This window comes from Limnobacter sp., assembly GCF_046297615.1.
Classification (GTDB): domain Bacteria; phylum Pseudomonadota; class Gammaproteobacteria; order Burkholderiales; family Burkholderiaceae_B; genus Limnobacter.
The window spans coordinates 228570-285202 of the sequence record NZ_JBKBHM010000005.1 but is presented as its reverse complement, the minus strand read 5'-3'; the positions used below and the strand labels follow the sequence as shown (position 1 = coordinate 285202).

Genomic DNA, 56633 nt, shown 5'->3' with positions numbered 1-56633 from the left:
ATGGGGCCGCCTGCAACCGGGTCGGTGGTGTTCATGCCATTTGACGGAGGCCACCCTTGAGCAAAACCAGGGCCGTTAAATTTGGTGGATCTGAGTTGCTTGAATCGCGGCTGCCAGCATGGCGGTCGCGCTTGGTTTTGCTCGGCCTGTTTGCTGGCTTTGCGGGCTTGATTGCACGCGCGGCGTATCTTCAGATTATTTCCAATGACTTCCTGCAAGAGCAGGGCGCCAAGCGCATGGAGCGCACACTGCCGCTGCCGGCTGTGCGTGGCACCTTGATGGACCGCAACAATGTGGTGCTGGCCCAGAGTGTCCCCGCCTTGACGATTTGGTACGACGGGCGTCGTATTTATGATGCGCCAGAGGACAAACTGCGGCAGTTGGCCGACATCCTCGGCTTGAAAAGCGACCGCTTGATCAAGCAGGTGCGTGGCGATGCCAAGCGCCATTTTGTGTATTTGGACAGGCAGGTTGACCAAGACCGAGTGGCCAAGGTGAAGGCCCTGAAAATTCCGGGCTTGGGCTTTATCAATGAAAGCAAGCGCTATTACCCACAAGGTGAAGCGATGGCCCATTTGGTGGGCTTCACCAGCATCGAAGACAAAGGCCAAGAGGGTGTTGAACTGGCCTTTGACCAAACCTTAACCGGCGAGAACGGTGAGCGCAGTGTGTTGCGTGACCGTTTGGGCAATGTGATTGAGGACACCCGCGAATTGCGCCCGCCCGTCAACGGCCAGGACATTACCCTGTCGGTGGATGCGGATGTGCAATACATCGTGTTATCCGAGTTGCGCCGCGCGGTTGAAACCCATAAAGCCAAAGCGGCTGCCGCGGTGGTGCTCGATGCCAAAACAGGGGAGTTGTTGGCGATGGCCAACATTCCGACCTACGACCCCAACAATCGGGGTGACCTGCACGGCGCTAAGTTGCGCAATCGCGTGTTCACCGACATGTTCGAGCCCGGCTCAACCCTGAAGCCTTTTGCGGTGGCTTTGTCATTGAATCAAGGCAAGATTAAACCGGGCACTCGAATTGACACGGGCAACGGCAAGCTGACCATCGGCCCCGCGACCATCAATGACACCAAGCCTCATGGCGTGATCTCGGTGTCGGAGGTGATTCAGATGTCCAGCAACGTGGGCACCACCAAGATTGCGCTTGAGCTTGAGCGCAAGGACATGTGGGACTTCTTCCACATGGTGGGTTTTGGTCAGGCCCCGTCGAATGCATTTCCGGGTGCGGCCTCGGGCCGCGTGCGGCCATGGGCCAAGTGGCGCCCCATTGAGCAGGCCACCATGTCCTATGGGCACGGCATTTCTGTGTCACTGATTCAATTGGCGCAGGCCTACACCATTTTCGCCAACCAAGGCCGGTTTGTCCCGGTGTCGTTGGTGAAACACCCGCATGGCGAAGTGCCGCAGGGTTTGCAGGTGATCAAGCCTGACGTGGCCGCATCCATGTTGAACATGCTTGAACTGGCAGCAGGCCCTGATGGGACCGCGCCCAAAGCACAGGTTCAGGGGTATCGGGTTGCGGGTAAAACCGGCACTGCGCACAAGCAGGAAGGTGGCCGGTATGTGAACAAGTACGTGTCCTCATTCGTGGGCTTGGCGCCAGTCTCCAACCCGCGTGTGGTGATTGCTGTGATGGTGGATGAGCCAAGTACGGGCGTGTATTACGGCGGTTTGGTGGCTGCACCCGTGTTCTCAAATGTCACCAAAAGTGTGTTGACGCGTCTGAACGTGCAGCCTGATGCGGTAACGCCGGGCGAGGACTTGAAACGCTATGTTCAAGGACCTGCGGGGAAAAGCCTATGAACAGCGCCTTTCTGCACAGTGTGGATGAAGTGTTGGCCGAGCTGCATGCTTTGGGCCACTTCGCGGATTGCTCGGCGTTGGTGACAGACCACCGACGTTTGGGTGGGCCGCGTGATGTGCTGTTGGCGGTGCCTGGCGAGCGGTTTGATCCACGCAATTTGGCAGACGATTTGATTCGCGAGAATCGATGCGGTCTGGTGTTGGTGGAGCACGATGCGCAGCGGGCTTACCAAAGCTCCCACGTGGTGCCCGTGATGAACTTGCGCAGCATGCTGGCCGAACTGGCTCAGCGCTATTACGCCACACACGAGAAAAGCCCGGCTGTGATTGCGGTGACGGGCACCAATGGAAAAACGACCGTGACCCGCTGGTTGGCTCAGGCACTCAATGCTTTGGGCGAACAGGCGGCGGTCATTGGTACTTTGGGCTATGGCGCACCCGATGCGTTGAGTCCTCATTCGGGCCTCACAACGCCGGATGTGGTGGGTGTTCACCACCTGCTCCATGAACTTGGGCGACAAGGTGTGCGATGGGTGTGTATTGAGGCGTCCAGTATTGGGCTTGACCAAGGTCGCCTTGAGCGCGTGGCCCTGCGCTGCGCCGCGTTCACCAACTTGACGCAGGACCATCTGGATTACCACCACACCATGCAGGCGTATGGCGAGGCCAAACTGATTCTGGCGCGTTGGCCTGGTTTGCCCGCAGCGGTGGTGAACCAGCTCGATTCCTTTGGTGAGCACTTTGCCGCCGAGGCTACTCGGGGTGGCGCAAGGGTCTATCGCCTCGGTGCCGAGCCGCAAGTCAATGCACATGCGATCCGAGACCTTCAGGTTCACGCCAAAGGCATGCAGTTTGAACTGGTGGGGGTGGACGAAACCGTTGCATTGAATGCGCGAATTGTCGGGCAGTTCAATGCCGAGAATCTGGCGCTGGTGGCCTTGGTCCTGCACAGTTGCGGGTTTGCTTGGGCTGCCATTCAACGGGCTGTGGGTGTGGTCACGCCACCGCCGGGTCGTATGCAATGGGTACACGATCAGCCTTGTGTGGTGGTGGATTATGCACACACCCCCGAGGCCTTGCGCAGCGTCATCAACACACTCAAGCCCTTGGCCACCCAAGCCGGTGGGCGCCTGTTGACCCTGTTTGGTTGTGGCGGTGACCGAGACCGGAGCAAGCGGCCGCAGATGGGGCAGATTGCTGCCAGCCTGAGCGATGCGGTTTGGGTGACTTCAGACAACCCCAGGGGAGAGGCGCCCGAGAGCATCATCGCCGACATTTTGGCAGGCATATCGGATCAAGACCGTGGGCATGTTCAAACTGAGGTTGACCGTCGCGCTGCCATTGCCCAAGTGCTTGAAGCGGCGCACTCCAATGACGTGGTCTTGCTGGCTGGCAAAGGGCATGAGCAAACCCAGACGATTGGAAGCCTCACCCTTGCTCATTGTGATGCAGAGATCGCCAAGGACTTGTTGACTCGCAGGAGGGCCCATGCCTGAACTGCGTTTGACGTCGACTCTGATTCAGCAAGCCTTGGGTACGCAAGACACGGGCCGCGATGACACGGAGCAAGCCTACGCTGGTGTGTCTACCGATAGCCGTCAGGTGAAGGCCGGTGAGGTGTTTGTGTGTCTGAAGGGCGAACGTTTTGATGCCCACGATTTCGCTGCTGATGTGGTCAAGGCGGGTGCCAGCGCGTTGGTGGTCAGCCGCCCACTCGATTTGGCCGTGCCGCAGTACGTCGTGCCCGACACTACCAAGGCCTTGGGGGCAATTGCTGCGGCCTGGCGTGCGCAGTTCAAACTGCCTGTGCTGGCCGTTGTGGGCAGCAATGGCAAGACAACCAGCAAAGAAATGCTGGCGAGTATTTGCCGTGCCCACCACGGTGAGGACGCGGTGCTGGTGACCCAGGGCAACCTGAACAATGAAATTGGCGTGCCCCTCACGCTGCTTCGTCTCAATACCCGACACCGCGCCGCGGTGGTTGAAATGGGCATGAACCATGAGGGCGAAATTGCGTACTTGGCCAGTTTGGTCAAACCCGATGTGGTGTTGTTGACCAACGCCCAGCGCGAACACCAGGAATTCATGAAAACTGTGGAGGCGGTGGCGCGCGAAAACGGGTCTGCATTTGAATGGCTGGCCACTGCGGGTACTGCAGTGTTTCCGGCCAACAGCCCCTATCGTGAAGTCTGGTTGTCCCAAAACCGGGGTTCCTCGGCGAGTGAGTTCGGGCAGGGTGGTGCCGTGTCGGTGGTGGCTGGCGACAACCCTGCTGAATTGGCCTGTGTAACGCCCAGCGGTGTAGCCACCTTCAAGCCTAAATTCATGGGTGAACACAATCACCAGAACGCAGCCGGGGCTGCGGCTGCGGCCTTGGCGGGTGGGTGCACGCTGCACGATGTGGTCAATGGCCTTGAGTCATTCACCCCAGTGTGGGGGCGATTGGAAATTGTGCTGCGAACCCCAAGCCTCACCCTGATCAACGACGCCTACAACGCCAACCCCGATTCTGTGAATGCCGCCAGTCAGGTCTTGGCTTCGCTGCCCAAGCCCACCTTGCTGGTGCTGGGCGACATGGGTGAGGTGGGCGACCAGTCGGACGAATACCACACGGAAGTGGGGCTGGTGGCCAGCCAGTTAGGCATTGCCAACCTGTATGCCTTGGGCCAGGCCACACGCCACACCGTCAGCGCATTTGGGGCGGGCGCTGAACACTTTGACAACATTGATGATTTGAACAACGCCGTGATCAACACATTACAAAAAGGCCAGTGGACAGTGCTGGTGAAAGGATCTCGCTTCATGAAGATGGAGCGGGTCGTCAATGCCATCAAGGCGCAGTATCAGCCTGCGGGGGAGACCAACCATGTTGCTTGAGCTTGCACAATGGCTTGCGGCAGACATTCGGGCGTTCGGAGTATTCAACTACCTGACGCTGCGGGCCGTGCTGGCCTGTGGTACAGCCTTGGCTGTAGGCCTGCTGGCTGGCCCGATGGTGATCCGCAAGTTGACTCAGTACAAAATTGGCCAAGCCGTTCGCGATGATGGCCCCCAAACCCATTTGGCCAAAGCAGGAACGCCTACCATGGGTGGTGCACTGGTGCTGATTGGCATCGGTATTTCCACCTTGCTGTGGGCTGACCTCAGCAACCGGTTTGTGTGGGTGGTCATGATTGTGACCTTCGGCTTCGGCTGGGTGGGTTGGGTCGACGACTACCGCAAGGTGGTGTATCGCAACCCCAAGGGTTTGCCTGCCAAGTGGAAATACTTCTGGCAAAGCGTGGTGGGTTTGCTGGCGGCGTTTTATTTGGCTTTTGCCGTATCAGCCACCAATGAAATGGGCGTTCTGGCCATGTTCAAGGAGTGGGTGGACAGTGGCTTTTCCATGCGTCTGCCCAACAACGCTGACCTGATCGTCCCTTTCTTCAAATCCATTTCTTACCCCCTGGGTGTGTGGGGCTTCATTGCGCTGTCCTACTTCGTGATTGTGGGCACCAGCAATGCGGTGAACCTGACCGATGGTTTGGATGGCCTGGCTATCATGCCCACCGTCTTGGTGGCATCAGCGCTGGCTGTGTTTGCTTATGTGGCCGGTAATGCGGTGTATTCCAAATACCTGCTGTTGCCGTTCATCCCCGGCGCGGGCGAGTTGGCCGTATTCCTGGCAGCGATTGCAGGGGCTGGCCTGGCCTTTCTTTGGTTCAATGCCTACCCCGCACAAGTGTTCATGGGTGATGTCGGTGCCTTGGCGCTGGGTGGTGCGCTGGGCACGGTCGCCGTCATTGTTCGCCAGGAAATTGTGTTGTTCATCATGGGTGGTGTGTTTGTGGCTGAAACCCTGTCGGTGATGATTCAGGTGCTGTACTTCAAGTACAGCGGCGGTAAGCGGGTTTTCCGAATGGCTCCCTTGCACCACCACTACGAACTGGGTGGCTGGAAGGAAACGCAGGTGGTGGTCCGCTTCTGGATCATCACCATGATGTTGGTGTTGGCGGGTTTGTCTACCCTGAAGTTGCGTTGATTTGAACAAAGGCTGATGTCGTGAATTCATTGAACAATCAATCGGTGCTGTTGGTCGGGCTCGGAGAGTCTGGGCTGGCTTGCGCGCGCTGGGCGTTACGCCAGGGCGCACGGTTGACCATCGTGGATACACGGGCCACGCCCCCGGGGCTTGCGCAGCTGCAGGCAGAGTCTGATGCCGTGGTTTGCCTGACCGATCTGAATGGTGTGGATTGGGCGTTCGACCGCGTGGTGGTGTCGCCCGGCTTGCCTCCTCACCATCCCTTGATGCGTACTGTGACCGAACTGGCTGCAGCCCAAGGTACACCGGTTGATTCTGAACTTGATTTGTTTGCCGATGCGTTGGTTGACCTGCAACACACCCAAGGCTATACGCCCAAGGTGGTCGGCATCACGGGCACCAACGGGAAAACAACCACCACAAAAATGGTGGAGTGCCTTGTGGGCCACGCAGGAAAATCTGCCCTGGCTGCGGGCAACATTAGCCCTGCCGCACTCGACGCCTTGCGCGCCGCGCTGGACAGCGACACCTTACCCGAGGTGTGGGTGCTTGAGTTATCAAGTTTTCAGTTGCATTGGACCACGCGTTTGCGTTGCGATGCTTCTGCCGTGTTGAACATCACGCAGGATCACCTGGACTGGCATGCGGACATGGCCGAATATGCGGCGGACAAGTTCCGCATATTCACGTCCGGTGCGGTGTGTGTGGTCAATCGGGATGACCCGATTGTTGACCAAGCCCCCATGCCCGAAGGGGCTAATCGAGTCACGTTTGGTTTGAATGCACCCACGCGCGCCGGAGACTTGGGCTTGTCCCGCGAAGGGGGCATGCTCTGGCTGAGCCAGGCGTACCCTGTGCAAGAGGCTTCAGGCGGGCGCCGGGGTAAACACGAAGTCATTGAAACAGCCAGCAAGTTGTTGATGCCCACCGACGCCCTACTGGTGGTCGGCTTGCACAATGCCGCCAATGCACTGGCCGCATTGTCTCTGTGCCTTGGTTTGGGGTTGCCCATGGCCAAGTTGTTGCATGGGCTGCGCACCTACAAAGGCGAGCCACACCGTGTCGAGTTTGTGCTGCAAGTTGATGGTGTGGATTACTTCGATGACAGCAAAGGCACCAATGTCGGTGCAACCGTTGCAGCCCTTCAGGGTTTAAGCCGTCCCATGGTGTTGATTGCCGGGGGCGATGGCAAGGGCCAGGATTTCGGGCCATTGGCCGCAGCCGTGTCTGCAGCCTGCAAAGCCGCTGTGTTGATCGGGAAAGACAGGCATGCCATTGCGCAGGCTCTGCAACCCACGGGTGTGCCTGTGCAACTGGCAGACAGCCTGGAGCAAGCGGTTGCCCTGTCGGCCACGTTGGCCAAGGCGGGGGATTGTGTGCTCTTGAGCCCGGCCTGTGCCAGCCTCGATATGTTCCGCAACTACGTGCACCGGGCTGAAGTGTTCATCAGCACCGTGCGTGAACTGGCCGCTGACAGGGGGCAACCATGCTGAAGAAATGGTTGAACCGCGGCAAGCCCGACATGCCCATGAAAAACCTGGTGCCCGCAGGTGTGCCGGGTGCGTCAGCGGTGTACGGTTTTAACCGGAACCCGGGCCTGGTGGCCAACCCCGCTCAAGCGCTGGATCAAGCGTTGATTTGGTGCACGCTGGCCTTGTTGTTTCTGGGCTTGGTGATGGTGTACTCGGCCACCGTAGCCCTGCCCGATTCCACCAAATACACCAACTATGCGCCCACGCATTTCCTGGTGCGCCATGCCTTTGCGATGGTGGTGGCCTTCAGCCTGGCCTTCTTTGCATTTCAGATTCCCAGCAAAAGTTGGCAGCAATTGGCCCCCTTGCTGTTCCTGTCATGCATCGGTTTGCTGGTGCTGGTGTTGATTCCGGGCATCGGCAAGGAAGTCAACGGCGCACGCCGCTGGTTGTCCTTGTACGTGCTCAATATCCAGCCCTCCGAGTTGATGAAGGTGTGCGCCATTTTGTATGCCGCCGATTATGCCGTGCGCAAACAAAGCCACATGCAGAAACTCAGCAAGGTACTCGGCCCCATGGCCGCCGCCATGACCTTGGTGGGCATGTTGTTGCTGCTCGAACCTGACATGGGTGCCTTCATTGTGATTGTCACTGTGGTGTTCGCCATTCTGTTTTTGGGGGGCATCAATGCCAGGGTGTTCTTCACCATCCTGTTAAGTCTGGTTGTAGCCTTCATTCTGTTGATTGCATTCAACGACTACCGTCGGGCCCGCTTGCTGGCATATCTCGACCCTTGGAGCGGCGACAATGCCCAGAACAAAGCCTACCAACTGTCCCACTCGCTGATTGCATTCGGGCGCGGTGAAACCTTCGGGGTTGGCTTGGGGGGGAGCGTAGAGAAGCTGCATTACCTGCCCGAGGCGCACACCGACTTCATCATGGCGGTGATTGGCGAAGAGCTCGGTTTTGTGGGTGTGGCGTTGGTGATCAGCTTGTTCGCATTCATTGTGTTGCGGTGTTTCCGCATCGGTTCGCAAGCCATCGCCTTGGAGAAAACATTCAATGGATTGATGGCCAAAGGTGTGGGCATCTGGATTGGTGTCCAGTGCTTCATCAACATGGGTGTGAACCTTGGGCTGCTGCCGACTAAAGGGCTGACTTTGCCGCTGATGAGTTATGGTGGCTCCGCCATCATGGTCAACTGCGTGGCCTTGGCCATGGTGCTGCGGGTGGATTACGAAAACCGCTTGATGATGCGTGGGGGGGCTGTGGGATGAGCCGAACCGCATTGATCGTTGCCGGTGGCACCGGTGGCCATATTTTCCCCGGCTTGAGTGTGGCCGAACAACTGCGCAAGCAGGGGTGGGCTGTTCACTGGGCAGGCAACCCGGCTGCCATGGAAGGGCGTTTGGTACCCCAGCACGGCGTGCCGCTGCATGCGCTGGTGTTTGCCGGCTTTCGTGGCAAAGGGTTGTTGCAGCAAATGTTGATGCCGATGAAGCTGTTGCGAGCCTTTGCGGCCAGCGTCGGCATTTTGAGGCGTGTGCGTCCCGACGTTGTGTTGGGGATGGGCGGTTATGTGGCCTTCCCCATGGGCATGATGGCCAGTCTGTTCAATGTGCCTTTGGTGGTGCACGAGCAAAATTCGGTGGCGGGCCTCACCAACCGCGTGCTGTCCAAGCTGGCCGATAAAAACCTCGTGGCTTTTCCCCAGGCTTTGCCAGGTGCCGATTGGGTGGGGAACCCTGTTCGCGCCAGCGTGATCAGCCAGGACGACCCAGCAGCGCGTTACAGCCTGCGTAGCGGGCCCTTGAAGCTGCTGGTGCTGGGTGGCAGCCTTGGGGCTCAAGCCTTGAACGCCACCGTGCCTCAGGCGCTGGCCTTGTTGCAACCCCACGATCGGCCTCAGGTGGTTCACCAATCCGGCGAGCAAAACCTGCCACAACTTCAGGCCAACTACGCGCAGGCGCAGGTCAATGCCGAGGCGGTGGCTTTCATTGACGATGTCGCCAGTGCCATGGCCAGTGCTGACTTGGTGATCTGCCGCGCCGGGGCCATGACCGTGGCCGAAGTGGCGGCCATCGGCGTGGCTGCGTTGTTTGTCCCGTTTCCCCACGCAGTGGATGACCATCAAACCAGCAATGCCCAATTCCTGGTGGCGCAAGGTGCAGGCTGGTTGATGCAGCAAACCGAATTGAACGCTCAAGCCTTGGCGAAATGGCTTCAGAGCCTGACACGCGAGACCTGTGCCCAGGTGGCCGTCAAGGCCAAAGCCCTGGCCAAACCAGAAGCCACGACACACGTGGTCAACACCTTAGAGCGGCTTGCACGATCATGAAACACAAAGTCAAACATGTTCATTTTGTAGGGGTCGGTGGGTCCGGCATGAGCGGCATTGCCGAAGTACTGCGCAACCTCGGTTACAAAGTCAGCGGTTCTGATCTGAACGCCTCTGCAGTGACCAATCGCTTGGCCTCCATCGGGATAGACGTGAAGATCGGCCATGCGGCTGAACACATCGAAGGTGCCGATGCGGTGGTGACTTCCACTGCAGTCAGTGGCAGCAACCCCGAGGTGCTGGCCGCACGTGCGCGTCGCATCCCTGTGGTGCCACGTGCGGTGATGCTGGCCGAGCTGATGCGCCTCAAACAAGGCATTGCGATTGCAGGTACTCACGGCAAAACCACCACCACCAGTTTGGTGGCCAGTATTTTGGCTGAAGGCAAACTTGACCCCACCTTCGTGATTGGTGGACGTCTGAACTCGGCCGGTGCCAACGCCAAACTGGGCACTGGCGAATTCATGGTGGTGGAAGCCGATGAATCGGATGCCTCATTCCTGAACCTGATGCCGGTGATCGCCATCATCACCAACATTGATGCCGACCACATGGACACCTATGGCCATGATTTTGCCCGCCTGAAGCAGGCCTTTGTTGAATTCACCCAGCGCCTGCCTTTCTATGGCATCGCCGCCGTGTGCGTGGATGATGCATGCGTGCGGGAGATCATGCCCTTTGTGTCCAAGCCGATGGTCACCTATGGCCTGTCTGACCAAGCGCAGATCAGGGCGATTGATGTACAGGCCTGCGCTGGCCAAATGAAGTTCACCGTACTTCGGGAAGATGATCCCCCGTTGGATATCACTCTGAACCTGCCCGGCGAGCACAACGTTCGCAACGCGCTGGCGGCCATCGCCGTGGCCACAGAAGTCGGTGTGGCTGACGAAGCCATTGTTGCTGCACTGGAAAAATTCAATGGTGTTGGGCGTCGTTTCCAGCATTACGGCGAACTGCCTGCCAAGGACGGAGGCACATTCATGGTGGTGGATGACTACGGTCATCACCCGGTGGAAATGGCAGCTACACTGGCCGCCGCGCGTGGAGCTTACCCGGAGAAGCGCTTGGTTCTGGCCTTCCAGCCACATCGATACACCCGTACCCGCGACTGCTTCGAAGATTTTGTGAAAGTGCTCGGCACGCCAGACCTGGTGATTCTCTCCGAAGTGTATGCCGCCGGAGAAGCCCCCATTGTGGCCGCCGATGGGCGCTCACTGGCCCGCGCTGTTCGAGTGGCAGGCCGTACCGAACCGATTTTTGTAGAAAATCTCGATGACATGGAAAGTACAGTGTTGAATGTTCTGCGTGAGGGTGACTTGCTGATCACCATGGGTGCCGGGTCCATTGGTGGCTTGCCTGCGCGCTTGGTCAACAGTGCCAAAGGGGTGGGTGCATGACAGCGACAATCGACCCCAAAAGCCTGGGCAAAGTGGTGGTGCTGTTTGGTGGCCCATCGGCTGAACGTGAAGTGTCGTTGAAATCCGGCAGCATGGTGCTGGCCGCCTTGCTGCGTCAGGGCGTGGATGCTCATGGCTTCGACCCTGCCGAACGCAGCGTGGTTGAATTGGCCCAAGGAGGTTATGACCGCGCGGTGATTGCCCTGCATGGCCGATTCGGTGAAGACGGTACCATTCAGGGCGTACTCGAAAGCCTGCACATTCCGTACACCGGCAGTGGCGTGACCGCCTCTGCCTTGGCCATGGACAAAATTCTGACCAAGGCTGTGTGGCTGAGCGAAGGCCTGAACACCCCCGATTATGTGCGCTTAACGCCCGGTTTTGATGTGAAAGCCGTGGTGAACCGCTTGGGCCTGCCCTTGATTGTCAAGCCTGCGCAAGAAGGCTCCACCTTGGGTTTGACCAAGGTGAAATCCGAAGCAGACCTTCAAGCCGCATTTGACCTGGCTTACCGCTACGACCCTAATGTACTGGCAGAGAAATTCATTGCGGGTATGGAACTGACCGTGCCTGTGATGGGTGAGGGGGCAGATGCCCACGCCTTGCCCGTTATTCGCATTCAGGCGCCCGAAGGCAATTACGACTACCACAACAAATACATCGGCAACGAAACCCGCTACTTCTGCCCCAGCGAATTGCCCGCTGAGCTGGAAAGCCAGGTGCAGGCCATGTGCGTGAAGGCGTATCAGGTGCTGGGTTGTGCAGGCTGGGGCAGGGCCGATGTGTTGGTGGACACCAACCAGACGCCTTGGCTGCTGGAAATGAACACCTCCCCTGGCATGACCGACCACTCCTTGGTGCCCATGAGCGCACGCGCCAGCGGTGTCGAATATGACCAATTGGTTTTGACCATCGCGGCCAGTGCCCGTTTGAAGGCCACAGGCCAGCAAAGGAGCCAATGATGCTGGGAGCCATCTGGCAAGACGACAAACTCATGGGCATCATCGCCGGGTTCTTTTTTGCCCTGGCGATGGTGTTGCTGGGTTATGCGTCTGTTCAGTGGTTCATCAACCGTCCGTTTTTTGAATTGCGCACGGTGAAATTGGTTGGCCAGGTCGAACGCGTCAACCTGATTGGCTTTCGCTCGCAGGTGTTGCCGCAGGTCAAGGGCAGCTTCTTCTCGGCCAATCTGCAAGATATTCGAAAGGCTGTGGAATCGCAGCCCTGGGTGCGTAAGGCCTCCATTCAGCGGGCCTGGCCGAACGGCCTGAGCATTCAGATTGAAGAACACCAGCCATTGGCGGCCTGGGGGGAAAGCCAGCTCGTCAACACCTTTGGCGAGGTGTTCTCGGCCAACCTGGCCGAGGTGGCCGAAGACAAAGAACTGGCGCAATTGTCAGGCCCGGCTGGTTCGGAGTTGCTGGTATCCACGCTGTACATCACTGCGTCGGACAAGCTGCGCGCCTTGGGGCTGTGGCCAGCGCGTATCCGTCTGTCAGACCGGTACGCCTGGGCCATCGAAACCGACAGCGGTTTGAAAATTGAATTGGGCCGTGATCAGGAAGGATTCAGCGTTGAAAACAAGCTGGATCGCTTGGTCAAGGTTCTGCCAAGAATACAAAAAGAGGTGATGCCCAGGTTGAGCAGTGTCGACCTGCGTTATCCCAGGGGTGTGTCCATCAAGGGCGAGAAACTGGTGTTGAATGGCGCAGCAACGGCCACCGGCACGACAGTGAACTAACAAGGTTTGAGAAAGAGTTTGGGCACCATGACTAAAGAGCCAAAAGATTTGATTGTAGGACTGGACATCGGCACCTCCAAGGTGGTGGCCATGGTGGCGGAGTTGCTGTCCGACGGCCGCTTCGAGGTGGTCGGTGTGGCGCAGCATGAGTCGCGCGGGTTGAAGAAGGGCGTGGTGGTCAACATCGAATCCACCGTGCAATCCATCCAAGCCGCACTGGAAGAAGCCGAGTTGATGGCCGATTGCAAAATTCGCACGGTGTTGACCGGCATTGCCGGAAGCCACATCCGAAGCTTCAATTCCTCAGGCATGGTGGCCATCAAGGAACGTGAAGTGACTCAAGCCGACGTGGCGCGGGTGATTGAAACCGCCAAGGCGGTGAATATCCCCACTGACCAACAGATCCTGCACGTGCTGCCTCAAGAGTTCATCGTTGATGGGCAGGAAGATGTGCGCGAGCCCCTGGGCATGAGCGGTGTGCGCCTTGAAACCCGTGTCCACATTGTCACGGGTGCCGTGTCTGCTGCACAAAACATCGTCAAGTGCGTGCGGCGCTGCGGGCTGGAAGTGCAAGACCTGATGTTGCAGCCACTGGCCTCCAGCATGGCCGTTCTGACCGAGGATGAGAAAGAGTTGGGTGTCGCCTTGATCGACATTGGCGGTGGCACCACTGACATCGCCGTGTTCACCGGTGGCGCCATTCGGCACACCGCCGTCATTCCGATTGCCGGTGACCAAATCACCAACGACATCGCCATGGCCTTGCGCACCCCTACGCCCGACGCGGAAGAGATCAAGCTGCGTCACGGTGTGGCCAAGCAGGTGCTGGCTGACCCGCACGCCAAAATCGATGTGCCCGGTATTGGCGAGCGGGACACCCGTACGCTGTCCAAGCAAGCGCTGGCCGCCGTCATTGAGCCCCGAATTGAAGAGCTGTTTTTGATGGTTCAGCAAGTGCTGCGTGAGAGTGGGTACGAAGAGCTGTTGTCCTCGGGCATCGTGCTGACCGGCGGAACCAGTTTGATGCCAGGCATTGCCGAGCTGGGCGAAGACATTTTCATGAAACCGGTGCGCGTGGGCGTGCCCGAATACAACGGCGGACTGGCTGACATGGTCCGCACACCCCGATTTGCAACAGCCATGGGCTTGTTGCAGGAAGCACGCGCACAGCACCTCAGGGGCCGCCGAGTGGCCTCACAGGGTGGTGGCATGAAGCAAACCATGCAGCGCATGAAGGAATGGTTTTTAGGCAATTTTTAACTTGATTTCATTTTCGGCGAAGTCGCTTTGATAGGAGGCAGTGAATATGTCGTTTGAGATACTCGAGACAGAGACCAAGGGTACTGTCATCAAGGTTGTGGGTGTCGGCGGTGCCGGTGGCAACGCAGTCGCACACATGATTAACCAGGGCGTTCAAGGCGTGGATTTCATTTGCGCCAACACGGACGCACAGGCACTGGCTAAAACCGGTGCGCACACCCTGATCCAACTGGGCCGCACTGGCCTGGGCGCAGGCGCCAAACCAGAGGCGGGCCGTCAGGCTGCTGAAGAAGACCGCGATCGCATCCGTGATGCCTTGCGTGGTGCGCACATGGTGTTCATCACCGCAGGCATGGGCGGTGGCACAGGCACAGGCGCTGCCCCCGTGGTGGCCGAAGTGGCGCAGGAGTTGGGCATCCTGACCGTGGCCGTGGTCACCAAGCCTTTTGAGTTCGAAGGTTCCAAGCGCAACCGCATGGCCGAAGAAGGGTTGGACCAACTCACCTCCAAAGTGAACAGCCTGATCGTTGTGCTCAACGAAAAGCTGCTCGACGTGGTGGGCGATGACGCCACCCAGGAAGATTGCTTCATGGCCGCTGACGACGTGTTGCACAACGCGTGTGCCGGTATTGCCGAGATCATCAATGTCGAAGGCAACGTGAACGTCGACTTCGAAGACGTGAAAACCATCATGTCTGAAGTCGGCAAAGCCATGATGGGCACCGCCACAGCCAATGGCCCTGACCGTGCCCGTGAAGCGGCCGAGCAAGCGATTGCTTCGCCCTTGCTGGAAGGTGTGGACCTGTCCGGTGCGCGTGGTGTGTTGGTGAACATCACCGCCAGCCGTGGCCTGAAATTGAAAGAAACCAAAGAAATCATGAACATCATCCGCGCTTACGCTGCAGAAGATGCGACTGTGATCTTCGGTACCGCCTACGACGACAGCATGGGCGACGAATTGCGCGTGACCGTGGTGGCCACGGGCCTGGGCCGCAAAGTGGCCAAGCCCAAACTGGTGCCCAACGAGCAATACGTTCCTGTGATGCGCACGGGTACCAACGATGTTGTTGGTGGCCACGAGCAAGACCTGTCCATTCCCGCTGTGTTCCGCAACCCACGTGAAAGTGCAGCCACTCGCGTGGAAGCGCTACAGAACAGCGGCATGGACAAGTTTGACATTCCCGCGTTCCTGCGTCGTCAGGCGGATTGAGTTGATTTAGACTCAACGGGGAAAGGACCCGCATGCCCCTGGGATGTGAACCGGGGCCGTGTCCTATCCGCGCAGAAGGGTGCCAGAAGCAGTTTTCGCAGTTTTGCCGAAGACTGCGGGCTTCTTGCCCCCTAAAGATGTGTGAACCTTTCCCCACAACAAGGCGCCAGCAATGGCGCCAATTTGTTTTACTCAGGAGTACACCATGAGCATTCAAGTCGGAGACAAACTGCCTGCCGCCACCGTTTACGAGTTCTTCCATGAAGAAACGGGTGGTTGTGCGTTGGGCCCCAATGCCTTTGATGTGGCCAAAGAGGCCGCAGGTAAAACCGTCGCAATTCTGGCCCTGCCCGGCGCCTACACGCCCACTTGTTCAGCCAAGCACTTGCCGGGCTTCATTCAACTGCGCGACGAGTTTGCCAAGCGTGGGGTGGATGAAATCTGGTGTGTATCCGTTAACGATGCGTTTGTGATGGGTGCCTGGGGCAAAGAGCAGGGTGCCAATGGAAAAGTGCGCATGTTGGCCGATGGCTCCGCTGAATTTACCCGCAAGGTGAGTATGGAGCTGGACCTGACCGCGCGTGGCCTGGGTGTTCGCTCCCAGCGCTATTCAATGCTGGTCAAAGATGGCGTGGTGCAAGTGGTCAACCTGGACCCGCCCGGTGCGTTTGAGAACAGTGCGGCAGAAAAACTACTGTCGCAAGTCTGAATTGCGTGAAATGCCGGAAGTTGGTGTAAGTTAACGTCTTCTTGTTGTGTTTTTCGCAATTCTGGAACATTGATTCCATCAAATTGCTTTGGATTAGAGACAGGGCTGGGTACACTTGCCCTGTTTTCCAAAAGGACCCGACGTGAAACAGCGCACACTCAAACAGGTACTCAGTGCCACCGGCATCGGCCTGCACTCTGGCAAACGGGTCACCATGACCCTGCGGCCAGCGCCGGCTGACACGGGCATTGTGTTCCGTCGTGTGGACCTGCCTGAGCCCGTTGATTTCCCCGTCAATGCCTCCGCCATTGGCGACACCCGCATGGCCTCCACGCTGGAGCGTGAGGGCGCGAAAGTCTCCACCATCGAGCATTTGATGTCGGCCCTCTGCGGGCTGGGTGTGGACAATGCCTACATCGATCTGGATGCCATGGAAGTGCCCATCATGGATGGCAGCGCGATTTCCTTCGTCTTCCTGATTCAACAGGCCGGTGTCGAAGAGCAGTCCGCCCTGAAAAAATTCATTCGAGTCAAAAAGGCGGTTGAAATCCGCGAGGGCGATGGCCCCAGCCTGAAGTACGCCAGCCTCAAACCCTACAACGGCTTCAAGCTGCGGTTCGAGATCGATTTCGGTCACCCGGCCATTGATCAGACCGGGCAAATGCTGGAAATTGACTTTGCCAGCACTTCTTTTGTCAAAGACATTGCCCGTGCCCGCACTTTCGGTTTCACACAGGACGTGGAAACCCTGCGCAACATTGGGTTAGCCCGAGGCGGGAACCTGGACAACGCCATCGTCATGGACGAATACCGCATTCTGAACGCCGATGGCCTGCGTTATGACGATGAATTCGTCAAACACAAAATTCTGGATGCCATTGGTGACCTGTATGTGATTGGTCACCCCATCATTGGCGAATACCAGGCGTTTCGCTCCGGCCACGGCCTTAACAATCAGTTAATCCGGGCTTTGGTGAAGGATCCTTCCGCTTTTGAAATAGTCACTTTCGAAAGTATTCGTGAAACACCCACCGTGTTTCGAAGCGACTGGGCGGTTGCATAAGCCGCCCGGCTTCACTATCATGGCCGCTCAGCCTGCGTTTCAGGGGCTCGCGGTTAGTTCATTTGAATCGGTGGTGCTTGTTCAGGGCCCGGGTGGCCTCCAGCACTGGTGATTCCGGCAGCTGTTTTTCCAGTTCAAGCCATGCCTTTCTGGCGGCTGGGCCGAATGAGGCCTGCTTCGCCTTGGGGGTGTTTGCTTTGGAAAGCGAAGCACCGGTTTGAACTTGCAGTTGAATGTGTTTAACATTCCAACCGTGTTGTTGCAGCAATTCCAGCAAACTGGGCAGCGATTGGCGCAGCCTGGTCAATGCTGAAGGGGTGCCCACAAACAGCTTGAGCTTGTCTTGCTTGAGCGGCCCCACCGCAAAGGTCACGCCTCGAAGGGCGGGCCAACTTTTTAACGTTTTCTCCAGCCGGGCTGATTGCTCGGCCAAAGCCACCAGCCCGGCAGTGTCGCCGCGGCCCAGTAGGCTAGACATCGGGGAAAACTGGGAATGCTTGGGTTTCACCGGGGGTTCTCTTTACAGTCCGTGAGCACAAGTCTTGCTTGGTGCAGGGTAAGGCCGCGAATTGAGGAGGTCACACATGCAGTTGATTCTGATGCGGGGTCCGTTTGGCCGCGTCGCCACTGTCAGTATAAGTGCTCTGCACCTTTGGCTGGCATTGGCATTCTTCATTTTGGTGCTTCTGGGCTCCGTGTTCGGCGGCATGATGCTGGTGGCCCACTACGGCGACGAAATTCCCGGTGTTCAGAATGTGATGTACGAACGCCAAATGGAGCGTTTGAGCCAATCTCCTGAATCATCCAGCCCTTTGGATGCCATGGCCATTCGGCTGGCTGAAATGCGGGCTCAGTTGGCCCGTCTGGATGCCGTCAGCGCGCGTTTGCTTAAAGCCAGTGGCGTTGAAAGCAAGGCAGCAACCGTGGAAGTGCTGGGTCAGGGTGGTTTGCGCCAGCCCGATGAGCGGTCCCTGAGTTACGGGGAAGTCAAAGCCACCATGAAAGACTTGGCCAAGCAGATCGACAAGCAGGCTGATGTGCTCAGCATCATTGACACCGACATGCAATTGGCCCGGGTGCGCAATCAGGGCATCCCCAATGAATTGCCGCTGACCGATACGGTGGCTGTCAGCAATTTTGGCAACCGCATTGACCCGATCACCGGTCGCCGCTCCCTGCACGAGGGCATCGATTTCATTGCCCCAATCGGCACCCCCATTCTGGCTGCAGCAGCCGGCGTGGTGATTGAGGCCAGTTTCCACCCGGCTTACGGCAATATGGTGGAAATTGAGCACGACAACAAAACCGTCACCCGCTACGCCCATGCTTCCCGCCTCTTGGTCAAGAAGGGCGACATTGTGCGCAACGGGCAAAACATCGCCTTGGTGGGCAACACCGGGCGTTCGACAGGCCCCCACCTGCATTTTGAGGTGCGGGTTGAAGGGCAGGCCAAAGACCCCATGGCTTTCCTGGCTAAACACGGGCAACCCCGCCCCAGCCCGGGTGCCGTTGCCGCGCTGGCAGGCATCTTGCCGGATAGCACCGCCAAGCCGATTCAATAAGTTACGCGTGCTAAACTCTGAGGCTGTTTGTCCGTGCCGGCAGGCCCAGTGCCCGACCGGCCTTTACAGCTTTCAATAGCCCCCGTGGGGGCACAAGCCCGCGCCATCATGATTGATACCCTCAAGAAGATTTTCGGCAGCCGAAATGACCGGTTGTTGAAGACCTATCGAAAAGCCATTGCACAGATCAATGCCCTTGAGCCCGCCGTGTCTGCCCTGACCGACGAACAGCTTCGAGGCAAAACCCAGGAGTTTCGTGAGCGGCTGGCCGCTGGCGCCACCCTGGACGACCTGTTGCCCGAGGCCTTTGCCGTGGTGCGCGAGGCTGGCAAACGTGTGCATGGTATGCGGCACTTTGATGTGCAGTTGATTGGGGGTATGGCCCTGCATCAAGGCAAGATCTCCGAGATGCGCACTGGCGAGGGCAAAACCCTTGTGGCCACCTTGCCCGCGTACCTGAACGCGCTCGAAGGCAAGGGCGTACACGTAATTACCGTGAACGATTACCTCGCCTCCCGCGATGCGGCGTGGATGGGCAAACTGTATGGCTTTCTGGGCATGACCGTGGGTTGCAATCTGTCCCGCATGCCGCACGATGACAAACAGGCCGCCTATGCCGCTGACATCACCTACGGCACCAATAACGAGTTTGGGTTTGACTACCTGCGCGACAACATGGTCTACAGCGTGGGTGAGCGTGTGCAGCGCAGCTTGCATTACGCCATTGTGGACGAAGTCGACTCCATTCTGATTGACGAGGCCCGTACGCCATTGATCATCTCTGGCCAGGCCGATGACCACACCGAGGTGTACCTCAAGCTCAATGCCGTGCCTGGCCTTCTGCAGCGCATGACCGCAGAGCCCAAGCCCACCGAACCCGAGCCGGAAGGCGACTTCTGGGTGGACGAGAAAGGCCACCAGATTCACCTGAGCGAAGCCGGGCACGAACACGCCGAGAACATTCTGAATCAGATGGGCTTGTTGGCCCCCGGTGCCAGCCTGTACGACGCGGCCAACATTTCCCTGATGCATCACTTGATGGCGTCATTGCGGGCGCACAACCTGTTCCACAAGGACCAGCATTACGTGGTGCAGAACGGTGAAGTCATTATTGTGGATGAGTTCACAGGGCGGCTGATGCCTGGTCGCCGCTGGTCCGACGGCTTGCATCAGGCTGTTGAAGCCAAGGAAGGTGTGCGCATTCAGCCAGAAAACCAGACGCTGGCCTCCATCACCTTCCAGAACTACTTCCGCATGTACAAGAAGCTGTCCGGCATGACCGGTACGGCGGACACCGAAGCCTTTGAGTTCCAGTCCATTTACGGTCTGGAAACCGTGATCATTCCGACACACCGCCCGGTGCAGCGCAAGGACTCACAGGACAAGGTGTACAAAAGCGCCCGCGAGAAGTACAACGCGATTCTGGTGGACATCAAGGATTGCTACGAGCGTGGGCAGCCTGTGTTGGTGGGCACCACCTCCATCGAGAACTCCGAACTGATTGCCTCCTTCCTGCAGAAGGAAGGCTTGCCGCACAACGTGCTGAACGCCAAGCAGCATGAGCGCGAGGCGGAAATTGTGGCGCAGGCGGGCAGGCCCAAGGCCGTCACCATCGCGACCAACATGGCTGGCCGGGGAACCGACATCGTGTTGGGTGGCAACCTTGAGCGTGAACTGAGCGCGATTGAAGCCGACCCGGCGCTGGACGAGGCCGCCAAAGCCGCCGCGCTGGACAAGGCCCGCACCGAGTGGAAAGCCCGCAATGAACAGGTGTTGGCCGCTGGCGGTTTGCACATCATCGGCTGTGAACGCCATGAAAGCCGCCGTATTGACAACCAGTTGCGCGGCCGCTCCGGCCGTCAGGGCGACCCGGGTTCTTCCCGCTTCTACCTGTCCATGGAAGACAACCTGCTGCGTATTTTCGCTGGGGACCGCGTGCGCGCCATCATGGAGCGTCTGAAGTTGCCCGAAGGCGAGGCGATTGAGGCAGGCATTGTCAGCCGCTCGATTGAATCGGCGCAGCGCAAGGTCGAGGGCCGCAACTTCGACATTCGCAAGCAGTTGCTGGAATACGATGACGTGTCCAACGAGCAGCGCAAAATCATTTACAGCCAGCGCAACGAAATTCTTGAAGAGCAGGATGTCGAGGACACCATCACCAACCTGCGCCACGGGGCCATTGAAGGCACCTTCCGCACATTTGTGCCTGAAGAGTCGGTTGAAGAACAATGGGATCTGGAAGGGCTTGAAGCCGCGCTGAAGGCGGATTTCGACCTGGATTGCCCGGTCAGCCAGTGGCTGGAAGCCGACCCCAAGGCCGGCGATGACGATTTCCTCAAGCGCATTTTGAACCAGGCCGACCAGGCCTACAGCGAGAAAGTGGCCTTGGTGGGCCGCGAACCGTTCGCGCGGTTTGAGAAGTCGCTGTTGCTGCAGAATCTGGACGCGCAATGGCGCGAACACCTGGCCGCGCTCGACTACCTGCGCCAAGGCATTCACCTGCGCGGTTATGCCCAGAAAAACCCCAAGCAAGAATACAAACGCGAAGCCTTTGAGCTGTTTGCGGCCTTGCTGAATCGGGTTCGCGACGATGTCAGCAAAAACCTGCTGACGGTTCGTATTCAAAGCGCCGAACAAGCCGAGGTAGCCGAACACGCCATCGAAGAACGTGCGCCGCAGTTGGACAACCTGCAGTACCAACACCCCGATGCCGAGGGCACAGCAGACGAGTCCTCAGAGGCCGCACCCGCCGATGCCGAGGGCATGGCTCAACAGGCGCCACGCCGGGTGAGCGACAAGGTGGGGCGCAACGACCCCTGCCCCTGTGGTTCCGGCAAAAAATACAAACACTGCCACGGCAAACTGTACTGATTCGGAGACAACATCCATGCCTGTCAATTACCAGGTGCCCCAAGCACAGCAACTTCACCCCGTGCCCGGTGTTGAACTGGGTTACGCCATGGCCCACATTCGCAAGCCCAACCGCAAGGATGTGCTGGTAATGCGCCTGGCGGAGGGCACCAGTGTGGCTGGTGTGTTCACCACCAACCGGTTCTGTGCGGCCCCGGTGCAGGTGTGTCAGGCCCATTTGGCGGCCGCCCAAGGTGTCCGCGCCTTGGTCATCAACACCGGGTGTGCCAACGCAGGCACTGGCGAGCGCGGCTTGGCCGATGCGCGGGCCACGACAGCCAAAGTCGCCAGTCTGTTGGGCCTGAGCGCCGAGCAGGTGTTGGTGTTTTCAACGGGTGTTATTCTCGAAAACCTGCCCATGGAGCGGCTGCTCAATGGGGTTGATCAGGCCGTCGCAGGCCTTGGTCAGGCGGACTGGCTGGATGCGGCTACGGCCATCATGACCACCGACACCGTGCCCAAAGCCAGCAGCATTCGTATTCCTCTGGGGCAAGGTGAAGTCACCATCACCGGTGTGTCCAAAGGCGCAGGCATGATCCGCCCCAACATGGCGACCATGCTGGGTTACCTGGCTACCGACGCCGCCATCAGCCAAGCTGTGCTGAGCCAATGGACCCGCAGCATCGCCGACGCCTCCTTCAATCGCATCACCATTGATGGCGACACGTCGACCAACGACAGCTTCATCATCATGGCCACCGGCCAGTCCAAGGCCGTCAACATTCAGACTGGCCAAGAACCTGAAGCGAAGGTGCTGTACGAGTCCCTCAAGGCGCAGGCCACCTTGTTGGCCCAAGCCATTGTGCGTGATGGTGAAGGTGCCACCAAATTCATTACTGTCACCGTGGAAGGCGCTGGCAATGATGACGAAGCGGCCAAAGTGGCCTACGCCATTGCGCATTCCCCGCTGGTGAAAACTGCCTTTTTCGCATCCGACCCCAACTTGGGCCGCATTCTCGCGGCGGTGGGGTATGCAGGCATCACCGACCTTGACCAAACCCGCATTCAGCTTTATCTGGGCGATGTGCATGTGGCCCGTGACGGCGGTCGCCACCCCGATTACCGGGAAGAGCAAGGGCAAGCCGTGATGAACCAGGCTGAAATCACAGTGCGGGTGCAGTTGGGGCGTGGCCAGCATGCCACCACCGTATGGACCACCGATTTCTCGCACGATTACGTCAGCATCAACGCCGATTACCGCAGTTAAGGAGCGCATGCCATGCAGGGAGGGGAAGACTGGCGCGAGCTTGTTGGGCACCTGCGCCGCATTGCCGACGCGTTGGAGCAGGGCGTCATGCGCCCGCCCGAAGATTGGTCGGCATCCTGCGCGTTTCGCCTGCATCACCGGGCCGGCCAGCTCAGGCTGGAACCGGTTCAGACGTTCAACCCGCTTGACCTGAGCGCCCTGCGCAACATTGATGTGCAGGCGGGTAAGGTTGATGCCAACACCCGCCAGTTTGTGCGGGGGCTTCCCGCCAACAATGTGCTATTGACTGGCGCGCGGGGGACTGGCAAATCGTCCTTGGTTCGCGCCATGTTGACCCGCTATCAGGCTGAAGGACTGCGGTTGATTGAAGTGGACAAGTCGGACCTGCTGTTCCTTCAGGACGTGGTGGACTTGGTGGCTGCCCGGCCCGAGAAATTCATCGTGTTTTGTGATGATCTGTCCTTCGAGGAAGGGGAGCCCGGTTACAAGGCCTTGAAGAGTGTGTTGGATGGCTCGGTGGCCGGTACATCGCCGAATGTGCTGATTTACGCCACCTCGAACCGACGCCACCTGTTGCCTCAAATGATGAAGGACAACCTGGCCACCACCCACGACCAAGGCGAGGTTCGGCCTGCTGAAACCATCGAAGAAAAAGTGTCCTTGTCAGACCGCTTCGGTGTCTGGGTGTCGTTCCACAACTTCACACAAGATGAATACCTTGAAGCGGTGCGCATGTGGCTTGACCATTTTGCTTGCCCGCTGGACGATGAAGCCCGTTTGATTGCCCTGCGCTGGACCATCGATCGGGGTGGTCGCAGTGGCCGCCTGGCCTTTCAGTTTGCCAAGCACTGGGCTGGCCAAAAAGCCCTGAAATCCGACACATGAGGCCCGACGGTGGGTGACGTTCGCAAGCGCGTGGATGTGGCTGTCGCGGTGGTGTTCAACGACCGCGGGCAGGTGTTGTGGGGTTGTCGGCCCGAGGGCAAGCCGTACGCCGGGTACTGGGAATTTCCCGGTGGCAAGGTTGAGCCTGGCGAAACGGTGTGGCAAGCCTTGGTGCGTGAACTCAAGGAAGAGCTGGACATCACTGCTCAGGCGGGTGCCCCGTGGTTTGTGATTGAGCACGATTACGAGCACGCTTTGGTGCGTTTGCACCTCTACCGGGTGTGGCAGTTCAGTGGGCAGGTGCGGGCCCTGGAAGGCCAGGCCTTCACCTGGGCCAGTTTGGATGCCAACGACCTCACTCCCATTCTGCCGGCCACTGAACCCTTGTTGCCCACCTTGGTCCAGCCCCGTTTCATGGCGCTGAGCAGCTACAGCCAAGGCTTTGAGGCCTGTGCAAGCCGTCTGGAATCTGCCTTGTCCGTGGTGGCCGAGCCTGTTTGGGTGCAGTTCCGCGAAAAAGGCCTGAGCGGGGCGGCTTTGTGGGACGCTTACCGACACCTGCAAGCCCTCTGCCAACGCCTCGGCCACCGGGTATTGATCAATTCCAGCAACTGGGCAGACCTTGAGCGCATGTCGGCGCAACGGAACGAGCCCTTGAACCCTGCGGGTATTCACCTCACGGAAGCTGACTTGCACCAAGTGGCTCAGGGGCAGTTCAAGCCCACCGGCCGCTTGATTGGGGCCTCGGTTCATGATGAAGCGGGCCTGCTGCTGGCCCACCGGGTGGGGCTTCAGTACGCCGTGTTGGGGGCGGTCAATGCCACACCGTCGCACCCGGGTCAGCCGGGAATGGGTTGGGCCAAGTTTTCAGCCAGTGTGCAGGGCGTGCGTTTGCCGGTGTATGCCATCGGCGGCCTGGGGCTGGAAGACTATGAACAGGCCCGCGCACATGGGGCTCATGGGGTGGCTATACTGAGCCGCTTTACAGGTTACACAACCTGATTCGGAACTGCACCGCGTCGGCTGTGGGGTTGTTTTTGCTGACGCCTTGGGCGTTGGGCACGTTGAAACGTATCCACAGCATGTATTTGTTGGCGCTGAATTCAGGCACCAGTTCAAGGTCAGCAGGCATGTCGATGCGCAGCAACTGGTAAGTTTTTCCGCTGAGCTGTTGCGTGAAGTTGCCTTGCTCGGCAGTGACCAAGCTGACCTCACCACTGTTACGCAGCAGTTGCAGCACCAAAGCCACCGCTTGGGCCAAAGGCCGCATGGGGGCAAACCAGTGGTGAATGTCGGCCCGGCGGCTTGCAGCCGTACGGCTTTGCCAGCGGTGATAGCCCGGCAGATCGAACTCGCACACACCGCCCGGGATGGAGCAGCGGCTGCGGATGATCATCAGGAATTCATTGTCCCGAAGGTGGTAGCCAAGCCGACCGTTGCACTGGTTCAAATCGCTGGCCACACGGTCGATGTTGCCCAAGGTGTGTTCAAGGGCCTCGCTGTCCACACTGGGGTGGCCACGGTAATGCGACAAGGTCAGTCGCTGGCGGTCCAATTCTTGAAGCAGGTCGCTTTTGAGGTCGGCCCTTGAGCCCACTTCGATGATTTCGAACAGGGTCAGCAGGGCGGTGTGGTGGTCCAGCCGGTGTTCACGTTGCGTGAAAAAATCAAATTTACTGAACAAATCTTCAAGACGAAGCAAAGTACGAACACGCTCGTTGAGCGGAAATTCGTAACTGATCAGCTGGGCAACCGAGGTGCTTTCCTGAGTTTCGTCAAGCGCTTGTGACACCAATACTCCACGCGGGGCAAAAACTTTGCTTCACCGTGATTGTGGCGCAGTCGTGGTTTTCATGCAAACGTTCAGTTCAATTCGGCTTGATTTTTTTCAGTAATTCGTGCAATTGCTGAACTTGTGTCAAAACTTGACTGATTTCTCCGTCGTTCACGATGACATGGTCGGCTTTGGCCAAGCGTTGTGTCCGGCTGGCTTGGGCGGCCAGCACCGCTTGAATTTGGCTGTCTGGCCAGCCATTGCGGGCTTTCACCCGGGCAATCTGCGTTTCTACGGGGCAGTCAACCACCACAATTCGATCGGTGAGTTCAGCCCAGCCCCCTTTTTCGATCAACAAGGGAACCACCAGCACGGCGTAGGTGGTGGGCGGCACCGCATTCAGCGCTTCAAGCATGGTTTGCCGAATCACCGGGTGAACAATCGCCTCAAGCCGTGTGCGTTCCGAGGGGGTGTCAAACACGCGCTGGCGCATGGCGTCCCGGTTCAGGCTGCCGTCCGCGTTCAGGCTGTCCGCCCCGAAGGCGGCGCGGATCGACTCAATCGCCGGGCCCCCGGGCGCAGTGACCCTGTGGGCCACTTCATCGGCGTCAATGACGACGGCACCCAAGCTGGCCAAGTGGTTGGAGACCAGCGTTTTGCCCGAGCCTATGCCCCCGGTCAGCCCCACGATCATCGGTTTGTTGCGCATGCCTACACCATCAGCCATTGCAGCACATCCACCTGGGCCATCCACGCCAGTGCGCCCAGCACCAAACAAGGCCCAAACGGAAACGCATCGCGCTTGCTCTGGCCGCGCAACGTTAGCAACGCCAGCCCAAACAGCACACCGGACACGGAGGCCAGCAGCACCACAGTGAACAGGCTTTTGACCCCCAACCACGCGCCAATGGCGGCCAGCAGTTTGAAGTCACCGTAACCCATGCCTTCTTTGCCCGTGGCCAAACGGAACAGGTGATAGATCAGCCACAGCACCAGATAGCCCGCCATCGCCCCGATGACTGCCTCATGCAGGGGAACCCAATGCCAGATCATTTGCGCGGCCAGGCCCGCCCAAACCAAAGGCAGGGTGATTTGGTCGGGCAGCAGGAAAGTGTCCAGATCAATGGCTGCCAAGGCAATCAGCGTAGCCAGAAACCCCATCAATGCCAGGCTGGACCATTGCTGGGGGTAGAGCAATGCGATGGCCGCAAACCCGCCTGCAGTCAGCAATTCCACGGCGGGGTAGCGCCATGAAATGGACACGCCGCAGTGCCCGCATTGGGCTTTCAGCCACAGGAAGGACAGAACTGGAATGTTGTCATGCCAGCGCAAACGGGTTTTGCAGGAGGGGCAGTGTGACGGGGGCCACAGCAGGTCAAACCGGGTTTGCTGAATGTCTTCCTCGCCTTGCGCCTGCGCCAGTTCACGGGCCCAGGCCTGTTCCATCATGATGGGCAGCCGGCCGATCACCACATTCAGGAATGAGCCCACGCACAGGCCCAGCAACGCCATGCTGGTCAGCCACAGGGTAGGGCTCATTTCGGCGGGTTGGATCAAACAATGCCTCCGATGTTGAAGATGGGCAGGTACATGCCGATGATGAGCACGCCGATCAAGCCGCCAATCACACACATGATGGCGGGTTCCATGATGGTCGACAGTGTATCAACTTGATCGTCGAGTTTCACTTCGTACTGGTCTGCAAGGCGCTGCATCATCTCGTCCAAGCGGCCCGATTCTTCACCAATCCGGATCATTTGGATGCTGTCCTGGGGAAACACGCCTTGCAACTCCATGCCATCAGAAATGGTGCTGCCGCTGGCCACGGCTTGGCGAACTTCCCGTGTGGCCACTTCGAAACTGCGGATGGTGCTGACCAGTGCAACGGATTCCAAGGCATCGGTCACCGGTACACCAGAGGCCGACAGGGTGGAAAAGGTGCGGGTCCACCGCGCGTTCATCGCGGTGCGGATCAACTCGCCGAGCACGGGGATGCGGAGCATGACTTGGTCGCAGGCGTCTTTGAAGCGGGGCAGGCGTTTATAGGCCTGGTGCAGGCTCACCAAGCCGGCAATCACTCCGCCAGCCACCCAGGGGCCGTGGTTGACCAACACATCCGACAAATTGAGCAACATGGTCGTCAATGCGGGCATGTCGGCTTTGAATTGGGCATACACCGACCGGAACGAGGGCAGCACATAGGTCAACATGCCCACAGTCACCAGCGAGGCCACCACAATCACAATGCCCGGGTACACCATGGCTTTGCGCAGCCGTTGTTTGATGCGCTGTGCCTTTTCCAGGTGAATGGCCAGTCGGTTCAGGGTGCTGTCCAGTTCGCCGGCATGTTCCCCAGCGGCCAGGGTGTTGCAGAACAGGTTGTCGAAGTGTTTGGGGTGTTTGCGAAATGCGTCGCTCAGTTTGATGCCGCTTTCTACATCGGTGCGCAGGGTTCGAACCAGTTCCCGAATACCGGCTTTGCTTCGGCCAGTGAGGTTGCCACCAATCAGCCCGAGCGACTGGGCCAGTGGCACCCCGGATTGGGTCATCACCGCCAATTGCCGAACAAACGCGCAGATCTGAACCTGCTTGATGCCTGTGGTGCCTGATTTTCGGACCTTGCGCACCCGCGCGCTGCGGATGCCCTGGCGCCCCAGTTGGGCCATGGCATGCTGCTCGGACCTGGCCCTGATTTCACCCTGACGAGGTTTCCGTTTGCGGTCCCGGGTGGTTTCTGTCCATGCAAAGGTCTGTTCGGTGCTGCCTGTTCGGGCGCGTGTGGCAGTGGGCATGGCAGAAAGCCTCCATCAGGGTTTATTCCATTTCTGTCGCCTCCAGGATTTCCTCAATCGTGGTGATGCCTGCGCGGATTTTGCTGATACCGGAATCGCGCATGGTGCCAATGCCTTCAGACCGGGCTTGACGCTCCATGTCCAGCGCGGAGGCATTTCGAATGATCAGTTCCTGCATGGCTTCGCTCACTGGCATCACTTCATAAATGCCCGTGCGACCCAGATATCCTGTGCCATTGCACTGGTCGCAGCCTACCGCCGTAAAGGGGGTCCACTCCTCTTGGGGGAGCTTGTCGAGCAAGCCCACATTCACCAAGGCTTGGGCGCCGTCGGGGTGGGGGGTTTTGCAACTGCACAGCTTCCTGACCAAGCGTTGCGCAATCACCATGTTCAAGGACGAAGCAATGTTGTAGGGCTCCACGCCCATGTTGCGCATGCGCACGATGGTGGCCACGGCGTCATTCGTGTGCAGGGTAGACAACACTTTGTGACCCGTTTGCGAGGCCTTGATGGAGATGTCGGCGGTTTCAAGGTCGCGAATCTCGCCGACCATGATCACGTCCGGGTCTTGCCGAAGCAGTGCGCGCAGGGCCTTGGCAAAGGTCAGTCCAATGCGTTCGTTGATGTTGACCTGGTTCACCCCGGTCATGTTGATTTCCGCCGGGTCCTCAACCGTGCTGATGTTCACCGACTCCTTGTTCAGCATCGACAAGAACGTGTACAACGACACTGTTTTGCCGCTGCCCGTGGGGCCCGTGACCAGGATCATGCCGTGGGGCAGCGCCAGCGCCGCCTCAATGTGGGCCGTCTGTATCGGGTCCATGCCCAGTTGGTCCAGGCGCAGTGCCGATTTGCTGGAGTCCAGCAAACGCATCACGATTTTTTCGCCGAATACGGTGGGCAGTGTGCTGACCCGGAAGTCAATCTTGCGGTCTTCTGCACCCAAGGTGACGCGAATCCGGCCATCCTGAGGCAGGCGGGTTTCAGTGGTGTTCAAGCGGCTCATCACCTTGATGCGCGCTGCAATCTTGGTGCGAGCGGTCAGTGGAGGTTGTGAGGTTTCCTGAAGCACACCGTCAATCCTGAAGCGAACGCGGTAACTTTTCTCATAGGGCTCGAAATGGATGTCCGAGGCTCCGCGTTTGAGGGCATCGCTCAGCACGCGGTGCACGTAACGCACAATGGGCGCCTCATCCACGTCGGGCTCATCACCCCGTGGGGCATCGCTGCGCTCTTCTTCCTCGGTCAGCAGGGCATCTTCAATATTGTCGCTGTTGCCTTGGCGGCTTAGTACGCTGGTCAGCGCGTCGTACTGCACCACCACGGGTTCAACTTGCAGCTGGGTGCGAAATTTCAACTGCTGAATGGTGCTCAGGTCGGTGGGGTCGGCCACGGCCACATGAATGTAATCCTGACGGCGGTTGAGCACCACGGCTTCAAGCCCACGTGTGGCCTGAACCAACTCAGCGTCGAGTTCCAGTTGGCTGGCTGGGTCCCAGGCTGACAGGTCCAAAAGAGGGTAAGCAAAGTGGCTGGCGGTGGCGAGGGCCACCTGTGCAGGGCTGACAGCACCCGTCCCGCAAATCCATTCAGCCACTGAGCGGCCCGATGGTTCGGCGGCCATCAATTCGTCCAGTTTGGCCTGGTCGATCAGGCCTTGGGCCAACAGGGCCCGAACCAAGCCAGAGCTTTTCACGACAGCGCTGCTGATGCTCATTCGTCACGTCCTTCTGGAATGCGGGCTGGCCACACGCCAAGCCCCGTGTAATGCGCAGTGTAACGGGCCTTGGCGGTGAATGTCTTGCCTGGCCGGAAAACTACTCTGTTCGGGGGTTAGCTGTTGCGGGCGACGGCAAGGTCGCACAGGTCGGCCATGGACTGCCGGAACACGCTGTCACCAAGGCCTGTCAGTCTGGACTTGGCGGCCTCCGCCAAACTCACGGCTTTTTGACGGGTGTAATGCAGCGAGCCGGATTGTTCAATGGCGTGCAAAATGTCTGTGACATCCGAGGTGCCCCCCTCTTCAATGGCCTGACGGATCAGGTGATGAACTGGCCCGGTGGTGTGCCGCATGGCGTGGATCAGTGGCAGGGTGGGCTTGCCTTCACGAAGGTCGTCCCCCACGTTTTTGCCCAGCTCGCCGCTGTCACCGGCGTAATCAAGCCAGTCGTCGATCAGTTGAAACGCGCCGCCCAGTTCGCCACCAAAACGCCCCAATTGGTCGATGACCGCTTGCGGTTGCCCGGTCACAATGGCCGCCAGGCGACAGGATGCGTCAAACAGCTTGGCTGTTTTGAAGTCGATGACCTGCATGTAGCGCTCTTCGGTCACTTCCGGGTCTTTGCAGTTGAGCAGTTGAAGCACCTCGCCCTCGGCGATGGTGTTGGTGGCTTCGGACAGCACATCCATGACTGGCATCAGGCCAATCTTGACCATCATCTGAAATGAGCGGCTGTACAGGAAATCGCCCACCAGCACTGCGGCAGGGTTGCCATACTGGGCATTGGCCGTGAGGCGGCCGCGCCGCATGTCCGATTCGTCCACCACGTCGTCGTGAAGCAGAGTGGCCGTGTGAATGAATTCAACGATGGCCGCCAGTTCGGTGGCGTGGCGCATCTGCTGGGCGTTGGCGCCCAAGGCGCGGGCGGTCAGCATCACCAAGGCGGGCCTTAAGCGTTTGCCGCCCGCTTGAATGATGTAGTCGCTGATCTGGTTGATCAGAGGCACAGCAGAATGAAGACTGGTGCGAATCACCTCGTCCAGGGCGCGCATGTCATCGGCAATCGGGGCTAAGACTGTTTTTGCACTCAGTGTGGCTGTGGACATGGTTGGTGCGGTTCATGGACGGATGGACTCCCCCATTGTACTGAGGCGCACTGTTAAATTGTGCGACGCGGCGCAGGAAATGCTGCCCGGTGTGCCTTGTTGGCGGGGCGCTCCGCCGTCAAGCTGCCTTGTTTTTGCATCAGTAATGCTTCAAGCATTTGACTGTTCAGGGTTTTTTGTGGAATAATCGCGGGCTAACCATTTCAAAAGCACGCTTGTGTCTTTGGGGTGGGGTTTGAACACATTCCTTTTTGAGGTCAACCATGTACGCGGTCATAAAAACCGGTGGCAAGCAATACAAAGTTGCTGCTGGCGAAAAACTGAAAGTAGAACAGATACCTGCAGACATTGGCCAAGAAATCTCTTTGGACGAAGTGCTTGCCGTGGGTAGCGGCGACACCGTCAAGGTGGGTACTCCACTGGTTCAAGGGGCTTCGGTCAAGGCTGTTGTTTTGGCACACGGTCGTCACGACAAAGTGAAGATCTTCAAGATGCGTCGTCGCAAGCACTACCAAAAGCGTCAAGGCCATCGCCAGAACTACACACAAATCCAGATCCAGGCCATCAACGCCTGATTGCGGGAGAATGAACCATGGCAAGTAAGAAAGGCGGCGGCTCTACGCGCAACGGTCGTGATTCGGAAGCCAAACGACTGGGTGTTAAGGTGTTCGGTGGCCAGGCCATCAGCGCCGGCGGCATCATCATTCGCCAGCGTGGTACTCGTTTCCACGCCGGTGACAACGTGGGCATGGGCAAAGACCACACCCTGTTTGCACTGACCGATGGTCAGGTGCAGTTCTCGGTCAAGGGCGCGCTGCGTCGCAAGACCGTGAGCGTGGTGTCCAGCGAAGGCTGATCCCCACTGACTGGCGCCTCCCGCAGGCCTGACGTTTGCCGGGTGCGCCAGTGAAATTCCAATAGCCCTGCCTTGCAGGGCTATTTTTATTCCGGATTGGGCATTTTCATGAAATTCATCGACGAAGCCACGATTGAAGTGTTTGCAGGCAAGGGCGGTAATGGCTCGGGCAGCTTTCGTCGTGAAAAATTCATTCCCAAAGGTGGCCCCGATGGTGGCGATGGTGGCCGTGGCGGCAGCATTTTTGCCGAGGCCGACCGTAACCTCAACACCCTGATCGATTACCGCTTTTCGCGGCAATATCGGGCCAAGAACGGCGAAAATGGCCGAGGTTCCGATTGTTACGGCGCGGCGGCGGACGACATCGTTCTGAAAATGCCTGTGGGTACTACCATCATCAACGACGACACGGGGTTGGTGGTGGCCGACCTGACTGAGCACGGCCAGCGCGTCATCTTGGCCCAAGGCGGGGACGGCGGTTTAGGCAACATCCATTTCAAGAGCAGCACCAACCGAGCACCCAAGCAGTTCACCAAGGGCAAGGACGGCGAACAGTCCCGCCTGCGTCTCGAACTGAAGGTGCTGGCCGATGTGGGCCTGCTGGGCATGCCCAATGCGGGCAAGTCCACCCTGATTGCGGCGGTGTCCAATGCGCGGCCCAAAATTGCGGACTACCCGTTCACCACCCTGCACCCCAACCTGGGCGTGGTGCGCCTGGGCCATGCCCAAAGTTTTGTGATTGCCGATGTGCCCGGCCTGATTGAAGGCGCGGCAGAAGGCGCTGGCTTGGGCCATCAGTTTCTCAAACACTTGAGCCGCACGCGTGTGTTGCTGCACTTGGTGGACCTGGCCCCGTTTGACGAGGCCGTGGACCCTGTGCGCGAGGCGGTGGCCATTGTGAATGAATTGAGAAAATACGATGAGGACCTGCACGCCAAGCCCCGGTGGTTGGTATTGAACAAAATCGACATGATCGCCGATGATGAGCGCCAATCAAAGGTGGATGAGTTCGTTAAGCGCTACACTGAGGCCACAGGCTGGGCCGGGCAGGTGCATGCCATTTCCAGCTTGACCGGGGAAAACACCCAGTTGCTGATGCGGGCGGTGTACGAACAACTGGTGCAGCAATTGAATGCGGAACATCCGCCCGAGCCGGATGTGCGTTTCCGCGAGGACGACACAGGGGAATAAGCGGCATGGCCGAGCAGAATCAAGCCAACACCGGCGCCCAAGCCTTGCTGGGCAAGCGTTTGGTCGTCAAGGTGGGCAGTTCGCTGGTGACCAACGGTGGTCAAGGCGTGCACATGGAATCGATCAATGCATGGGCTGCGCAAATTGCCGACATGGCGCAGTCGGGTTGCGAAGTGGTTTTGGTGTCCTCCGGGGCCATCGCCGAGGGCTTGAAGCGTCTGGGTTGGGCCAAGCGTCCCAAAGAAATCAATGAGTTGCAGGCGGCCGCAGCCGTGGGCCAAATGGGTTTGGTGCACGCCTATGAAATGGGGTTTGCGCAGCATGGCATCACCTGTGCCCAGGTGTTGCTGACGCATGCCGACCTGGCGGACCGGGCCCGTTACCTCAATGCCCGAAGCACGCTGACCACCTTGTTGCATCACAAAGTGGTGCCCATCATCAATGAAAATGACACCGTGGTCACCGATGAAATTCGCTTCGGGGACAACGACACTCTGGGCGCTTTGGTGACCAACCTGGTCGAAGCCGATGCCTTGATTATCCTGACCGACCAAGTGGGTCTGTTCGATTCCGACCCCCGCAAGAACCCCAACGCGCGCTTTGTGCATGAGGATGTGGCTGGCAACCCCGAGCTGGAAAAGATGGCTGGGGGAGCTGGGTCCAGCGTGGGCACCGGCGGCATGATCACCAAAATTCTGGCGGCCAAGCGTGCAGCACGCAGCGGTGCGGCCACCGTCATTGCCAGTGGCCGCGAGCCCAATGTGCTGGTCAGGCTGATGAAGGGCGAGTCAGTGGGCACCTACCTCAAGGCCCCGCTGGGCCGCTTGGCCGCACGCAAGCAGTGGATGGCCGACCACCTGAAAATGAAGGGTGCTTTGCTGCTGGATGCAGGCGCCGCCGACGCGCTTCGCACACGCAAAGGCAGCTTGTTGCCCATCGGGGTGACCGGCGCGCAGGGCCAGTTTCAGCGCGGTGACGTGGTGGCCTGCCTCAGCCCAGAAGGTATTGAAGTGGCGCGGGGGCTTGTGAATTATTCTGCCGCTGAGGTGAACAGCATTGCAGGGCAACCGACGGGCGCCATTGAGTCCATCCTGGGTTATCTGGACGAGCCAGAACTGATTCATCGCGACAACATGGTGGTGTTGGGCTAAGCTGGGGCTTCCGGTTCCAGCGCGAGTGCCGCGCATCAGAGGAGGACGGATGACCCTCAGCACTTGGCGTCAGCGTGGACAAACCCTTCACTGGCGTGACTTCTCGATTTTCTATCGCGATTCCGCTGCCGACGCTCCCTCAGCGTTGCGCAAGCCCGTGCTGTTGCTCATCCATGGGTTCCCCACCTCCAGCCTCGATTTTGAACCGGTGTGGCCCCGGTTGGCCGAGCAGTTTCGGCTTGTGGCCTTTGACATGCTGGGCTACGGCTGCTCCGACAAGCCTGCCCGTTGGCAGTACAGCATTGCCCAGCAAGCGGACATCGCCGAAGCCTTGATGGTTCACCTGGACATTGGCCGGGTCAGGCTCATCACTCACGACGTGGGCGACACTGTGGGCCAGGAATTGCTGGCCCGTTTCAATGCCGGCCAGTTGGGTTTTCACATGGAGCAATTGGTGTTGCTGAACGGCGGCCTGTTTCCTGAAACCCACCGTGCCCTGCCGATTCAGCGTCTGTTGCTCAGCCCGGTGGGGCCCTTGCTGTCGCGGTTCACCAATTACCGGAAGTTTCGGGAAAGCCTTCGCAATGTGTGTTCCGAGGGTCTGCAAGAGAAGGACATTGAAGACGCCTGGGCACAAATGACCTTGAACGACGGTCATCGCCGTTTTCATCAATTGATTCGTTACATTCAGGAGCGGCGCGACAACCGCAGCCGCTGGGTAGGTGCCCTGCAGCAGGCCCGATGCCCATTGGCCGTGATTGATGGGGTGGAAGACCCGATTTCAGGCGGCCACATGGTGGACCGGTTTGAAGAGTTGGTGCCAGGGCACCCCACGGTGCGCCTGGCCGGCTTGGGGCATTACCCCCACCTCGAGAACCCTCAACGTTTCATCGAGGCTTTGGCCAGTGTCTTGCCCCAGCCCAATGGCCTCTGATGAGGCCGGGCTGTGAGGCTTAGGCCGCTACAGCAGTGGCCTTGCTGGCCAAGCGGCTGCGAACCGCCTGTTTGACCGCCTCGTTGGGTTCACGCATGGTTTGGTGAACCTTGGCGACAAAAGCGTCAATGTCGTTCAGGTAGGCGCTGTTGTCGTGCATCCAGGGGTGGAAATCAGCCCGGAAGTAGTCGAAAAAGTCGCCCAGCGCCTTGCGGAAAATACCCTCTTTGCCCACCAGAATGCGGGCCACAGCACCGTAGCCTTTCAGGTGCTTGCCTTTGGTGTTGGCATCTGCAAACACCAAACGGGCGTGGAAGTAGGCAACTACAGGCCAGAAAATAATGGAGGCCAGCACCATGCCAAAGCGGCGAATGAAGCGGTTGTAGACGTTGTCAGGCATCACCTCGTTCCACACGTCGTAGGCCACGGCCTTGTGCTCGGTTTCTTCATAGGCGTGCCACTGCCACACCTGGCGGAACCCTTCATCCGACTTTGTGCCGGTCACGTTCGGGTCTGACAGCACGGCATTGGCCATGATGGCGGTGTAATGTTCCAGCGCAATGGTGCCAGCCAGGGCCATTTTGTTACCCAACACGCCTTTCAGTCCGCCAAGCAGTTTCCACAGCATCCGGTCCAGTTCCAGCGCGGGCACGCCAGTGCGGTCCATCATCTCGTTGTATTCCTCGTGCTCGCGGCTGTGAAGCGCTTCCTGGCCAATGAAGGCGGTGATGGCCTTCTTCAGGTCAGGGTCTTTCACCTGATCCTTGTACGCGCGCACAGAATCCATGAACAGGCGTTCGCCCGCAGGGAACAGCACAGACAGGGCGTTGAAAAAATGGGTTACATGAGGGCCCATTTCATGCCAGTCGTTGACGCGTGCCTCGTTGAGGTTGATCTTCACGTCGCGGCGCACGGGAATGATTTTCTTCATGTCGGAAACTCCTCCGGATGGATCGTTGTGATTATCTTGACATTGGCTAATGTATCAATGAGTTTCGACATTAACAACTGTAAACACCGAGTTCCTTCTCTAAATTCAAACGAATGTTTGATTTTTGCCTCAACAAAAAACGCACGCCTTGTTTCAAGACGTGCGTTTTTCATAGACCGAAGGATTCAGGCCACAGGCCCTTGTTGATCGGTGCCCGGGTCGGTACCGGCGGGTTCAACTGACCGGTTTTTGACTTCCCAAATGTCGCCTTTCGGCTGTCTCCTGGGGTCATTGCGCGAAAACAGCAATTTCGCCAATTCACCCAGGGCCTGTTTGTACACTTCCCGCTTGAACTCAATCACATTCTCAAGCGGAACCCAATACTCGTTCCAACGCCAGGCATCAAACTCGGGGTGGTCGGTGGCCCGAAGGCTCACGTCGCTGTCCCGTCCAACCAGCTTCAGCAAGAACCAGATCTGTTTCTGGCCTTTGTAACTGCCGCGCCATTCCCTGCGTATCCAATGGTCAGGAACGGTGTAACGCAACCAGTTTCGGGTTCTGCCGATGATCTCCACATGCTCGGGCAACAAGCCCACTTCCTCATGCAGCTCGCGGTACATTGCTTGCTCCGGGGACTCACCATGTTTGATGCCGCCCTGCGGAAACTGCCACGAATGTTCGCGAATGCGCTTGCCCCAAAAAACCTGCTTTTTGGAGTTGGTCAAAATAATGCCGACGTTGGGACGGTAGCCTTCTTTATCCAGCATACGCGCCCCGTTACAAATCACATTTCAACCTCATTATAAGCACGCGGCTGTGTTTGTACACCGGGGGCACGGCGGGCTGGCTGGATAAACGTAAAATAGGGCCCTCGTGTAAACCCCGATTGAGAGCAGCCCATGCGCGCCACCCAGTACTTCATCACCACACTCAAAGAGGCCCCCGCCGACGCAGAAATCGTCAGTCATCAACTGATGATGCGTGCAGGCCTGATCAAGCGGCTGGCTGGTGGCATTTATACCTACATGCCCATGGGTTTGCGCAGCATTCGCAAAGTTGAAAACATTGTCCGTGAGGAAATGAACCGGGCTGGCGCCATCGAGCTGTTGATGCCCGCCGTACAGCCCGCCGAGCTGTGGGAGGAGAGTGGACGCTGGGTGAAATACGGCCCGGAGTTGTTGCGCCTGAAAGACCGCCACAACCGGGATTTCGTGATCGGACCCACCCATGAGGAGGTGATCACCGACGTGGTTCGCAAGGACGTCAAAAGTTACCGCCAACTACCGGTCAACCTGTATCAAATTCAAAGCAAGTTCCGCGATGAAATTCGCCCCAGGTTTGGCGTGATGCGTGGCCGTGAGTTCGTGATGAAAGACGCTTACTCCTTCGACCGCGACCAGGCTGGCGCCCTCAAAACCTACGACGCCATGTACGCCGCGTACCAGCGCATTTTCACCCGTCTGGGCTTGAATTTCCGCGCTGTGGCGGCGGACACCGGATCGATCGGTGGCAACCGCAGCCATGAATTCCACGTGATTGCCGACACCGGTGAAGACGCGATCGCATACTGCCCCGATTCCGACTACGCCGCCAACGTAGAACTGGCTGAAGCCGTGTGTTCGGCCACACGCCCTGCAGCGGCCCAAACCATGAACAAAACCCACACGCCGGGCCACTCAAGCTGTGAAGCGGTGGCTGCGTTCCTGGGTTTGCCCTTGACCCAAACCGTGAAGTCTGTGGTGTTTGCCAATGAGGTGCCGGTGGAAGGCAAGGTGCAGGTGGAGCTGATTCTGGCCTTGGTGCGTGGCGACCATGAGGTCAACGACATCAAGCTGGGCAAACTCCAAGGTGTGCGCGATTTGCGCTTGGCCACCGAGGCCGAAATAACGGCGGCCTTTGGCACCAAGCCGGGTTACTTGGGGCCTGTGGGTGTGACGGGTGTGCGGGTGGTGGCTGACCGTACTGTGGCTGCAATGGGTGATTTTGTGTGCGGGGCCAACGCCGCAGACTACCACTTGACCGGTGTGAACTGGGGCCGCGATGTGGCCGAACCCGAGGTGGCCGACATTCGCAACGTGGTGGAAGGCGATGCTTCGCCCGATGGGAAAGGTGCGTTGGCCATGTGCCGGGGCATTGAGGTGGGCCATGTGTTCTACCTGGGCACCAAGTACTCAGAGGCCATGAATGCTTCGTTCCTGGAAGAAAACGGCCGACCCACCTTCTTTGAAATGGGCTGTTACGGCATTGGTGTGACCCGTATTCTGGGGGCAGCCATTGAGCAGAATTTTGACGAACGGGGCATTGTCTGGCCCGCCAGCATGGCCCCGTTTGAAGTGGTCCTGTGCCCGATTGGTTACAAGAAGTCGGAGCAGGTGAAAACCCAGGCCGATTCGCTCTACCAAGCCTTGCAAGGTTTGGGTGTGGACGTGATTCTGGACGATCGTGACGAACGGCCCGGCGTGATGTTCGCTGATTGGGAATTGATTGGTGTGCCGCTGCGTGTCACCTTGGGTGACCGTGGTCTGCAAAATGGTGTTGTGGAGTTCCAGTCCCGTGATGGACGAGTTGAAAAGCGCGATGTGGCAGTCGCTGACATTGTGGGACAGGTGCAGAGCGAGCTTCGTGCGCGTTTGGCTGTCTAAAGCCCTGTTGGGTTGTGTGGTGTGGCTGGCTGACCCGGTGTCGGCCAGTCAGCAGTACGAGCCCATGGCCGACAATGTGCGCCTGGCCTTGCGCACCGCGTTGGGGGACGAGCGGCCGCTTAACCCCATTTTCGATTCCACCGAACATCGCCTCGATTGGCTGGCTCAAATGTCGCGCCGGCTGGCGCGGCGAGTCCCGCATTTTGGTCAACGCATTGAGTTGATCAAACTCATCCGGTACGAGGCCCAGCGGGCGGGGTTGGACCCTCAATTGGTGTTTGCGCTCATCGAGGTGGAAAGCAATTTTCGGGATGATGCGGTCAGTTCAGCGGGTGCCATCGGTTTGATGCAAGTGATGCCATTTTGGACTGACTTGCTGTCCAATGGCCGCCCAAGCCAGTTGTTTGACCCCCGCGTCAATGTGCGTTATGGGTGCTTGATCCTTCGGCACTACCTGGACATTGAGCGTGGCAACCTGGACCGTGCGCTGGGCCGTTACAACGGCAGCTTGGGCAAGATGACCTACCCGAACATGATTTACGACCGACTGGACCGCAACTGGGGCTACCGCTTTGTGTCGGCATCGCCCCCAAGCAAACCGCCGAAAGCGGTCAAGCCCTAGGGCTGAGGTTCCTCAGCCAAACGGGAAGCCGCCACCGGGGGGCATGCCGCCGCCGGGGGGGAAGCCTTTGGAGCCGCCCATCTTGCGCATCATCTTGGCCAGCCCGCCTTTCTGCATGCTCTTCATCACGCCGCGCATTTGCTCGAACTGGGCCAGCAGGCGGTTCACTTCCTGCACCTGAACGCCTGCACCGGCCGCGATGCGGCGTTTGCGTGATGCCTTCAGAATGTCGGGCTTGGTGCGTTCTTCCCGGGTCATCGACAAAATGATGGCCTCGGTGCGCTTCACCTGTTTGTCTGCCGCGTTGGCGTCCACCTGGCCAGCACCTTTCATGAGTTGGCTGGGCAGTTTGTCGATCAGGCCTTGCATGCCGCCCATTTTTCGCATTTGGGTGATTTGCGCCAGAAAGTCGTTGAGGTCGAAGCTTTTGCCGGACTTCAGTTTTTTGGCCAGCTTCTCGGCCTCGGCTTGGTCGATGCCTTTTTTGGCCTCTTCCACCAGCGACACAATGTCGCCCATGCCCAGAATTCGGCTGGCCACACGGTCTGGGTGAAAGCGCTCGAAGCCAGTGAGCTTTTCGCCCACACCCATGAATTTGATCGGTTTGCCAGTGATCTGCCGCACGGACAAGGCCGCGCCGCCTCGGGCATCACCGTCCATCTTGGTCAGCACCACGCCGGTTAAGGGCAGGGCTTCATTGAAGGCCTTGGCGGTGTTGGCAGCGTCCTGCCCCAGCATGGCGTCAATGACAAACAGGGTTTCGGTCGGGTTCAAGGCCGAGTGCAAGGCCTTGATTTCGTTCATCATCACTTCATCAATGCCCAGCCGGCCTGCCGTGTCCACCAGCAGCACATCAAAGTACTGGCGCTTGGCGTGGTTCAGGGCGTCCAGCGCGATGTCCACTGGCTTCTGGCTGGGGTCTGAAGGAAAGAATTCGGCACCGGCTTGGGCGCTGACCGTCTTGAGCTGTTCGATCGCCGCGGGGCGGTACACGTCCGCCGATACGGTCAACACTTTCTTCTTGTGGTTTTCTTTCAGGTACTTGGCCAGCTTGCCGGTGGTGGTGGTTTTACCCGCACCTTGCAGGCCCGCCATCAGCATCACCACCGGGGGCTGGGCCGCCAGGTTGATGTCTTCGGTTTTTTCGCCCATCAGGCGGGTCAACTGCTCGTTGACAATGCCCACCAGCGCTTGGCCCGGGGTCAGGCTGTTGAGCACTTCCTCGCCCAAGGCCCGCTCTTTCACCTGGTTGATGAATTCCTTGACCACAGGCAGGGCCACGTCGGCCTCAAGCAGGGCCAGACGGACTTCCCGCAGCATCTCCTGCGTGTTGGACTCGGTGATGCGCGCTTCGCCCTTGATGTTTTTGACAACTTTGGCCAGGCGGTCAGAAAGGTTTTCGAACATGAATGTGAACCCGCGAATCGAGTAAACTGGTTTGATGAACAACACACTATTGTACGCGCTCACTGTGCCTCTGCTGGCCGCTTCGGGTGGATTGGCTGCCGCGGGTGTCTTTGGCCGTTGGGCTGCGCCCGGCTGGTTGACGCGCGGTCTGGCTGGCTTGGCTTTGGCCTGCGCTGCATTCGTTTTGGGTCAATCCCTGTTTCAACCCGACGGCCTGCATTTCGGGTTTGTCATCGGGCTGATGTGCGTCAGCTGGCTGGCCGCGCTGGTGGCCTTTGTCGAAGGTTTTTTCAATCGGGTACCATTGCTGGACATGCTGGTGTACGGCATTGCAGCCCTCGTGTTTTTGCTGCCCGGCGTGTTGGGTAACGACCCTGCCATTCGGATGGCCGGTGACCAATTGTTCCAACTCCACTTGTTGATTGCCCTGGCGGCCTACAGCTTGCTGGGGCTGGCCGCAGGGCATGCGCTGGTGATGCATGTGCAGGAGAAATCGCTGCACAGCCTGATGAAAACCACGCGCCCCCAAATGGCGCTTCGTGAACGCCTGCTGGACCAATTGCCCCCGCTGATGGCCATGGAAGCAACTCTGTTCCGCCAGTTGTGGGCGGGTTTTGTGCTGCTCAGCCTCACCCTGTTGACCGGCTTCGTGTTCTCAGACCAATGGTCGGGCTCGGTCGGGCACCTGAACCACAAAACCATTTTTTCAATCCTTAGTTGGGTGTTGCTGGCGGTGCTGCTGGCGGGCCGTGTGGTGTTGGGCTGGCGGGGGAAGGTGGCTTTGCGCTGGTGCTTGGCCAGTTATGGGGTGTTGCTGCTGGCCTATTTCGGTACGCAGTTTGTTCTTGAATATGTGCTGAAGCGGGTGGCCTGACATGGGGCGTGTGTTGTTCTTCGTCGTGCTGGGCCTGGTGGCCTGGGTGTTCTACAAGGCTTGGGTTCGGCGTTCACAGCCGGGCCCCAAGGTGGGTAAAACTCAAGATCAGCCCGGTTTGAGCCGTAAAACACAGGAGGAGATCCTGGCGTGCCAGCACTGCGGTGCCTACACGCCGCTGTCTGAAGGTGTGATGCTGCAAGGCCGCTTCTATTGTGGCTTGGAACATGCCAAGGCCTCGGGAGAGCGGGTGCTTTGAGCGTGCGCCGTTCAGGCTGTTCGACTTAAGCGGACCAGGAGGGCCCAAGCATGTGGTTCGATGACGATGGCTGGTTGAAACACGACTGGGTGCAACGCCAGCCCAGCCCCAATTACGACACTCGCCCCTTGGGCACCCGAATTGATACGGTGGTGGTGCATTGCATCAGCTTGCCTGAGCGGGGGCGCAGTCGCCAGTTCATTGAAGACCTGTTCCTGAACCGCTTGGACACCTCGGCACATCCCTCTTTCGCTGAGTTGCAGGGCTTGCATGTGTCCTCTCATTTTCTGATCGACCGTGATGGTTCAGTGGTGCAGTTTGTGGGTTGTGAAAACCGGGCGTGGCATGCAGGGGTGTCCTCCGGTTTTGGGCGGACCAATTTCAACCATTTTTCCGTGGGTATCGAGCTGCTGGGGGACGTCTACTCCCCATTCGAGGTAACCCAAATTCAGCGCTTGAAGCAGTTGATTGTGGAGCTCAAGAAAAGTTATCCACTGCGTTATGCAGCAGCCCACAGCGAAATTGCACCCGGTCGAAAAACCGACCCCGGCCCATTTTTCGACTGGAAAGGAATCCGCAAATCAACCACTTATGAGTTAGACCTCTGAGTGCACCGAAAACCGCCGAACCCGGCGGTTTTTTTTCGTCCGAACTTGTCCACACGTTCTCCCAAAGTTGTCCACAGCCCCGGGATACCCCCCAAAAAAAGGGTTTGCCAAAATGGAGTGGGACTACTAGAATTAGGTGGAATTCGAAAACAAACCACAACATCTTGTGGTCGGGTCCAAAGTGCTTCAATCTCAAAAAAACGGCGCGGGCCCATCAGTTCCTGTAGTGCATCCTAAAAATAAACACCCACACCCAACGCTTGTTCCAGGAGAAAAGTGCATGCAAACCAGCCACGATACCTCTGCTTTGGCGATCAACGCACCACTGGCCGACCTGCCCGCCGACACAGCGGCCGCAGCCACCAGTGAAGCCAGTGCGTATGCAAATTACAAAATCATTCGCCGCAACGGAGCCGTGGTGGGCTTTGAGCCCAGCAAAATTGCAGTGGCCATGACCAAGGCCTTCCTGGCCGTCAATGGCGGCCAAGGCGCAGCCTCGGCCCGTATCCGTGAATTGGTGGAACAACTTACCGCTGGCGTGGTGAACGCCTTGGTGCGTCGCCAGCCTTCCGGCGGCATTTTCCACATTGAAGACATTCAGGACCAGGTTGAGCTGGCCCTGATGCGCTCTGGCGAGGCCGAAGTGGCCCGCGCCTACGTGCTGTACCGCGAGCGCCGTGCCCAAGAGCGCGCCGCCAAGCAGGTGGAACAAGCCACCCAGAACCAGTTGAACGTGGTTGATGGCGACATCACCAAGCCTCTGGATGTGGCCCAACTCAAGCAACTGATTGAATCGGCTGCAGTGGGCCTTGAGGCAGACACCGAACACCTGTTGAAAGAGACGCTGAAGAACCTGTACGACGGCGTGAAGATTGACGAGGTTTACAAGTCCGCCATTCTGGCCGCCCGCGCCATGATTGAAACCGAGCCCAGCTACACGCTGGTGACCTCGCGCCTCTTGCTGCACACCATCCGCAAGGAAATTGTGGGCCGTGAAATCGCTCAGGATGAAATGGCTGAGGTGTACCCCGAGTACTTCCCCCAGTTCATCCGCAAAGGGGTGGACGCCGGTTTGCTCGACAACCGCCTGTTGCAGTTCGACATGAAAAAGCTGGGTGCGGCCCTGAAGTACAAGCGCGACTTGCAGTTCGATTACCTGGGCCTGCAAACCCTGTACGACCGTTACTTCCTGCACGTGGACGGTACCCGCATTGAAATGCCCCAAGCGTTTTACATGCGTGTGGCCATGGGTTTGTCACTCAACGAAATTGACCGTGAAACCCGCGCCATCGAGTTCTATGAAATTCTGTCGACCTTCGATTTCATGAGCTCAACACCCACGCTGTTCAACAGCGGCACCATCCGTTCGCAATTGTCCTCTTGCTACCTCACCACCATTGGTGACGACCTGGACGACATTTACGAAGGCATCAAGGAAAACGCGCTGCTGTCCAAGTTTGCCGGTGGTTTGGGCAACGACTGGACACCTGTTCGCGCCTTGGGCAGCCACATCAAGGGCACCAACGGCAAGTCCCAAGGCGTGGTGCCGTTCCTGAAAGTGGTGAATGACACTGCGGTGGCGGTGAACCAGGGTGGCAAGCGCAAGGGCGCAGTGTGTGCCTACCTGGAAAGCTGGCACCTGGACATTGAAGAGTTTCTGGAGCTGCGCAAGAACACCGGCGATGACCGCCGCCGCACCCACGACATGAACACCGCGAACTGGATTCCCGACCTGTTCATGAAACGTGTGATGGAAAATGGCGAGTGGACCCTGTTCAGCCCGTCCGATTGCCCCGACCTGCACGACCTGTACGGCAAGGATTTCGAAAAAGCCTACGTGGCTTACGAAGAGCGTGCCGCCCGTGGCGACCTCAAGCTGTTCAAGAAAGTGGAAGCGGCCAAACTGTGGAGAAAAATCCTCTCCATGCTGTTTGAAACCGGCCACCCCTGGATCACCTTCAAGGACCCTTGCAACATCCGCAGCCCCCAGCAGCACGTGGGCGTGGTGCACTCGTCCAACCTGTGCACGGAAATTACCCTGAACACCAGCGCCACGGAAATTGCGGTGTGTAACCTGGGTTCGGTGAACCTGGTGGCGCACCTGAAGAAAAATGAAGATGGCACCCACAGCATTGACCATGACAAGCTGCGCAACACAGTGCGCACGGCCATGCGCATGCTGGACAACGTGATCGACATCAACTACTACGCTGTGGCCAAGGCCCGCAATTCCAACTTGCGCCATCGCCCCGTGGGCTTGGGCATGATGGGCTTCCAGGATGCGCTGCACGTGATGCGCAAGCCTTACGCCAGCCGCGACGCTGTGGAGTTTGCCGACGAGTCCATGGAAGCGATCTGCTACTACGCCTACGAAGCCTCGGCCGACCTGGCCAAGGAACGTGGCACCTACAGCAGCTACCGCGGTTCGCTGTGGGACAAAGGCATTCTGCCGCTGGACAGCATCAAGTTGCTGGAAGAGGCCCGTGGTGGTTATGTGGAAGTGGACATGTCCGCCCGCATGGATTGGGACAGCCTGCGCGCCAAAATCAAGGCGCAAGGCATGCGCAACTCCAACTGCGTGGCCATCGCACCGACAGCCACCATCTCCAACATCATTGGCGTGGCGGCGTCCATCGAGCCCACGTTCCAGAACCTGTATGTGAAGTCCAACCTGTCTGGCGAATTCACCATCGTGAACGAGCACTTGGTGCGTGACTTGAAGCGTTTGGGCATTTGGGACGAGGTGATGATTGCGGACCTGAAGTACTTCGATGGGTCTGTCATGAAAATTGACCGCATTCCCGAAGACCTCAAGCGCCTGTACGCCACTGCGTTTGAAATGGACCCCCGTTGGTTGGTTGAGGCAGCCGCCCGCCGCCAGAAGTGGATTGACCAGGCCCAAAGCCTGAACATCTACATGGCGGGTGTCAGTGGCAAACGCCTGGACGACACCTACAAACTGGCTTGGTTGCGTGGCCTGAAAACCACCTACTACCTGCGCACCATAGGTGCCACCCACGCCGAGAAGTCCACCCTCAGCGGTGGTGAATTGAACTCGGTGAGTGCCGATGGCGCTGGCGGTGGCTTTGCGGCAGCCGCAGGTGGTGTGGCCGCAGCCCCCAACCTGCCTGAACCTGAAATCGTCGGCAAGGTGTGCACACTGCGCCCCGGCGACGCCGGTTTTGAAGAGTGCGAGGCTTGCCAGTAAAGCGCAGAACAGCCTGGGCATGCGGGAAGCATGCCCTGCCCGGGTGGTGCAAGTTCGCTTGCCTGCCCCATTAAAAACAACCATAATGGCACTGTATAGATACACAGTGAATTGTTGAAGGAGTAACAACCATGCTGTCTTGGGAAGACGAATTCGATTCCGCCATGGGCAAACCCGCAGCCGCACCAGCCGCTGCACCCGCCATGCCTGCCATGGGTTCTATTGCCTCCGGTTTTGCCGCTGCGCCGGTAAGCCAAGGCCTGTACCAGCAAGCCGCTGCGGCCAGCACCGCCAGTGCGGCTGTGGCCAAGCCTGCCGCACCACAGACTGGTGAGTCGCGCCGCGTGAATGCCGCAGACAAACGCGTCATCAATGGCACCACCGACGTCAATCAATTGGTGCCCTTCAAGTACAAGTGGGCCTGGGAAAAGTACCTCAGCCAGTGCGCCAACCACTGGATGCCGCAGGAAATCAACATGGACCGCGATATCGCGCTGTGGAAAAGCCGCGATGGTTTGACCGAGGACGAGCGCCTCATCGTCAAGCGCAACCTGGGCTTTTTCGTGACGGCCGACTCACTGGCTGCCAACAACATTGTGCTGGGCACTTACCGCCACATCACCGCGCCTGAGTGCCGCCAGTTCCTGCTGCGCCAAGCCTTTGATGAAGCCATTCACACCCACGCCTACCAGTACATCGTGGAAAGCCTGGGTATTCCTGAAGCAGAAACCTTCAACGCCTACAACGAAGTGCCCTGCATCAAGGCCAAAGATGAATTCCTGATTCCATTCATCGATGTGCTGACTGACCCGGAATTCAAAACCGGCACACTGGAAGCCGACCAGACTTTGCTGAAAAGTTTGATTGCCTTTGCCTGCATCATGGAAGGCATGTTCTTCTACGTGGGCTTTGTGCAAATTCTGGCGCTGGGCCGCCAGAACAAAATGATTGGTGCTGCCGAGCAGTTCCAGTACATTTTGCGCGACGAGTCTGCCCACTGCACATTCGGCATCGACTTGATCAACACCGTGAAGCTGGAAAACCCACACCTGTGGACGCCAGAATTCAAGGAAGACATCAAGGCCATGTTCCGCAAGGCTGTGGAGCTTGAGCATGCTTACGCCGTGGACACCATGCCCCGTGGCGTGTTGGGCTTGAACTCGGCCCAGTTCATGGAGTACATGCGCTTCATTTGCAACCGCCGATCCAACCAGATTGGCTTGGGCACCCTGTACGAAGGCGCTACCAACCCCTTCCCGTGGATGTCGGAAATGATGGACTTGAAAAAGGAAACCAACTTCTTCGAGCGCCGTGTGACTGAGTACCAAACTGGTGGTGCATTGAGCTGGGATTAATCGTCAATTTCACTTAAGAATGAGACTCCCACATTAAGAATGAGACTGTTTTCAATTAAGAATGAGACTAAAGAATTTTTAGTTCTCAGCAGTTATAGAAAATAAGGATTGGGCTAAATTCAGTTAAAACTGATTTAGCCCTTTTTTTAAGTTTTTGCGATGATTACGAGAAATTTATGGCAAAAAGAGAGACAACATCGAAAAAAGTTGCGACTAGCGCTTCTAAGACCCTCAGTTCGCCGAAGTCTACGAAAAATGAAAAGTCTGCTGCCGGCAGTGCCCTCGCTCAGCACAAGACTCCAAGTAAAGAAACTAGCACAAAAGCAGCTTCAGCCGCATCGAAAGTTTTGAAAAACCCTTCAGCCTCAAAGGCTGCTAAGAGTTCCGCCGGATCTTCTCTTACTCAAAAATCTGGCAGTGGCACCAACAGCGGTGGTCCTAGAAAAAGCTCTAAGAAATGAATCTTGAGAAAGCCCGAGAGTTTTACTACTTCTACACTGGAAAGACGAGCGATGTAGCTAGGCAGCTCTCTTTTGCTGCGATTGCAATTATTTGGTTATTTAGCAAACGTGATGGCGTGGAGTTTTATATCGCTTCTGACTTATTGCTCTCCCTAAAGCTAGTGGTTCTCGCCCTAGTTTTTGATTTGCTGCAATACATAATAGGCTCCTTTTTATGGGGGTTATGTCAGCGTAGCTATGAAAAGCAGGGCGTCGGAGAAGAAATTAACTTTGAGGTATTTAAATATATTAATTGGCCCACGATTTGTTGTTTTTGGTTGAAAGTTATTTTGTTGGCACTTTCATACGTGTCGCTGTTTATATTCCTTCAAGGTGTTGTAAAGGGGGTTTTATAATAATTAAGTTATAATAAAAAACAAGGTAATGATATTACGCTTGTATAAAGATGTGCCATGTTTAGACAGTATATGTTCATCAGGTATATGAGATTTGGTGGAGGTAAGACTTCAGTCGATTATATATCTAGGCATCACAAAGTATTGTATCAAGGGTTTCAAGTCGAATATACCTTGAGTTTTTTGATTACAATGCCCAGTTCTTAGATAGTAATTCAAACTTTCTATGTTTTGATCTTAGCTTATTTACGTTTAAAAAATTCGCTGGTGTGCGTCTTACGTCTGTACGATTAACCGACAACCCTTTTTGAAATTCTTCAGTGGAGATGGTAAGTGAGCAACAAGCCTGAAATCAATCTTAGGGCGGCAATTAATGCAATTTCTGACGTGATTCAGAATCGTCCAAGACCACTTCGCGAATTCGATCAAATTTACATGAAAGCTGGTGACATGGTTCTCCAGTCTGAAATTGTGGCGCGATGGGCCGACGGAAAGTCCTTGGCGTTCATCGGGGACGGTGACGCCATCAGCGTTTGTGTAGCTTATCTAAAGCGCAAAGGTATCCTTGACTATGGCCCCAAAGAAATCACAGTATTTGATTTTGATGAGCGTATCTGCAATGCAGTGACTAGATTTGCCGATGCAGAAAGGATCGAAACCCTCCGATCAGTCAATTACAACTGTCTAGAAGCGTTTCCTGAAGTTGGTTCCTTTGATTGTTTTTATACAAATCCACCATGGGGTGCTAGCAATGATGGCGCTAGCGTGCACGTCTTTATGCAGCGAGGTATGGAGGCAATCGGAAACCAGGGGGAGGGGATGATTGTAATCGCTGATGATCATGAAATTGATTGGCCGCAAGAGGTCTTGGGTACTACACAAAAATTTGCTATAGACCACGGTTTCTTTATTCAGAAAATGGTCTCCAAGGTTCACCAGTATCACCTAGACGATAGTCCTGAATTACGGTCTTGTAACCTTCTAATCAAGTCCTTGCCTTCAAATCCAGCCATATCAACTTCTGAATCGATCACCGACCCTGCGAGATTGGACCATTTCTATGGAAAAGATCAGGCGGCGAGAATCCGTTATGTCAAAGAGAAATCCCGTGTTGATTATGGCAAGGCCAATGACAGCGAGTACGAACTAGACTACTTGTGAGGAGCGAGCGATGGGTACAGTTTTAATTCCGGGTCAAGGTCTTATCTTCATGAAGGTAGGAGTGCACGCAAAAGAAAGTCTGGAAGAGATTATTGCTAGAAAGAAAAAAGAGATCGATCAGGCTGGTTTCGCGTTATGGGGTTACGGTGGCGCTACTTGTTACCCAAACTCAATGGTTCAACCGTTTGCAAAAGAGTGCGTCGCTAAGGGCCAAAAACTTATGCTTTGTATGCAAGAAATGGACTCTAAGCATTTTGCCGAGCCTGTTCGCGCAACTCACTGTTCTGTTGATGGTCGAACTTGGTCCGAGATTCATCCTGCAATAAATGTTCGTGGGTCGAGATTTGCTATGGCCATTAAATCTCTGGAGACAGAGGACTTCGTACTCCCACTCGATCATACACGCGTTGCGATTGGGCCCAATAAGGGCCGCGTCGGGGATACATATATCCGAGGTAGGGCCGACAAGGGTTGCTTCGAGTTAACGTCTGGACTGATCTCTGGAGGCCCGGTGGACTCACTATCGAAGGTAAGAATTAGTCTCGTTGCCGAGCTTTGCGAGCCTTATGCGGTCTTCCTGAAGAACCCTCCGCAGTGACCTCAAATCTCAGTTAGAGCTTCTCCAGAATTTTTCCTCAGAAAAATGATGTTGCTGGTGAGTCCTGCGATAAAATTCTCAGATGGCACTTCAGGCGAACTACACGAAAAGCAGATAGAGATGCTCTTATCAGCGTCTCTTTCTGTACACACAGCCTTGCGCAATTCGATGGCATCTAATTTTGCGAGCCAGCAAAGAAAGATTTGCTCCAGGCAAATAAACTTTTCTTTTAGCTCCTTATACGCTGATTCTTGAAGTACTTTCCCGATCCCCGTAAGAGCTCGTTTGTCCCCGGTCATCGCGTAGTTACAAGCATTGTTTACTATCATTGCACAAATGAGACTTTCTCCGGAGTCGATCGCTAACCCATGCTTTTGTGCGTGAGCTTCAATTGCTGCCGCAATTTCAATTTCAGTTTCACTTGGCTCCGCTGAGTTAAGCCACTGCATCGCGTCCGTCAATTCAGCCGTAACTTGTTGAATGCCTCGTTGGGGTGGCTTCTTTTGAAGTTTCTTTTGAAGCATGAACTTGGCTGCGCCAAGAATACTAAACTCACTGTCCGGATGAATAGGGTGCACTGAAAGGTGATTCAAGAGCCCAAATCTAGCTAGTTTGAACAAGATGTCTGTATCTAGGAAAACTTTAGTCAAGTGTTCCTCCCATAACGGCCTCTAAGAACGCCCGACTATCGTCTGTTAGAGACTCCCATTTTATTTGGGTCTTTGCAGTGCTGTTGATGAATTTCCAGACATCGTGGGGTTTTTCGTAGATTCCCTTTATCGCGGTATTTGCTACGTCCCATTCTCTTGTTGCATACCCATAACAGAGTGCCAGCGTGCCAGGTTCAATCCCAAACTCGAAGCCTTTGTCTAAGCATTGCTTGGCCAACTCGGCTGGGTTGCGACCGCTTCCAATTTTCTCGACTTCAAAGTCTGGATCTCCTGTTAGTAGCTCCAAAGCAAATCTGTCCGCAGCTAACTCTTCATTGTCAGCTTCCTCGCCAAGGCCTAGAGGGTCTTCCATGTCGATTACGGGCTGTCCATTTGTAACATGACCCAATGAGAGGTGGCCGATTTCATGCGCGAGGTGAAAGGCGGTATGACAGGGATACTTGTTATCTTTTGCCAGAAAGATTGACGGACCCCCGTCTGTGACCACAGCCATGCCGCACATCCTCTTCGCTGGTAGCGGATGGACCTTGAGGTGTACGACCGGAATATTCAAGGCCCAGCAAATTGACACCAGGTCTGCCAAGGACACGAAAGGGCTGTTTGCCAACACCGCCTTGCGCAAAACTGAAGCGCTAGCAAGCGACGTCTCCTCAGACTGAGGTGTGCCTTGAGTCAAAATGCGCGCAACAGATATACCAAACGCACATATGGCCATCTTCTCTGCTTCTGTTCCAGTAAAGTTTTTAAACTTGCCAGAATCATCCCAAAAGAAAGTTGCCTCATTGTTGATCAGCGCCCTTGGATCCAGTCCCAGTTTCCTTGAGAGCGAAAACTTCAGTTCCGCTACAGCAGAAGGTGAAGACTCCGCTTCAGGTGTCCACCACTCAGGCCAGGCGGCATCGACCGCTGCTTGGCTGTATCCAATATCTCTGGTTAGTTTTTTTCGAAAGTCCGTACTCATGGGCACCCCTTTCCGCTAACGATATTCATTCTATATCTGCGGATTTACGTTCGATTCTAAAGACTTTCGTGCTCTGCAGTAACTGGGCGATCAACTCGGCGTGCGCCTCAGATCCATCCCACACATCCTCAAGGACTTTCCGCAATTTCGGTTTTGACCAGTTTTCTCTGGTTTGCACTTTGTCTTTATTGTTGGCAATGCGGAAATAAGTGCAAAGAGAGTCGGAGAGCTTTGTTTGATTCTTGATCCCATTAATTAGTGCTCGCCGGGCCGCGTGATAATCAATTTTCGCGCCAATAGAGAGCTCCGTGGGGCCTCCTCTGTAGGCCTTAAGGCAAGCGTTTAGTTCAACGCAAGTAGCTTCCCAATTACTTTGCACTTTGTACATTTAAGGGATAATATAACGAAAGTGCAAAAACGGAAAGTATAACTATGAATGCTAGAGACAATGGTTTTCTCGGAAATCTACCCTCAATGCAGCGCCCTTGTCTTCCCGATGTGTTCTGTTGGACAAAAATTGGGGCGGAGGCTGGGCAAACGTTGGAGGATATTATCCGACGTAAAGAGTTTGAACGAATTGCTGGTAATGGTCGATTTGGCTGGGGCATCGGCAATGCGTTAGGTGACTCCCCACGACTTGCAATGGCTGCCGTTCCGCAGGGTAGGTTAAAGGTGGTTTTTTCAACAATGAAAAGCCCACCAAAACCTCAAGATGTAAACCCTACTCAGATTTGTGTCTGGACGAAATATCAGTTACCTAGCGGTGAAATTCGTCCTCTTGACCAAACAATGTTGATTACTAGCAGATACAGCGAGAAAAAGACCTGCCACTACGCGTTGATCTGCAGTTCACCCGAATCTCTGTTGTCGCCATCCAACATATGTGAATTGCCTTCAAAAATGCTGCGGAATTTTATAAGCAATAAGCCTGTAGGGGCGTCGCAAGTCACCTCGGTTGTGAGCTGTAGATCTGAGGTAGAGGAGTCGTTCAAGGGCGACTATCCCGTAACTTTTACAGCGGATTTGGATAGTCCGGGATACGTCCGTTTAGTCAGCCCCGTTGTCGTTGAAGGTGCCTTATACTCGGTTTACCGCGATTTTAGTCGTCAAGTTGAGTACTCAAAGTGGGCTTCTTGTATGGCTAGTATTTGGATGCTGATTGAGGAAAGGATTGAATCGCCCCGAGTTAACTAGACACTCGTTGGCCTCGTTAAAAATTGGTTTTCAAAATCCACAGGCGACATCCCGTTGGTGAACGAGTGCCTGCGTTTTCGATTGTAAAACACCTCGATGTAATCAAAGATTTCTTCTCGGGCCTGATTTCGGGTTTCATATATTCGGCGTCGAATTCTTTCCCGCTTGAGCAGTTGAAAGAAGCTTTCAGCCACAGCATTGTCGTGGCAGTTTCCTCTGCGGCTCATGCTGCACACCAGCCTGTTGGTGGTCAGAAAGTCCTGCCATTCTTTGCTGGTGAATTGGCAGCCTTGGTCGGAATGCACAATCACTTGCTGCTTTGGCTTGCGTCTCCAAACCGCCATCAGCAAGGCATTGATAACCAGCTCAGTGTCAATTCTGGAACCCATGGACCAGCCCACAACTTGCCTTGAGAACAAATCAATCACCACAGCCAAATACAACCAGCCCTCATGGGTGCGTATATAAGTGATGTCGGTGACCCAGGCCTGATTGGGCTGGGGCACTGTGAAGTTCTGTTCAAGACGATTCGGTGCAGCCTGTGCCACAGCACCAGAACGCATGTAAGGCCTGCGGTTGTATCCACGCTGCGATGCAAGGTTGGCTTGCTTCATCAGTTTGTACACGCGGTGTTTGCCGCACTTGGCACCAATGTCGCGAAGGTCGTCCGCCACTTTGCGATAGCCATAAACGGAACCGCTTTCCAGCCAGCTTTGTTTAATCAGCCCAAACAACTTGGTGTCCTGTTTCTGACGTTTCGATTCTGGATTGGCCTGCCATGCGTAATAGCCACTGCTGTTCACACTCATCACCTTGCACAGGGTTCTAACAGCGTGATGGGGCTCTTCCCTAGCAATAAATGCGTACCTCACCTTGACTGGCTGGCAAAGTACGCGGCGGCCTTTTTTAATATGTCGCGCTCCTCGGTGACTTTGCGCAGCTCAGCTTGCAGACGTTTGAATTCTTCTTCGGCTGCAGACACCTCAGCGGGTTTCTTGAATTCCTTGAGCCACGCGTACAGGCTGTGGGTAGACACACCAAGAGCGGTGGAGACCTCGGCCACAGAGCGGCCTCAGTCAACAATTTGACGGATGGCTTCTTGACGAAATTCTTCAGTGAATTGAATCTTGGGCATTGCACATTTCTCCTTGCATGTATTGTGAGGATAAAAAGTGCCTAGGGAAAGCGGGGCGATTCACACAAAGGCAGTCATATGGCAATATCGATTGAGAAATGAACTAAAAATGCAGGGAGGGTCAGATGTGGCGCGACGTCGAGGCTGAGGTTGATTTGCTCAACTTCAGCGTGGTAGCACGGGCTGCTGCGGACATCATCCATCAGGCAGGCGGGAGTCCGCTGACTGTGGGCGTATCGGGAGGATGGGGCACAGGAAAATCGACGCTCGTCAAGCTGATAAAAGCGGAGCTGGAGCAATCAGATTCCTGGAAAGACGGGCGCAGCCCATACGTCATTATGGAGTTCAACGCCTGGCTCTATCAGGGATATGAGGACGCTCGCCAGGCATTGTTGCAGGCGGTGTCCGATCTTCTACTAACAGAGGCGAAGAAGCGTCAGAAGTTTGTCGACAAGGCCTTTGCCTTTGCGAAAAGGGTCAGATTTTTGAAGTTGGCGCGATTGGCTGCTCCTGTTCTAGCCCATGCCGGTATCGGCTCAGTCGCTGGCGGGCCGCTTGGTACATTTATTGGTGCAGCAACTGGCCTTGCCAAGGGTTTCTCTGATGAGTCAAATCGAGAACAGTAACTGTTGGCACTCAAAGACGCGTATACCGATCTCAAGCCGGAGTTGAAGGAACTGGTTTATGAGAAAGAGGACAACTCGCTGCCGAAAGAGATTGACGCGCTTCGAAAGGCTTTCGAGCAGCTACTAGCGGACATGAAACTGACACTAGTGGTCTTTGTTGACGACCTAGATCGATGCTTGCCAAATACGACCATCTCGACACTTGAGGCAATGCGCTTGCTCCTGCATGTTAAGAATACGGCATTTGTTATCGCGGCCGACGAGGCAATGATTCGTGGTGCAGTGCGAGCTCATTTTGCAGGCGTCGACATCGAGAGTGGTCTGGTGACTAGCTACTTCGACAAGCTTATTCAGATCCCCATGAAAGTGCCTCGACTCGGCGTTAACGAGGTGAAGGTCTAACTCCGCACCCGTCTTGGTCTACGCCCTTCCACCCACAGTGGGTGCGTCTAAGCCCGCGATTAGGTGGCTCAGACCATCCCGGGTTACACGACGTCTGATCAGATCCAGCTCCAGGTCACCAGCCTTGAGAACATCGGAGTCCTTCGTCTTGTTGCCGCGCCAGAGTAGCGTCCGAACGCGAGCCAGCAGCTCGGAGAACACAAATGGCTTGACCAGATAATCGTCAGCGCCGAGCTCAAGCCCTTGAACTCCATCAGTGACATCGTCCTGGGCACTCAGGAATAGCACTGGTACGTCTTTACCTGCCCGTCGAATCCCGGCAACAATCTGCCAGCCATTGAGGCCTGGCAACATGACATCAAGGATGACGAGGTCGTAGGCTTCAGTGAGGGCGTGGTGAAGGCCGTCAACACCATTGCGGACGAGGTCGACCACAAAACCTGCTTCAACGAGGCCTTGGTGGAGATAGTCACCCGTCTTGGGCTCGTCTTCAACGATGAGGAGTTTCACAGCGCGTAATGAATGCTTAAAGGCAAGATTTTGAATGTATGTTGCCCGTTGCGAAACATGACAAAAGTGTAATGCGCTAGATGGTGTGAGGGTCTCCAAATGCAAACACGGGGCGAAGCCCCTTGTTTGTGGTGGAGAGAGGAAAGCCTGGCAGGGCTTAGCTGAGGGAGTCGAGGCTTTCCGAAACGTAGACCGTCACGCCTTCAGCACCGGGGATGATCTTCGACAGCGGGAAGTTCGGGGTGCCCAGCGTGTCAAAGGTCCAGGTGACCGACTTGCCGGCCACATTGATACGGACAGTTTCCATGCGGTTAACGTTCAGGTATTTCGTGCCCTTGTCCAGATTGACCACGCGGTCCGCAGCGGCATTGGCAGAATAGCCCAGCGGGGCCTTGGCGTTAGCACTCGGTTCGCCGTAGGCTACCTTGCTATGAGTCGTGAAGTTCTCTTCGTAGGGTTGGGCGATAGCAGCGCTGGTACCGATCGAGCCAACCAGGGCAACAACTGCAGGGATAAGAAGCTTTCGCATTTGAGTCTCCTAAGATTTGCGTTTCGGTCGGGAGCACCATTGCTCTCAACCACGGCTCAATCTTAGGAAGCGGCCTCCCACAAACATCTGACCGACTCATTACGTTTGTGTCATTGATTTGTCATGTACTGCAAATCAATTTCTCGAACATCTAGATCCCATGCCGATTCACGCCAAGCCCTTCTTCTGCTGGTTGCGATAGCTCTTTTAATATTTCGCATTGCTCTGTGTGCTGAGTGCTGTGACACAAGCCGCGCAAATCTTTCAGCTGTTTCTCTAAACGAAGTAGTTCTTTGACACGTTCTTCTACGTGGCTGATGTGCTCATCGAGCAATGTGTTCACGCCGTCACAGTTGTCTTGAGGATTATCTTTAAAGCGAAGCAACTTTTTGATTTCGTCCAGCGTCATATCGAGGCTTCTGCAATGACGGACAAAAATTAAGCGCTCGACATGAGATTTTCCGTAGATGCGATAGTTGGCATCGGTACGGGACGGCTCAGGTAAAAGTCCTTCACGTTCGTAGTAGCGAATCGTTTCAACCTGGGTATCGGTGGCTTTGGCCAGTTCGCCGATTTTCATAGGAGTTCCTCAATTTTCCTAAGAATAGTTGACTCTGTACCCACTACAGGGTTTTTAATAGGTTGCATGGCTTGGTCATAAAAGCGATCCAGTAGCAGTCCTTATTACGAAGCCTTAGCTAGCTAACTGGCCATTAATCAGATTTTACATAACAATCGAGTTGCCTGTACAATAGTCCTCATGTTGCGCCGCCTTATTCTCGTTTTCATGATCTGCGTGTTGCCATTCCAGATATCCTGGGCGATGGCTGGCGCCTATTGTGAGCATGAGTCTGGCAAGGCTGCGCAGCACTTTGGTCATCATGACCATGTTCATACTGCTCCTACGGATTCCGATTCGTCGGATACGAAGACCCAGCTTAAGCTGGATCTTGATTGCAGCTTCCACT

The 56633-nt window shown here is 56.7% G+C and carries 54 protein-coding genes and 2 pseudogenes (2 of these 56 cut by a window edge); 40 read left to right on the top strand and 16 right to left on the bottom strand.

The genetic code is table 11. The features are described from left to right. From ftsL to lpxC, 15 genes are all read left to right on the top strand, one after another. Positions 1–60, top strand: partial view of a cell division protein FtsL gene (ftsL, locus tag ACK4FF_RS12035; protein WP_409709454.1) — the end only. Its footprint begins 216 nt before the window's first position; the window shows 60 of its 276 coding nt (coding positions 217–276); the start codon falls outside the window, past its left edge; its stop codon occupies positions 58–60. Beyond that, positions 57–1817 (top strand): peptidoglycan D,D-transpeptidase FtsI family protein, encoded by a 1761-nt coding sequence (locus ACK4FF_RS12030; RefSeq protein WP_409709451.1) that lies wholly within the window; start codon positions 57–59, stop codon positions 1815–1817. Before ftsL ends, ACK4FF_RS12030 begins: the two co-directional genes overlap by 4 nt. Further along, positions 1814–3313: a UDP-N-acetylmuramoyl-L-alanyl-D-glutamate--2,6-diaminopimelate ligase gene (locus ACK4FF_RS12025; protein WP_409709448.1), complete on the top strand. Its 1500-nt coding sequence runs from the start codon at positions 1814–1816 to the stop codon at positions 3311–3313. The genes ACK4FF_RS12030 and ACK4FF_RS12025 overlap by 4 nt, the downstream gene beginning before the upstream one ends. Further along, the gene (gene murF, locus ACK4FF_RS12020) at positions 3306–4694 is read left to right on the top strand and encodes a UDP-N-acetylmuramoyl-tripeptide--D-alanyl-D-alanine ligase (protein ID WP_409709445.1); all 1389 of its coding nucleotides are present in this window, start codon (positions 3306–3308) and stop codon (positions 4692–4694) included. The genes ACK4FF_RS12025 and murF overlap by 8 nt, the downstream gene beginning before the upstream one ends. After that, entirely contained in the window at positions 4684–5838 is a 1155-nt protein-coding gene (mraY, locus tag ACK4FF_RS12015; protein ID WP_409709442.1) for a phospho-N-acetylmuramoyl-pentapeptide-transferase, read from the top strand. Before murF ends, mraY begins: the two co-directional genes overlap by 11 nt. A 20-nt stretch (positions 5839–5858) precedes the next feature. Next, a complete protein-coding gene (murD, locus tag ACK4FF_RS12010; protein ID WP_409709439.1) occupies positions 5859–7331 on the top strand; it encodes a UDP-N-acetylmuramoyl-L-alanine--D-glutamate ligase in 1473 nt (490 codons plus the stop codon). Beyond that, positions 7325–8587, top strand: a complete 1263-nt coding sequence (gene ftsW / locus ACK4FF_RS12005) for a putative lipid II flippase FtsW (RefSeq protein ID WP_409709436.1) — start codon at positions 7325–7327, stop codon at positions 8585–8587. The genes murD and ftsW overlap by 7 nt, the downstream gene beginning before the upstream one ends. Next, positions 8584–9648, top strand: a complete 1065-nt coding sequence (gene murG / locus ACK4FF_RS12000) for an undecaprenyldiphospho-muramoylpentapeptide beta-N-acetylglucosaminyltransferase (protein ID WP_409709433.1) — start codon at positions 8584–8586, stop codon at positions 9646–9648. The genes ftsW and murG overlap by 4 nt, the downstream gene beginning before the upstream one ends. After that, the gene (murC, locus tag ACK4FF_RS11995) at positions 9645–11045 is read left to right on the top strand and encodes a UDP-N-acetylmuramate--L-alanine ligase (RefSeq protein WP_409709430.1); all 1401 of its coding nucleotides are present in this window, start codon (positions 9645–9647) and stop codon (positions 11043–11045) included. The genes murG and murC overlap by 4 nt, the downstream gene beginning before the upstream one ends. Then, entirely contained in the window at positions 11042–12007 is a 966-nt protein-coding gene (locus tag ACK4FF_RS11990; RefSeq protein ID WP_409709427.1) for a D-alanine--D-alanine ligase, read from the top strand. The genes murC and ACK4FF_RS11990 overlap by 4 nt, the downstream gene beginning before the upstream one ends. Further along, positions 12004–12786 carry a cell division protein FtsQ/DivIB gene (locus tag ACK4FF_RS11985; protein WP_409709424.1) on the top strand — a complete coding sequence of 261 codons (783 nt, stop codon included), beginning with the start codon at positions 12004–12006 and terminating at the stop codon, positions 12784–12786. The genes ACK4FF_RS11990 and ACK4FF_RS11985 overlap by 4 nt, the downstream gene beginning before the upstream one ends. Before the next feature lie 27 nt (positions 12787–12813). After that, positions 12814–14046 carry a cell division protein FtsA gene (gene ftsA, locus ACK4FF_RS11980; protein ID WP_409709421.1) on the top strand — a complete coding sequence of 411 codons (1233 nt, stop codon included), beginning with the start codon at positions 12814–12816 and terminating at the stop codon, positions 14044–14046. A gap of 46 nt (positions 14047–14092) precedes the next feature. Then, complete coding sequence (gene ftsZ / locus ACK4FF_RS11975) at positions 14093–15256, top strand: cell division protein FtsZ (protein WP_409709417.1); 1164 nt, start codon at positions 14093–14095, stop codon at positions 15254–15256. A 205-nt stretch (positions 15257–15461) separates the two neighbouring features. Beyond that, the gene (locus tag ACK4FF_RS11970; RefSeq protein ID WP_409709414.1) at positions 15462–15965 is read left to right on the top strand and encodes a peroxiredoxin; all 504 of its coding nucleotides are present in this window, start codon (positions 15462–15464) and stop codon (positions 15963–15965) included. Positions 15966–16107: 142 nt separating this feature from the next. Continuing rightward, on the top strand, positions 16108–17028 hold the full coding sequence (gene lpxC / locus ACK4FF_RS11965; RefSeq protein ID WP_409709411.1) for a UDP-3-O-acyl-N-acetylglucosamine deacetylase: 921 nt from the start codon (positions 16108–16110) through the stop codon (positions 17026–17028). Between the two features lie 58 nt (positions 17029–17086). Here the strand turns inward: lpxC and ACK4FF_RS11960 are convergent, their stop codons facing one another. Then, a complete protein-coding gene (locus ACK4FF_RS11960; protein WP_409709408.1) occupies positions 17087–17506 on the bottom strand; it encodes a hypothetical protein in 420 nt (139 codons plus the stop codon). Positions 17507–17612: 106 nt separating this feature from the next. Between ACK4FF_RS11960 and ACK4FF_RS11955 the strand changes: the two genes are divergently transcribed. The 5 genes from ACK4FF_RS11955 to ACK4FF_RS11935 all read left to right on the top strand — a co-directional run bounded on the left by ACK4FF_RS11955 (position 17613) and on the right by ACK4FF_RS11935 (position 24594). Then, the gene (locus tag ACK4FF_RS11955; RefSeq protein ID WP_409709405.1) at positions 17613–18590 is read left to right on the top strand and encodes a M23 family metallopeptidase; all 978 of its coding nucleotides are present in this window, start codon (positions 17613–17615) and stop codon (positions 18588–18590) included. Between the two features lie 108 nt (positions 18591–18698). Then, a complete protein-coding gene (gene secA, locus ACK4FF_RS11950; RefSeq protein ID WP_409709403.1) occupies positions 18699–21461 on the top strand; it encodes a preprotein translocase subunit SecA in 2763 nt (920 codons plus the stop codon). A 16-nt stretch (positions 21462–21477) separates the two neighbouring features. Continuing rightward, positions 21478–22707: a bifunctional glutamate N-acetyltransferase/amino-acid acetyltransferase ArgJ gene (argJ, locus tag ACK4FF_RS11945; RefSeq protein ID WP_409709400.1), complete on the top strand. Its 1230-nt coding sequence runs from the start codon at positions 21478–21480 to the stop codon at positions 22705–22707. Between the two features lie 12 nt (positions 22708–22719). Then, the gene (locus tag ACK4FF_RS11940) at positions 22720–23592 is read left to right on the top strand and encodes an ATP-binding protein (RefSeq protein ID WP_409709398.1); all 873 of its coding nucleotides are present in this window, start codon (positions 22720–22722) and stop codon (positions 23590–23592) included. A gap of 9 nt (positions 23593–23601) precedes the next feature. Then, the gene (locus ACK4FF_RS11935) at positions 23602–24594 is read left to right on the top strand and encodes a Nudix family hydrolase (RefSeq protein ID WP_409709395.1); all 993 of its coding nucleotides are present in this window, start codon (positions 23602–23604) and stop codon (positions 24592–24594) included. Here ACK4FF_RS11935 and zapD read toward each other — a convergent pair. The 6 genes from zapD to ACK4FF_RS11905 form a co-directional block, all read right to left on the bottom strand. Next, a complete protein-coding gene (gene zapD / locus ACK4FF_RS11930) occupies positions 24575–25336 on the bottom strand; it encodes a cell division protein ZapD (protein ID WP_409709505.1) in 762 nt (253 codons plus the stop codon). The two genes, ACK4FF_RS11935 and zapD, sit on opposite strands and share 20 nt — an antisense overlap. Before the next feature lie 124 nt (positions 25337–25460). Then, positions 25461–26075: a dephospho-CoA kinase gene (gene coaE, locus ACK4FF_RS11925; RefSeq protein ID WP_409709392.1), complete on the bottom strand. Its 615-nt coding sequence runs from the start codon at positions 26073–26075 to the stop codon at positions 25461–25463. Positions 26076–26077: 2 nt separating this feature from the next. Beyond that, positions 26078–26923: a prepilin peptidase gene (locus tag ACK4FF_RS11920; protein WP_409709388.1), complete on the bottom strand. Its 846-nt coding sequence runs from the start codon at positions 26921–26923 to the stop codon at positions 26078–26080. Next, complete coding sequence (locus tag ACK4FF_RS11915) at positions 26920–28158, bottom strand: type II secretion system F family protein (RefSeq protein ID WP_409709385.1); 1239 nt, start codon at positions 28156–28158, stop codon at positions 26920–26922. Before ACK4FF_RS11915 ends, ACK4FF_RS11920 begins: the two co-directional genes overlap by 4 nt. A gap of 22 nt (positions 28159–28180) precedes the next feature. Beyond that, the gene (pilB, locus tag ACK4FF_RS11910) at positions 28181–29875 is read right to left on the bottom strand and encodes a type IV-A pilus assembly ATPase PilB (RefSeq protein WP_409709382.1); all 1695 of its coding nucleotides are present in this window, start codon (positions 29873–29875) and stop codon (positions 28181–28183) included. 116 nt (positions 29876–29991) lie between these two features. Further along, a complete protein-coding gene (locus tag ACK4FF_RS11905) occupies positions 29992–30984 on the bottom strand; it encodes a polyprenyl synthetase family protein (RefSeq protein ID WP_409709379.1) in 993 nt (330 codons plus the stop codon). 263 nt (positions 30985–31247) lie between these two features. Here ACK4FF_RS11905 and rplU point away from each other — a divergent pair, with 263 nt between their 5' ends. From rplU to ACK4FF_RS11880, 5 genes are all read left to right on the top strand, one after another. Next, a complete protein-coding gene (gene rplU / locus ACK4FF_RS11900) occupies positions 31248–31559 on the top strand; it encodes a 50S ribosomal protein L21 (RefSeq protein ID WP_256764839.1) in 312 nt (103 codons plus the stop codon). A 17-nt stretch (positions 31560–31576) separates the two neighbouring features. After that, a complete protein-coding gene (rpmA, locus tag ACK4FF_RS11895) occupies positions 31577–31840 on the top strand; it encodes a 50S ribosomal protein L27 (RefSeq protein WP_409709374.1) in 264 nt (87 codons plus the stop codon). Positions 31841–31948: 108 nt separating this feature from the next. Further along, positions 31949–33031 carry an Obg family GTPase CgtA gene (cgtA, locus tag ACK4FF_RS11890; RefSeq protein ID WP_409709371.1) on the top strand — a complete coding sequence of 361 codons (1083 nt, stop codon included), beginning with the start codon at positions 31949–31951 and terminating at the stop codon, positions 33029–33031. 5 nt (positions 33032–33036) lie between these two features. Next, positions 33037–34182, top strand: coding sequence for a glutamate 5-kinase (proB, locus tag ACK4FF_RS11885; RefSeq protein ID WP_409709368.1), 1146 nt, complete (start codon positions 33037–33039; stop codon positions 34180–34182). Between the two features lie 49 nt (positions 34183–34231). Next, the gene (locus tag ACK4FF_RS11880) at positions 34232–35116 is read left to right on the top strand and encodes an alpha/beta fold hydrolase (protein ID WP_409709365.1); all 885 of its coding nucleotides are present in this window, start codon (positions 34232–34234) and stop codon (positions 35114–35116) included. A 19-nt stretch (positions 35117–35135) separates the two neighbouring features. Here the strand turns inward: ACK4FF_RS11880 and ACK4FF_RS11875 are convergent, their stop codons facing one another. Together ACK4FF_RS11875 and ACK4FF_RS11870 are read right to left on the bottom strand one after the other, a co-directional pair. Next, positions 35136–36047 (bottom strand): metal-dependent hydrolase, encoded by a 912-nt coding sequence (locus tag ACK4FF_RS11875; protein WP_409709362.1) that lies wholly within the window; start codon positions 36045–36047, stop codon positions 35136–35138. A 185-nt stretch (positions 36048–36232) separates the two neighbouring features. Beyond that, positions 36233–36814 (bottom strand): RNA pyrophosphohydrolase, encoded by a 582-nt coding sequence (locus tag ACK4FF_RS11870; protein WP_409709359.1) that lies wholly within the window; start codon positions 36812–36814, stop codon positions 36233–36235. A gap of 132 nt (positions 36815–36946) precedes the next feature. On the opposite strand from ACK4FF_RS11870, the gene ACK4FF_RS11865 reads away from it, so the two are divergent. Both ACK4FF_RS11865 and ACK4FF_RS11860 read left to right on the top strand, forming a co-directional pair. Next, positions 36947–38689, top strand: a complete 1743-nt coding sequence (locus ACK4FF_RS11865; RefSeq protein ID WP_409709357.1) for a proline--tRNA ligase — start codon at positions 36947–36949, stop codon at positions 38687–38689. Continuing rightward, positions 38670–39311, top strand: a complete 642-nt coding sequence (locus ACK4FF_RS11860) for a lytic transglycosylase domain-containing protein (protein WP_409709354.1) — start codon at positions 38670–38672, stop codon at positions 39309–39311. The genes ACK4FF_RS11865 and ACK4FF_RS11860 overlap by 20 nt, the downstream gene beginning before the upstream one ends. Positions 39312–39323: 12 nt before the next feature. On the opposite strand, the gene ffh is transcribed toward ACK4FF_RS11860, so the two are convergent. Then, on the bottom strand, positions 39324–40718 hold the full coding sequence (ffh, locus tag ACK4FF_RS11855; protein WP_409709351.1) for a signal recognition particle protein: 1395 nt from the start codon (positions 40716–40718) through the stop codon (positions 39324–39326). Between the two features lie 34 nt (positions 40719–40752). Here ffh and ACK4FF_RS11850 point away from each other — a divergent pair, with 34 nt between their 5' ends. From ACK4FF_RS11850 to ACK4FF_RS11810, 9 genes are all read left to right on the top strand, one after another. After that, on the top strand, positions 40753–41592 hold the full coding sequence (locus tag ACK4FF_RS11850) for an inner membrane protein YpjD (protein WP_409709349.1): 840 nt from the start codon (positions 40753–40755) through the stop codon (positions 41590–41592). A gap of 1 nt (position 41593) precedes the next feature. Further along, positions 41594–41851, top strand: a complete 258-nt coding sequence (locus tag ACK4FF_RS11845; RefSeq protein WP_409709346.1) for a PP0621 family protein — start codon at positions 41594–41596, stop codon at positions 41849–41851. A 50-nt stretch (positions 41852–41901) separates the two neighbouring features. Continuing rightward, positions 41902–42459: a 1,6-anhydro-N-acetylmuramyl-L-alanine amidase AmpD gene (ampD, locus tag ACK4FF_RS11840; protein ID WP_409709343.1), complete on the top strand. Its 558-nt coding sequence runs from the start codon at positions 41902–41904 to the stop codon at positions 42457–42459. Between the two features lie 280 nt (positions 42460–42739). Then, a complete protein-coding gene (locus ACK4FF_RS11835; protein WP_409709340.1) occupies positions 42740–45667 on the top strand; it encodes a ribonucleoside-diphosphate reductase subunit alpha in 2928 nt (975 codons plus the stop codon). Between the two features lie 131 nt (positions 45668–45798). Further along, positions 45799–47022: a ribonucleotide-diphosphate reductase subunit beta gene (locus ACK4FF_RS11830; protein ID WP_409709337.1), complete on the top strand. Its 1224-nt coding sequence runs from the start codon at positions 45799–45801 to the stop codon at positions 47020–47022. A gap of 176 nt (positions 47023–47198) precedes the next feature. After that, positions 47199–47483, top strand: coding sequence for a hypothetical protein (locus ACK4FF_RS11825; protein WP_409709334.1), 285 nt, complete (start codon positions 47199–47201; stop codon positions 47481–47483). Further along, positions 47480–47878, top strand: a complete 399-nt coding sequence (locus ACK4FF_RS11820; RefSeq protein WP_409709331.1) for a hypothetical protein — start codon at positions 47480–47482, stop codon at positions 47876–47878. The genes ACK4FF_RS11825 and ACK4FF_RS11820 overlap by 4 nt, the downstream gene beginning before the upstream one ends. 333 nt (positions 47879–48211) lie before the next feature. Further along, positions 48212–49039, top strand: a complete 828-nt coding sequence (locus ACK4FF_RS11815) for a bis-aminopropyl spermidine synthase family protein (protein ID WP_409709328.1) — start codon at positions 48212–48214, stop codon at positions 49037–49039. 10 nt (positions 49040–49049) lie between these two features. Beyond that, positions 49050–49637 (top strand): hypothetical protein, encoded by a 588-nt coding sequence (locus tag ACK4FF_RS11810; RefSeq protein WP_409709325.1) that lies wholly within the window; start codon positions 49050–49052, stop codon positions 49635–49637. Between the two features lie 2 nt (positions 49638–49639). On the opposite strand, the gene ACK4FF_RS11805 is transcribed toward ACK4FF_RS11810, so the two are convergent. After that, positions 49640–50287 (bottom strand): hypothetical protein, encoded by a 648-nt coding sequence (locus ACK4FF_RS11805; RefSeq protein ID WP_409709322.1) that lies wholly within the window; start codon positions 50285–50287, stop codon positions 49640–49642. Then, positions 50280–51269 (bottom strand): ImmA/IrrE family metallo-endopeptidase, encoded by a 990-nt coding sequence (locus ACK4FF_RS11800; protein WP_409709319.1) that lies wholly within the window; start codon positions 51267–51269, stop codon positions 50280–50282. Before ACK4FF_RS11800 ends, ACK4FF_RS11805 begins: the two co-directional genes overlap by 8 nt. 432 nt (positions 51270–51701) lie before the next feature. Between ACK4FF_RS11800 and ACK4FF_RS11795 the strand changes: the two genes are divergently transcribed. Beyond that, positions 51702–52463, top strand: coding sequence for a hypothetical protein (locus ACK4FF_RS11795; protein WP_409709316.1), 762 nt, complete (start codon positions 51702–51704; stop codon positions 52461–52463). Here the strand turns inward: ACK4FF_RS11795 and ACK4FF_RS11790 are convergent. Continuing rightward, positions 52460–53598, bottom strand: a pseudogene (locus tag ACK4FF_RS11790) (IS3 family transposase). The gene ACK4FF_RS11795 and the pseudogene ACK4FF_RS11790 sit on opposite strands and share 4 nt — an antisense overlap. A 125-nt stretch (positions 53599–53723) precedes the next feature. Between ACK4FF_RS11790 and ACK4FF_RS11785 the strand changes: the two are divergent. Both ACK4FF_RS11785 and ACK4FF_RS11780 read left to right on the top strand, forming a co-directional pair. Beyond that, on the top strand, positions 53724–54224 hold the full coding sequence (locus tag ACK4FF_RS11785; protein ID WP_409709313.1) for a P-loop NTPase fold protein: 501 nt from the start codon (positions 53724–53726) through the stop codon (positions 54222–54224). 3 nt (positions 54225–54227) lie between these two features. Continuing rightward, positions 54228–54626 carry a P-loop NTPase fold protein gene (locus ACK4FF_RS11780; RefSeq protein WP_409709310.1) on the top strand — a complete coding sequence of 133 codons (399 nt, stop codon included), beginning with the start codon at positions 54228–54230 and terminating at the stop codon, positions 54624–54626. A 72-nt stretch (positions 54627–54698) separates the two neighbouring features. On the opposite strand, the pseudogene ACK4FF_RS11775 reads toward ACK4FF_RS11780, so the two are convergent. The 3 genes and pseudogenes from ACK4FF_RS11775 to cadR form a co-directional block, all read right to left on the bottom strand. Continuing rightward, positions 54699–55136: pseudogene (locus ACK4FF_RS11775) on the bottom strand (response regulator); the annotation flags it as partial. A gap of 157 nt (positions 55137–55293) precedes the next feature. Then, complete coding sequence (locus tag ACK4FF_RS11770) at positions 55294–55665, bottom strand: CzcE family metal-binding protein (RefSeq protein ID WP_409709307.1); 372 nt, start codon at positions 55663–55665, stop codon at positions 55294–55296. 151 nt (positions 55666–55816) lie between these two features. Further along, positions 55817–56245: a Cd(II)/Pb(II)-responsive transcriptional regulator gene (gene cadR / locus ACK4FF_RS11765; protein ID WP_409709304.1), complete on the bottom strand. Its 429-nt coding sequence runs from the start codon at positions 56243–56245 to the stop codon at positions 55817–55819. A gap of 180 nt (positions 56246–56425) precedes the next feature. Between cadR and ACK4FF_RS11760 the strand changes: the two genes are divergently transcribed. Beyond that, on the top strand, positions 56426–56633 hold the 5' portion of the coding sequence (locus ACK4FF_RS11760; RefSeq protein ID WP_409709301.1) for a hypothetical protein. The gene runs 149 nt beyond the window's last position; the window shows 208 of its 357 coding nt (coding positions 1–208); its start codon is at positions 56426–56428; its stop codon lies off the right edge, out of view.

Bases quoted from the DNA above. Each gene is read 5' to 3' on its own strand.
- ACK4FF_RS11800 (WP_409709319.1), bottom strand. From the start codon at position 51,269: ATGAGTACGGACTTTCGAAAAAAACTAACCAGAGATATTGGATACAGC.
- rplU (WP_256764839.1), top strand. From the start codon at position 31,248: ATGTACGCGGTCATAAAAACCGGTGGCAAGCAATACAAAGTTGCTGCT.
- murC (WP_409709430.1), top strand. From the start codon at position 9,645: ATGAAACACAAAGTCAAACATGTTCATTTTGTAGGGGTCGGTGGGTCC.
- ACK4FF_RS11845 (WP_409709346.1), top strand. From the start codon at position 41,594: ATGGGGCGTGTGTTGTTCTTCGTCGTGCTGGGCCTGGTGGCCTGGGTG.
- ACK4FF_RS11880 (WP_409709365.1), top strand. From the start codon at position 34,232: ATGACCCTCAGCACTTGGCGTCAGCGTGGACAAACCCTTCACTGGCGT.
- ftsZ (WP_409709417.1), top strand. From the start codon at position 14,093: ATGTCGTTTGAGATACTCGAGACAGAGACCAAGGGTACTGTCATCAAG.
- ampD (WP_409709343.1), top strand. From the start codon at position 41,902: ATGTGGTTCGATGACGATGGCTGGTTGAAACACGACTGGGTGCAACGC.
- coaE (WP_409709392.1), bottom strand. From the start codon at position 26,075: ATGCGCAACAAACCGATGATCGTGGGGCTGACCGGGGGCATAGGCTCG.
- cgtA (WP_409709371.1), top strand. From the start codon at position 31,949: ATGAAATTCATCGACGAAGCCACGATTGAAGTGTTTGCAGGCAAGGGC.
- ACK4FF_RS11825 (WP_409709334.1), top strand. From the start codon at position 47,199: ATGGCAAAAAGAGAGACAACATCGAAAAAAGTTGCGACTAGCGCTTCT.
- ACK4FF_RS11835 (WP_409709340.1), top strand. From the start codon at position 42,740: ATGCAAACCAGCCACGATACCTCTGCTTTGGCGATCAACGCACCACTG.
- secA (WP_409709403.1), top strand. From the start codon at position 18,699: ATGATTGATACCCTCAAGAAGATTTTCGGCAGCCGAAATGACCGGTTG.
- cadR (WP_409709304.1), bottom strand. From the start codon at position 56,245: ATGAAAATCGGCGAACTGGCCAAAGCCACCGATACCCAGGTTGAAACG.
- ACK4FF_RS11960 (WP_409709408.1), bottom strand. From the start codon at position 17,506: ATGTCTAGCCTACTGGGCCGCGGCGACACTGCCGGGCTGGTGGCTTTG.
- proB (WP_409709368.1), top strand. From the start codon at position 33,037: ATGGCCGAGCAGAATCAAGCCAACACCGGCGCCCAAGCCTTGCTGGGC.
- ACK4FF_RS11810 (WP_409709325.1), top strand. From the start codon at position 49,050: ATGGGTACAGTTTTAATTCCGGGTCAAGGTCTTATCTTCATGAAGGTA.
- rpmA (WP_409709374.1), top strand. From the start codon at position 31,577: ATGGCAAGTAAGAAAGGCGGCGGCTCTACGCGCAACGGTCGTGATTCG.
- ACK4FF_RS11905 (WP_409709379.1), bottom strand. From the start codon at position 30,984: ATGTCCACAGCCACACTGAGTGCAAAAACAGTCTTAGCCCCGATTGCC.
- ACK4FF_RS11850 (WP_409709349.1), top strand. From the start codon at position 40,753: ATGAACAACACACTATTGTACGCGCTCACTGTGCCTCTGCTGGCCGCT.
- ACK4FF_RS11795 (WP_409709316.1), top strand. From the start codon at position 51,702: ATGAATGCTAGAGACAATGGTTTTCTCGGAAATCTACCCTCAATGCAG.
- ACK4FF_RS11785 (WP_409709313.1), top strand. From the start codon at position 53,724: ATGTGGCGCGACGTCGAGGCTGAGGTTGATTTGCTCAACTTCAGCGTG.
- ACK4FF_RS11990 (WP_409709427.1), top strand. From the start codon at position 11,042: ATGACAGCGACAATCGACCCCAAAAGCCTGGGCAAAGTGGTGGTGCTG.
- ACK4FF_RS11955 (WP_409709405.1), top strand. From the start codon at position 17,613: ATGCAGTTGATTCTGATGCGGGGTCCGTTTGGCCGCGTCGCCACTGTC.
- ftsA (WP_409709421.1), top strand. From the start codon at position 12,814: ATGACTAAAGAGCCAAAAGATTTGATTGTAGGACTGGACATCGGCACC.
- ACK4FF_RS11820 (WP_409709331.1), top strand. From the start codon at position 47,480: ATGAATCTTGAGAAAGCCCGAGAGTTTTACTACTTCTACACTGGAAAG.
- mraY (WP_409709442.1), top strand. From the start codon at position 4,684: ATGTTGCTTGAGCTTGCACAATGGCTTGCGGCAGACATTCGGGCGTTC.
- murF (WP_409709445.1), top strand. From the start codon at position 3,306: ATGCCTGAACTGCGTTTGACGTCGACTCTGATTCAGCAAGCCTTGGGT.
- ACK4FF_RS11875 (WP_409709362.1), bottom strand. From the start codon at position 36,047: ATGAAGAAAATCATTCCCGTGCGCCGCGACGTGAAGATCAACCTCAAC.
- argJ (WP_409709400.1), top strand. From the start codon at position 21,478: ATGCCTGTCAATTACCAGGTGCCCCAAGCACAGCAACTTCACCCCGTG.
- ACK4FF_RS11970 (WP_409709414.1), top strand. From the start codon at position 15,462: ATGAGCATTCAAGTCGGAGACAAACTGCCTGCCGCCACCGTTTACGAG.
- ACK4FF_RS11830 (WP_409709337.1), top strand. From the start codon at position 45,799: ATGCTGTCTTGGGAAGACGAATTCGATTCCGCCATGGGCAAACCCGCA.
- murG (WP_409709433.1), top strand. From the start codon at position 8,584: ATGAGCCGAACCGCATTGATCGTTGCCGGTGGCACCGGTGGCCATATT.
- ACK4FF_RS12025 (WP_409709448.1), top strand. From the start codon at position 1,814: ATGAACAGCGCCTTTCTGCACAGTGTGGATGAAGTGTTGGCCGAGCTG.
- ACK4FF_RS11940 (WP_409709398.1), top strand. From the start codon at position 22,720: ATGCAGGGAGGGGAAGACTGGCGCGAGCTTGTTGGGCACCTGCGCCGC.
- ACK4FF_RS11985 (WP_409709424.1), top strand. From the start codon at position 12,004: ATGATGCTGGGAGCCATCTGGCAAGACGACAAACTCATGGGCATCATC.
- pilB (WP_409709382.1), bottom strand. From the start codon at position 29,875: ATGAGCATCAGCAGCGCTGTCGTGAAAAGCTCTGGCTTGGTTCGGGCC.
- ffh (WP_409709351.1), bottom strand. From the start codon at position 40,718: ATGTTCGAAAACCTTTCTGACCGCCTGGCCAAAGTTGTCAAAAACATC.
- ACK4FF_RS11870 (WP_409709359.1), bottom strand. From the start codon at position 36,814: ATGCTGGATAAAGAAGGCTACCGTCCCAACGTCGGCATTATTTTGACC.
- ftsW (WP_409709436.1), top strand. From the start codon at position 7,325: ATGCTGAAGAAATGGTTGAACCGCGGCAAGCCCGACATGCCCATGAAA.
- ACK4FF_RS11915 (WP_409709385.1), bottom strand. From the start codon at position 28,158: ATGCCCACTGCCACACGCGCCCGAACAGGCAGCACCGAACAGACCTTT.
- ACK4FF_RS11865 (WP_409709357.1), top strand. From the start codon at position 36,947: ATGCGCGCCACCCAGTACTTCATCACCACACTCAAAGAGGCCCCCGCC.
- ACK4FF_RS11770 (WP_409709307.1), bottom strand. From the start codon at position 55,665: ATGCGAAAGCTTCTTATCCCTGCAGTTGTTGCCCTGGTTGGCTCGATC.